We start from the raw sequence: 50560 nt of genomic DNA, 5'->3' as shown, positions 1-50560 counted from the left end.
TATCAACGGGGAACTACAAAACGTCCTCCCCGACATTTTCCCCCGTTGATCATCCCTCTATAGGAACGTTTCCCTGCGTTCCTCATTGTAAGGCAAATAACCCTTACATCCCATTTCTCAATGCGCAGGTTTTTCCCGACCTGCGCGCATCCCTTTCCAAGAAAAAGAGCCGATTGGCAACAGCCAACGGCTCTTTTTCTGTTTTGTTTCAACCAAGTGCGACATCGAGCATCATCATGAGAGAGAAGCCCGCAGCGAACGAAATAACACCCACATCCGAATGTTCACCCTCGCTCATCTCCGGAATCAGCTCCTCCACTACGACATAGAGCATCGCACCCGCTGCAAACGCGAGTGCATAGGGCAGAATCGGCACGATGAGCGCCGTCGCAAGGATGGTAAGCGCACCGCCGATCGGCTCGACCGCTCCCGAGAGAACCCCGCCGCCGAACGCGCGCCACTTCCCCATCCCTGCCGCGCGCAACGGCATGGAGATGATCGCGCCCTCGGGGAAATTCTGAATTGCAATGCCGAGCGAGAGTGCCAGCGCCGCACCGAGCGTAATGCCCTCGCTCCCGCTTATCCATCCCGCATAGATCGCACCGACCGCCATTCCCTCAGGAATATTGTGGAGCGTCACGGCAAGGCAGAGCATCGTTGTCCGCGAGAGACGGCTGTGCGGCCCTTCTGCTTTCTTTGCATTCATGTGCAAATGCGGAATGATATGATCGAGCACGAGCAGGAAGAGGGTGCCCGCCCAAAAGCCCGCAACCGCAGGAATAAATGCAAGCTGCCCCAGATCGGAGGCCCCCTCCATCGCAGGAATCAGCAGACTCCAGATCGACGCTGCCACCATCACGCCTGCGGCAAATCCAGTCAGCCCGCGCTGCACATTGCGGTTGAGCGCCCCCTTCAAAAAGAATACACACCCCGCACCGAGTGCCGTTCCAAAAAACGGTATCATCAAGCCTTGGAAAACTTCCAGCATAAATTTCACCTCATGCCGGATATTATAGCATGTTCTGTTTGGAACGACAAATGATAGTGTTTTTCAACATTTTATTAACTTACCGCCCCGCCTGCTCCTGCCATGCGCTCCACTTCTTCCGTCGGCAGCTGCGTTGCGGCGGCGATCTGCGCAATGGTGAGCTTTCCTAGTGCGATCAATGCCGCTGCCGTCGCACGCGCCGACTCCATACGCCCCTCGGCACGTCCCTCGGCACGTCCCTCGACACGTCCTTCTTCCATCTTCTTCTCTCCGAATTTTTCCATCAGTTCGCACACGGTATTAACCCCCTCCGTCTCTGCCTTGAAGTAATCTGCTCTTTCGGCAAGTTCCTTGTAATTCATCTGCTCCGACTGCTCGCAGAAAAAATCCTGCATCAGACGTCCGAGCGGTGTATCTGCGCGGTTCGCACCGTTTACATAGAGAATATGCGCCCCGTCATCAAACGGTTTCTGAAGTTCCTGTATGATTCGCTCCACATGGTACAGCGGATGCCCTGCACCATAGATGTCATTCTCCACGATGAAGATCACCCACGTCTCCGCAAGCTCTGAGAACTCTGCGCCTTTGGCCAGCTCGCGTGCGTCCAGCATTGCACTGTTATACCGTGCCCGACGTGCAATCGCCCCCTCGTTCGCTCGCTGGACTTCGCAGTCGTAGAGCCGTCCCTCGCTGTCCTCCGCCAACACATCGAACCGGACGCCGCGCCCATAGAGGTTGTCCGCACTCTGCTGCGTCACCACACGCTTTACCGTCAGGTCGTCGCGCTCAAGGAAGATACGCAGCAGGAGCTGCATTCCCTCGATGTTGTTGTCAAAACAGACATTGAAAAACGTGTCATCAATGAGGCGCAGCTTTTGAATCAGGGCAAGGTATTCGGCGCGGGCTTCTTTCTCGATAATGCTCATTGATTCCCCTCTTTTTCTCCGATCTACACCCCACCTGCTCCTGCCATGCGCTCCACTTCTTCCGTCGGCAGCTGCGTTGCGGCGGCGATCTGCGCGATGGTGAGCTTTCCCAGTGCAATCAATGCCCTTGCCGTCGCACGCGCCGACTCCATACGCCCCTCGGCACGTCCCTCGGCACGTCCTTCTTCCATCTTCTTCTCTCCGAATTTTTCCATCAGTTCGCACATAGCCTTTACCCCCTCCGTCTCTTCCTTGAAGTAATCTGCTCTTTCGGCAAGTTCCTTGTAATTCATCTGCTCCGACTGCTCGCAGAAAAAGTCCTGCATCAGCCGTCCGAGCGGTGTATCTGCGCGGTTCGCACCGTTTACATAGAGAATATGCGCCCCGTCATCAAACGGTTTCTGAAGTTCCTGTATGATCCGCTGCACATGGTACAGCGGATGCCCTGCACCATAGATGTCATTCTCCACGATGAAGATCACCCACGTCTCCGCGAGCTCTGAGAACTCTGCGCCTTTGGCCAGCTCGCGTGCGTCCAGCATTGCACTGTTATACCGTGCCCGACGTGCAATCGCCCCCTCGTTCGCTCGTTGGACTTCGCAGTCGTAAAGCCGTCCCTCGCTGTCCTCCGCCAATACGTCGAAACGCACACCGCGCCCATAGAGGTTGTCCGCACTCTGCTGCGTCACCACACGCTTTACCGTCAGGTCGTCGCGCTCAAGGAAGATACGCAGCAGGAGCTGCATTCCCTCGATGTTGTTGTCAAAACAGACATTGAAAAACGTGTCATCAATGAGGCGCAGCTTTTGAATCAGGGCAAGGTATTCGGCGCGGGCTTCTTTCTCGATAATGCTCATTGATTCCCCTCTTTTTCCTTTGATACTATCATATTATGTAACAAAGAAGGTGTTGTCAAGGATGAAATCGGTTCCCTTGCTCTTCTTCATCTGTCAACAGAAAGGGCCCGCACGTCATCCTGTGCGAGCCGCTTTGTTGCTTATTCTAATGTCACGATCTTATTTTTAAGCACGTAGACGAGCGCCTGCGTGCGGTCGTTGACCTTGAGCTTGTGGAAGATGCTGGTAAGGTGATTCTTGACGGTCTTTTCGCTGAGCCCGAGTGCTTTGCCGATATCCTGATTCGAGAGACCCTTCGCGATGTAGCCGAGCACGTCCATCTCACGCGGAGTGAGGCGTTCGCCGCGGCTCTCGTCCCAGATCTCCTTCGCCATGCGGCTCACGTCGCCATAGACCGCCGCACTGCCGAAGAGGCGCTCTGCGAGCTTCGGATAGACGAACGGATTGCCCTCGTTGACCATGTGGATCGCCTTGATGAGGACGTTCGGCTCCACATCCTTGAGCAGGTAGCCGAGCGCACCGTTCTTGAGGAGTTCGAGGACATAGTTGTCGCTGTCATGGATCGTGAGCGCGATGATTTTCGTCCGCGAGCGCGCCTGTTTGAGCTGCTTCGTAACATCGAGTCCCGTGAGTCCCGGCATATTGATGTCGAGAAGGAGGATGTCAGGCCTCAGCATGAGTGTGCGCGCGAGGGCTTCCTGTCCATCCTCCGCTTCGCCGACCACTTCGAGATCATCCTCGAAGTTCAGCACGCGCTTGATCCCCTGCCTGAGCAGTGCGTGATCGTCTGCAAGTAATATCCTGATTGCCACTGACATCTCCTCTTTTCCGTGCATCCTGCTTATCTATCCTTCGTCCAGCACATGGGCTGTAAGAAAAATCATGAGTTCGGTTTCGGTCTTGCTCGTCCGCACGGAGCGAAAGAACGCACCGAGAACGGGAATATCGCCGAGAAACGGGATCTTCGAGAGAGAACGTGATTCGTCGCTGTCGATGAGTCCACCAATCACCATTGTTTCGCCGTTTCGGAGGCGCACAGTGGTATCTGCGCTCCGCTTTTGAAAACGATATGCCTTGATATCCTCGACAAAGACGGGCGTACTGACTTCCGTGTGTACGCGCGCAACGATGTTTCCATCCTCTGTGACACGCGGCGTATACCGCAGGATGATGCCCGCCTCGCGGTATTCGATTCCGGTCGTCGTGACGTTGTTGGATGTCGCCACGCGCGGCACAGGAACCTCCGCACCGATGTTAATGAGAGCCTCATGCCCCTGCACTGTGGTGATATTCGGACGTGCAAGCATCTTTGCCTTGCCGTCCGTGATGAGGGCATGAATCCGCGCCGAATAGTAGAACTCGTAGGGAAGCCCCTCAGGGCCTCTGCCAAAGCGGATGATCCCGGGTGCGCTTGTCCCTCCGCTGCCCGCGTTGCGTCCGCTGACCCGCCAATCGCCCGAACGGTCACGCTCTGCATGCGGGTACTGCGGCAGCGCCGACCATGACCAGTCCACGCCGAGTTCCTTCGCCGCCTCCTTCGAAACGGCGACAACACGTGCCTCAAGAGATACCTGCTTCGGCGCAACGTCGAGCGCGGAAATAATTTCGCGCACGGAAAGAGCCTCAGCCTCTGTTCCATAAAAGAGAAGCGTATTCGTTGCCCGATCGACGAGAACACGCCGCTGCGTATTGGAATCAGAGTCTGAGTCCCCACTCCATCTCTCTTCGTTATTTTTCGACACAACTGCCCGTTTTCCTTCACCTGTAAGGGATAAATTTGCAGCGTGCGCCAACTCCTCAGGATCGCCATAGCGCACGGAATAGATGTGGACGCTGCGATTCTCCGCGCGTGCATCCATGCCGAGTGCCAGAAAGATCGCACCGTGCCGTTCGATCTGCGCGCCGCGAGCGGCGGCAATGAGGCGCAGTACCTCCTCGCCCTCTCCCGTGAGATGCGCCGTCACCGTACCTGTCACGCTGTCATCGACGATGAGCGGTATACCGCCCATGCGTGCGACGGCGAGCAGAACGGCACGCACATCGCCGCCCGTCACGTCGATGGTGACGGGTGCGGCAGCTGCGGGAACAGGGAAGAGCAGAGCGCAAGCGAGCAGTGCCGTCATCATCCATCGCTTCATACAGTCCTACTCCCTTGTCAGTGTAATTGTGCCGGATGCGGAGTCCAGCGTTGCAGAGGTGTCCGTTGCAGAGCAAAGTGTATAGCCGCGCCATGTGTCCCCGATACCGAGTGCCGCAGCCTCCGTACCCTCGGCGAGGATGACCATGCGCGAACCGTCCGCCCCCTGCACCACACCGCGCAGGACAAGCGGCGGCGGTGCGGGAGGAGCGGGGACAGCAGGTGGAGGAATCGGCGATGCCGATGCAGCGGGAGCGACCGCAGGCAGCAGAGCACGCTCCTCTGCCCTCTCGTGCGCTGCTTCCTGCGGTATTTCTCCAACACGTTCGTGCGCAGCAGAGAACGGATTGCGCAGTGGCGTTTTCGCAGCCGCCGCAGAAAGCCCCTTGATCTCCGTCACAGGCGGCACGTTTTCTGCTCTTTGAACGATTACTGCGGGTTCTTCCGCATCTGTCCACAGGAGATATGCGCCGCTGACCACAATCAACAAGACTGCACCGATGAGTGACCACTGGCGTACGGAGAGTGCGGTCAGATATGCACGCCACATTTCGATCACGATATTCCTCCCAAAACACAGAAAAGGGCTGTTGCACGAAGTTTTTCACTTCGCACAGCAGCCTCTCCTTTCGTCCCTTTCCACCGCTTTGCGGTCCCCTCCTCCGCAAGCGGTGGAGGATTTGGGGATTTTATCCTTTCAATGCCTGAAGTTTCGGTCCCATGATGCGCTTGTACGCCTCGACGCCCGGCTGATCAAACGCATCCACATCCGCGAGCTCGCCCTCGTAGGCAACCGACATCGCAAGCAGGTAGAGCAACTCGCCGAGATGGTACGGTGTCAGCTCCGGCAGGGCGAACACGGCGCTGTAGCGCTTGTTCGACGCGAGCGCATCCGCGTTCGACTGACGTGCGACCTCGAGCGCGGCCCCCATTGTCACACCCGCGATGTCCGCGAGCTTCTTGACCTCGGGGAACACATTCGGGATCACGAGATCATCCGCCCACTTGTCGATGCGGATAAACTGCACGACCTTGTTGAGCTTGCCCTCCTGATGCTGCTGCGTCTGTGCGTGCATATCGGTCGTGCCGACGGCGACAACCGGTGTACGCCCATAGCAGACCTCCTTGCCCTCCTTGTTGAATTGCTTGCCAAGGGATTCGGCGAGGAGCTGGATGTACCACTCGGAGACGGATTTCAGATAGTCGCCGTAGGGCATCATGACCTCGATGTCACGCCCATGCTTCTCCGACGCAGCAAATTTCAGAGCCGCGTTGAGCATGGCAGGATTCTGCCAGATGTCATCGTTCTGGCATGCCTGATCCATATCGCGTGCGCCCGCGAGGAAGCTTTCGATGTCAAAACCGATGCACGCCGCGAGCGTGAGTCCGACCTCGGTGAAGACCGTGAAGCGTCCGCCCACACCATCCGGCACGGCAAACTGTTTCCAGCCCATATCCATCGCGAGTTTCTTGAGCAGTGTCGGCTTCGCCTCGTTCGGATCGGTGACTGCGACCACCTCGACCTCGACGTTGTCCGCCTTCTTAAACTCGTCGTACATGACCATAAAGTTCGACATCGTATCGAGCGTGCCGCCCGACTTCGAGATGACGAGAAGCATGATGCGCAGCGGCTGACCGCCGTGCGTCTTCTTGATCTGCGCCACATCCTTCAGATGGTTGATGATGTCGCCCGTGCGGCGCGGATCGATGTTGTTGCCGCTGAAATAGATGCGCGGGTAGCCTGCGCGCTGCTCGTTCGAGAGCGAGTTCCAGAGCTCGCCGCAGTGCACGTCAAAGAGCACCTTGTTCCCGAGGAACGAGCCGCCGATGCCGAGCGAGATCACGACATCCGTGTTCTCCTGCACATATTTCCCAAACTCCTTGAGCCGCGCGATGGACGAGGGCGAGTTGATATGCCCCTCCTCGATGTAGGGCGTCTGCGAGAAGAGAACCTTCTCCGGCTCGCCGTCCTTCGAGAGATGCCCCCGAATAAACCCCTTTTCGTGCATGACCTTCATCGCCTCATGCGCCTTTTTGAGATCATCCGCATAGAATGCGAGGTCGGCGTCCGTCACCTTGCCCTCGCCGTAGAGATTGTCATAGTCAAAGGTAAATCCGGATTTCAGTACAAGACTCATCAAAAAACTCCTTTCCTGTACAAGGATGTTATCAGGCACGAATCTCAGCCAACAGTTCGTCTGTCTTCTCCTTGAGCAATGCCTTATCCTGACGCGTTTCCACGTTCAGTCGGATGACCGGCTCCGTGTTGGACATGCGGAGGTTGAACCGCCACTTGTCGAACTCGATCGAGAGGCCGTCCACCTTCGTGACCTTGCCGGAGGCACCATACTTTGCCTCGATGCGATCCATGACCGCCTTCGCGTCCGCGACCTTACTGTTGATCTCGCCGGATGTCGGGAAGCGATCCATGCGCGCCTTCATGAGCTCGGAGAGCGTCTTGCCGCCCGACGCGCTCATCAGCTCCGCCACGAGCAGCCACGGGATCTGACCGCTGTCGCAGTAGGAGAAATCGCGGAAATAGTGGTGCGCACTCATCTCGCCACCGTAGATCGCGTTGACCTCGCGCATCTTGTCCTTGATGAACGCGTGCCCGCTCTTGCACATGACAGGCTTGCCGCCGAGGCTCTCTGCAATCTCAATCGTGTTCCAGACAAGGCGCGGATCATAGATAACACTTGCGCCCTTGTTCTTCTTGAGGAATGCCTCTGAGAGGAAGCCCACCATATAGTAGCCCTCGATGAAGCCGCCCTTTTCATCGAAGAGGAAGCAGCGGTCAAAGTCGCCGTCCCACGCCACGCCGAAGTCCGCGCCCGTCTCACGCACGACCTTCGCTGTCGCCTCGCGGTTCTCCTGCAGGATCGGATTCGGTACGCCGTTCGGGAAGTTGCCGTCCGGCTCGTTGTAGACCTTGACCAGCTCGAACGGGAGGAACTTCTCCATCGCGTTGATGATGGGGCCTGCCGCGCCGTTGCCCGTGTTGACAACGATCTTGTACGGCTTCAGCTTGCTCACATCGACATAAGCAAGGATGTGCTTGACGTACTCGTCGAGAATGTCCACCTTCTCGATCTTGCCGGGCGTCGCTGCGGGCGCAGGATAGGTCTCGCCGACCGCCATTGCTGCGATATCCTTGAGTCCCGTGTCGCTCGAGATCGGGCGCGACTCCGCACGTACGAACTTCATGCCGTTGTACTGTTTCGGATTGTGGCTTGCCGTGATCATGATCCCGCCGCCGAGCTTCAGATGTGCCGTCGCGAAGTAGATCATCTCCGTGCCGCACTGACCGATGTCCACAACGTCACAGCCGGCTTCCGTGAGTCCCTTCGCGAGTGCGTCGCTGATCGCAGGCCCCGAGAGACGGATGTCGTGTCCGATCGCCACCTTCTTCGCGCCAAACAGCGTGGGGAAACTGCGTCCGACGCGGTAAGCGAGCTCCTCGTTTACCTCATCGGGATAGATACCGCGTACATCGTATGCGCCAAAACCTTTGTCTGTCACTGCCATGTAACGTCCCCTCCTCCACGGGACACCCCTCGGCGTCCCATACACACCCTTTGCTCCCCATTCGATCAAGAGCCATCGGGTCATAACAAAACACTATACAATAGGGTAGATATTCGCCGTCCTTTCCTTCTTTTCCTCTCTCTCACCGCAAAATCTTACGAACTTTTCTGGGGAAGCACTGATAAATTCAGCACCGCCATTTTGACGCATCTTTTTCGCCCGCACTTCGGCGGAAAATCCTCCACAGAGCACCACTCTGCGTCCGGTTTTCCCCCTTGTTCGGACAAAAAATCTACGCCAATCTGACGGACTTCATTTTATCAGTGATTCCCTGCAATAAAAACTGCTGCACACCTCTTTTAGGAAAAGTGCAGCAGTTCTGTCATAAATTACTCGACAACGGTAAGCTCATCCGCCGTTGCATTCTCTGTTGTTCGATCGAGCGGCTTCGCCTGCGTCTGCATTGCGAGTGCTGTTCCATCCGTCGCAGAGATGTGTTTCATGCCGAGATCGGTGCGCTCCGCAGACCAAAGCGCATGTCCCATAAAGTCGACGAGATTCTCGCGCTGCGGATAGACAAATCGGTAGTTCGCAAGGGAAAGCAGGTTGCCGCGGCTCTCCTGCCGATTCGGCCCCGTGAAGTGAATATACATCCACGTGTCTGCGCCACCCTCCTTCCATGCACCAAGGTTGGTACGCGGATTGTTGCGGTTGATATCGTTCCAGTAGGTCACGGCGTTGCCGTCGATCTGCGGCGGCGTACCGTAGATACTCGTCTCCTGTCCGGCATAGGAGATGTCCGCCCTGCCCTCGATGAAGAGTTTGTCAAAGTACACCCTGCCGCCCGAGATCTTGAGCTTTGCATTGTTCGCCCACAAACGTTCGAATCGGATGCCCGTCGCGTCACTCAAATTGAGATTCCCCATCGTAAAGTTCTCAATGGGTCGATCATCCCGCGCACCTGCCGGCTCAATCGAAAGCAGTCCGTCCGATCCTTCGCGGACACGGATATTGTCGAGATTCATATCCGAACCTTGAACAATCATGCGGCGCTCTGCAATGATATTCTCAAGCGCCATCTTCTTGTCCGGATCTTTGAGTACAACGGCGACAAGCGCACCGTTCATTTCATAGACGTGGATATTGCCATGCTCAAGACTGGTGCGGATATCGCGATCCGCATAGATACGATGGAGGTCGATGTCGCCTGTTCCCTTGTTCGTGAGCGTTACATAGCCCGCGCCCTTTGCGGCAGCCTCTACGGAAATTTTTGCGCCGCCAAGCTGTCCGATGTTTCCATGCTCTTCGATGGTTGCTGTGATTGCTCCCTCCTTGCTGCGGACATCGCCGCCAAAGAGCATATCGCCCCGCTTTGTGTCAAGGGTGATGTTCTTCCCTGCGGTCAGTGTCTTCTCGAGCGTGATTGCCCCCTGCGCCCCCGTCGAAACGGCGGCATCATGCGCTGCCGTAATCGCACCGTGCGCATAGATATGCCCATCTGCTGCATGGAGTTTGACCGTACCGGCAGAGATCGATCCCGTATCCATCGCCTTTCCGGCGTGCAGATCTGCCGTGCCGCCCGCAACAAGATCGTTTGCCGTAAGGTTTGCACCCGCTGTGATGTCAGCATTTCCGCCGACGTTCACACTCTTTGCGGAGAGTTCTGCTCCTGCCTTCAGTGTCGCGTTGCCCGCCGTGATGTTCTGCGCCGTCAGCTGCTCGTCCGTTTCAATCGTCAGCGTGCCGTCTGCGCGCACATCACCGCCGAGATCGGCAGTGTGCGCTTTCAGTCTGCCGTCCGACTTCGTGGAAAGGTTCGCTCCCTCCTTTGTAAAGATATTGTTCTTTGCCGTTATCGTGAGGTTCTTGTCCGACATCAGGTCGGCACTCAGTTTGACGTTCTGCGCGTCAATCGTTGTCGTGCCGTGCGAGAGGACTGCCGCATTCGTCGTGAGATCCTTGCCGACATTCCACTTGAGTGCGCCGTTCGTTGTAACGATGCCGTTTGTCACAGCGTTGTTGCCGACGATCGCCGCAAAGTCAGCGCCTGTCGTCACGGCATCATTCGCTGTGAGGTCATGCGCAACATTCGCCGTGAAATTGCCGCCCGTGATCAGAGCGCCGTCAAGTGTCACATTCCGTCCCACGGTCAGGCTTGCATTCCCGCCCGTCGAAACAAGGTCGTTCACTGCGAGATCGTTGCCGACGTTCGCAATGAGTTCCTTGCCCGTGATGACCGCGCCAACCGCAATGAGGTCATTGCCAACCTGCGCCGTAAGATTACCGCCCACATCGGTCTTGCCTCCGAGTGTCGCGTTCTGCTCTGCCGTGAGATCTGCATTTCCTTTGCCCGTGACATTGCTTACCCTGATGTTCTGCGCTTTCGCATTCAGATTGCCGCCGACGCTTACGTCATTTGCGGTGAGATTTGACCCCGCTGTGATGTCAGCATTTCCGCCGACGTTCACATTCTTTGCGGAGAGTTCTGCGCCCGCCTTCAGCGCGGCATTACCGCCCGCTGTGACGTTCTGTGCCATCAGCGCAGTTTCGGCGTTCAGTACGGCATTGCCGCCCGCACCAGCGTTGCTTACCGTGATGTTCTTCGCCTTGGCGTTCAGACCGCCGCCCGCCGTGATATTTTGCGCCGTTAGCGCTGTTCCTGCGTTCAGCGCCGCCGCACTTCCTGCCGTGATGTTCTTTGCGGTCAGCTTGTCATCGGTCTCAATCGTCAGCGTACCGTCCGCACGCACATCGCCGTCAAGGTTTGCGTCATGCGCTTTCAGTCTGCCATCCGACTTGCTGTAAAGGTTCGTGCCCTCCTTTGTGAAGATATTGTTCTTTGCCGTGATCGCGAGGTTCTTATCCGAGCTAAGGTTTGCATTCAGATTGACGTTCTGCGCGTCAAGCGTCGCTCCGCCGTGCGAGAGTACTGCCGCATGCGCCGTGAGGTCATTCGTGACCTTCATGGCAAGGCTGCCGCCTGTGGTGACAATGTTGTTCGTGATGACGTTATTGCCGACAGTCGCAGTGAAGTCGCTCCCCGTGGTGACAGCGCCGTTTGTCGTGAAATCGTTCCCGACGTTCGCAACGAGATTCTGTCCCGCTGCAAGCTTGTCATTCAACGTGAAGTCATTGCCAACGGTCGCGTTGAAGTCACTGCCCGTTTGAAGAGTGCCATTCGCAGCGAGATCCCTGCCAACCTTTGCCGTCAGTGTTTCGCCCACATCGGTCGTGCCGCCGAGCATTGCATTCTCTCCCGCTGTCAGCTGTGCGCTGCCCGCGGAGAATGTACCCGCGAGTGTAACATCTCTGCCCGCCGTCAGTACGGCATCCGTATCGGTATGAACAGCACCATTTGCCTTGAGATTCCCCGTCTGCGCCGTGAGCGCAATCTTGCTCTTGCCCGTAACAGTATCGACCGTCAGATTATTCTTTGCCACAGCATCAAGCGTGCCATCGGCTCTGAGATTCTTCGCCGTGATGCTGTCCGTGGTTGCAGTGAGTACGGTCTTGCCCGTGCTCTTGATGCTCTCAGCTGTGATATTCTGCCCCTTGGCATTCAGATCGCCGCCGACATTCACGTCATGTACCTTGAAATCTGCACCCGCTGTGATGTTTGTGTTGCCGATGACGTTCACATCGTTTGCCGTAAGATCTGCTCCTACGTTCAGTACTGCGTCGCCGCCCGCTGTGATGTTTTGCGCCGTCAGCGCTGTTCCTGCGTTCAGCGTCGCCGCACTTCCTGCCGTGATGTTCTTTGCGGTCAGCTTGTCATCGGTCTCAATCGTCAGCGTACCGTCCGCACGCACATCGCCGTCAAGGCGTGCGCTATGCGCTTTCAGTCTGCCGTCCGTCTTTGTGGAAAGGTTCGTTCCCTCCTTTGTGAAGATATTCTTCGTTGCCGTAATCGTAAGGTTCTTATCTGCTGTGAGGTCGGCGTTGAGTTTAACGTTCTGCGCGTCAAGCTGCGCCGTTCCGTGCGAGAGGACTGCCGCATGCGCCGTGAGGTCATTCGTGACCTTCATGACGAGGTTTCCGCCCGTGGTGACAATGTTGTTCGTGGTGACGTTATTGCCGACAGTCGCAGTGAAGTCGCTGCCCGTTGTGACAGCGCCATTTGTCGTGAAATCGTTCCCGACGTTCGCAACAAGATTCTGTCCCGCTGCAAGCTTGTCATTCGACGTGAAGTCATTGCCGGCGGTCGCGGTGAAGTCGCTTCCTGTGGTAACTGTCTCATTCGTTGTGAGATTGTTGCCAACGGTCGCGACAAAATTCTGTCCCGTGGTGACAGCGCCGTTCGTAACGAGATCCCTGCCGACCTTTGCCGTCAGTGTTTCGCCCACGTCGGTCGTGCCGCCGAGCATTGCATTCTCGCCCGCTGTCAGCTGTGCGCTGCCCGCGGAGAATGTACCCGCAAGGGTGACATCCTTGCCCGCCGTCAGTACGGCATCCGTATCGGTATGGACTGCGCCGGTTGCCTTGAGATTCCCCGTCTGCGCCGTGAGCGCAATCTTGCTCTTGCCCGTAACAGTATCGACCGTCAGATTATTCTTTGCCACAGCATCAAGCGTGCCATCGGCTCTGAGATTCTTCGCCGTGATGCTGTCCGCCGTTGCGGTGAGTGCGGTCTTGCCCGTACTTGTGACGTTGTTGGCATTGATATTCTGCCCCTTGGCAGTCAGGTCGCCGCCCGCCGTCACATCATGGACCTTGAAATCTGCACCCGCTGTGATGATCGTGTTGCCGATAACGCTCACGTTATTCGCCGTGATATTCTTTGCCTTGGCACTCAGACTACCGCCCGCCGTCACATCGTTTGCCGTGAGGTCTGCACCTGCGTTCAGCACAGCGTCATTGCCCGCATTGATGTCATGCGCGGTCAGTGCCGTGCCGGCGTTCAGCGTTGCCGCTTTACCCACTGTGATATTCTTTGCGGTCAGCTTGTCATCTGTCTCAATCGTCAGCGTACCGTCCGCACGCACATCGCCGTCAAGGTTTGCGTCATGCGCTTTCAGTCTGCCGTCCGACTTCGTATAAAGGTTTGTCCCCGCCTTTGTAAAGATGTTCTTCGTTGCCGTTATCGTCAGGTTCTTATCTGCTGTGAGGTCGGCGTTGAGTTTGACGTTCTGCGCGTCAAGCGTCGCTCCGCCGTGCGAGAGCACTGCCGCATGCGCCGTGAGGTCGTTTGTGCCCTTCATGGCAAGGTTGCCGCCTGTGGTGACAATATTGTTCGTGGTGACGTTATTGCCGACATTCGCAGTGAAGTCACTCCCTGCGGTAACAGTCTCGTTCGTTGTGAGATTGTTGCCAACGGTCACGACAAAATTCTGTCCCGTGGTGACAGCGCCATTCGTAACGAGATCCCTGCCGACATTCGCCGTGAGTGTTCCGCCCACGTCGGTCTTATCGTTCAGCGTTGCATTCTGTCCCGCCGTAAGGCTTACGTTCTGCTTCGCAGAGAATGCTCCTCCCAGTGTGACATCCTTGCCCGCCGTCAGTACGGCATCCGTGTCGGTATGAACCGCACCGGTTGCCTTGAGATTCCCCGTCTGCGCCGTGAGCGCAATCTTGCTCTTGCCCGTAACAGTATCGACCGTCAGATTCGTCTTTGCCACAGCGTCGAGTGTGCCACCAGCTCTAAGATTCTTCGCCGTGATGCTGTCCGTGGTTGCGGTGAGTGCGGTCTTGCCTGTGCTCTTGATGTTCTCAGCTGTGATAGTCTGCCCCTTGGCATTCAGTTCGCCGCCGACGTTCACATCATGCACCTTGAAATCTGCACCCGCTGTGATATTCGTATTGTCGGTTACGTTCACGTTATTCGCCGTGATGTTCTTTGCCTTGGCATTCAGACTGCCGCCCGCCGTCACATCATTTGCCGTGAGGTCTGCACCTGCATTCAGCACTGAATTGCCGCCCGCCGTAATATTGTGCGCCGTCAGCGCAGTCCCGGCGTTCAGCGTCGCCGCACGCCCCGCCGTGATGTTCTGCGCCGCAAGCCGGTCGTCTGTCTCAATCGTCAGCGTGCCGTCTGCGCGTACATCGCCGCCCATTGTCAGTGCGCCCTTCTGTGCGATTGTAAGATCACCTGCCACGTCGAGAGGCGATACCCTCATGCCGCCCGTGTTCACGATATGGACACTGCCGCCGACCCGGTCGCCCGCGATGCCCGTCAGCGTCAATGCGGGGAATATGTTCTGCGTGCCGAGGAGACGGACTGCGCCATCCGACTTCACGCCCAGCGCATTGGTCTTGATGCTGCCGTTTTTACTCTGCGTGATGCCATTCTTGGCGGAAAGGCTGACCTTCTTTGCCGCAACTGCGCCCTGTGCGAGTGCAATGGCGCCCTCACCCGAAGCGATGTCTGCATTTTCCTCCGCCTCAATCTTCGCAGCTTTATCCTCATCCTCCTTCATCTCCACGCCCTTCACGGCATGCACCGAGATGTTCTTTCCTTTCAGCGCACCAATGAGAAGTGTTCCGTTATCGTCGCTCGCGATGTGAACATCGTGCGCCCCTGCGTCTGCGTAGAGGAGGCTGTTCGCGGCAATGCGGATGCCGTCCGCCGCCGTGCCGAGAGAATTCTCGGTCGATTTCAACGTGACATGCGCGCCCTTGATATAGCCGCCGGTCTTGCCCTCCTCCGTGGTCATGCGCATTCCCTTGGATGCGGTGAGAACAACGTCGCCGCTGCTGCCAACCGCCTGTATGGTCAGCGGACGCGTATCGTCCTGCTTGATGTAGATGCCGCCCACCGCGTTCGCATCGAGCACGCCGGTCGCATTGATGCGCAGATGCTTGTCTGCCGTGCCGATGCCGCCGCTGCCGCCGTACAGGGAAAGGTTTTTCGCCGTGATTGCCGTGCCGGTGCCGTAGATGCCCCGTGCGCCTTGCAGGTAGACATCTCCCTTGGAGGCGACCGTGCCGAGGTTCAGCGCACTGTCCTTGCTGACAACATAGACACGCTGATCGCCCGTCAGGTTTACTTTGCCGCCCTCGCGCACCTGCACCTTGACGGGACGCGTATGCGTGACTTCCACGCCGTCCGCCGTCCAGCGCATCTCTCCAGCGCGAGCGTTCGAGAGTGTAATGAGATTCTGCTCCTTGAGGAGATCGGCGTTTGCAATGCGGATCTTGCTGCCGTCCTCACCGATGCCCTTGTTTCTTCCCGCTGTAAGCGTGATATTGCGCCCGATGATGTTCGGTGTCTTGACCTCCGCGACCTGTCCCGGCGTCGCATTGATCACGCTCTTTTGAATGGCATAGCGCAGACCGTTCGCGCTCCAGCCGTAGCTGTCGCTCTGCGCGAGCGTCTTGTAGTCGCGGATAAAGGTGCGTGCCTTGTCCACCTCGGTCTGTGCGTGTGCATCCGTCTTGACAATGCCCTTCTGCGTGAAAAATGCCTGCTCCGCTGTGCCGATCGTACGCGCGTATGCCTCCTCTGCCGACCAGCCCGCTTCATGTGATGCTTTGAGTTCGTCCGCATACGCTTTGCGCGCCGCCTGAATCGCCGCATCATTGCGGTACGCCTCGGAGAGTGCCTGATAGTCCGCATAGAGCTTCTCCACATCTGCGTCGCTTGCACCTGCCGCGCTCATCCCGCGTGCCGCTGCCTTGCCTAGCACTTCCAGCCCCTTGAGGCGTTCCGCCTTGGCTGCGGCAGCCGACTGTGCACTCTCATTGGCGCCATCGCTCGCATGCGTCAGCCCCAGTTCACGCCAGCGCTCCATGCGTGCCTCTGCGTCGGAGAGTCTGCCCTCCTCGGGCATGGCATCGACGATGGCGCCGCCCTCTGCCGTCAAATCGACGTCGCCGTTCGTGCTTTGAATCCTGCCGACCTTCAAATCACCGCCCGTCTGCTTCTGCGTCAGCTTGATGTTCCCACCTGCCGACACGTCCACGCGCCCCGACGCCACGATGGGAAGGTCGATTGCCCCCGTGCTTTCGAGCGTGATGTTCGCGCCCTTTACAGCAGGATCGCTGCCCGGCATCGCGCCCACGATGCTGCCGCTTGCGCGGATACCGACATCCGCCCCGGCATAGCCCTTAACAAGCTGCACATCGCCGCGCTGCGAGGTGAGGTCGATCGCCCCCTGCGTCGTCTCAAGTGTGAGCTTCGATGCGGCGGCGGCATCGGCTGCGCTCTGCACGAGCGTGATGCCATTCGCGGCATGCGCCGTCAGATTGTTCGTGTAGACGATGCCGTTCCTGCCGAGATTGCTCTCGATCCTGCCCGCATCCGATTTCAGATCGACGGCATAGGTGTTGTTCGAGATGTTGCGGATGCCGCCATTGAGGATGAGGCTGCCGTTCGTATGCACGCTCACGTTGCCCGATCCATCGCCCGCGAGGAAGTCTATGCCGATCTTCTTGTCTGCAGCGATATGATAGGTGTTGCTCGTCCCCTTTGTCGTAACTTCGTTCCACTGATGGAAGTAAATGCCGTACTTAAGGCGTTCCCCCCACCACGTGTTAATCATATGCGGCGTTCCGTCATCGTTGTAGACGCGTTTCCCGTTTTTCTCCTGCCACTTTCCATAGTATTTGGTTATGGCAGGCGGGTTCGGGAACTTTTCGCCTGTTGACTCATACACACTCCCGTCCACCCAATGGTATTTACTCGTATCTCCCGTGCCGAAATAGACGCCGTTCGGCAGGATGTCTCCATCGGATTCCATCTTACTGACGCGAACCGTGCCATCTTCAATATTTTTATCTGTGATATTCTTGCCGACATCACCGGTTGACCAATGCCCGTTGGCAAGGAAGCGCTCCCCATAGGAGTAAGTTGTCTGCGTCTTCTTGCCGCTCCTGCCGCCTGTCCAGTTGTAGGTCAACCCCGCCTTCGGCGCATACTGCGCCATGCCGTTCTCTGTCGGAGCATCTTCGAAGTCGCCCCTATTCTTCTCCTCCGTGCCAATCGTATAGGAGCGGTACGTGCCATTGCTCAGATACTCGGTCGTCTTCCCCGTATTCCGATCGGAGAGGAGAACCCTGCCGCCGCCCGCGCGGTTCGTGATTGCCCCCAGATGGAGATCACGCGTCACCGCAGAGGTGTCGATGCTGATGTCCGACTCACCGCCGCGTGCGAGAATCCTGCCCCTGCCATCGACGACGCAGCCGTCCTTCGTGATGATGGGATTACTGGTACTGGAGAGTGCCCCCGTGATGGTGACATTGCCGCCGCCCGTCTCCATCGCATCGGTGAAGAGATAGCCCTCCTTTGCGTTGTAGTAGACGGCAGGGCGGTACGCCCATGCGCCGCGCCCGTCTGCGGCAGTCTCATCCCAGTAGGTCTGCTCGTCGGAGACGCGCAGCCGCTCCTCCGTGCGCAGCCGGTCGGCAGCGGCAATCGCATCATTGGCAGATGCATCCAGCTTTATCTTGTAGGATGGGTAACCGCTCTGGATGAGCCCGTTGATGTTGACGTTGCGTGCCGCAATCGAGATATCCTTGCCCGCGACCCATGTGGCGTCATGTCTGCTCGCTTCCTTGAACAGTTGTTCGGCGTCCTCTCGCAGTCCGGGAATAAAGAGCGCGCCTAGCAATATAGTCGCATAGAAGTCCTTGGCATTTTTGAACTCGAGTGCTTCCGTCTTCCCTGCTTCCAAGTTGTCGGAAACAATCTTCTGTATCCAGTTTGCAAGCGGCCCCGGTCTGCTGAACCGCGCGAGCGGATCGCCGCCGATGAACACGGTTCCCTGCGGAGAGGACTGGCTGACGGCGCCATTCGGCGCCTCAACATGGATCTGTGCGGCACGCATATTGCTCCGATTGGTGGAGCGGATGCTGCTGTTGGCGGTTTTAACGGTGATTGTCCCTGGGGTAATGATGTCGCCGTGCAGCTCGATATCCGCATCCGATGCCTGTGCTGTCGAGTGAATCGTGATGGAGGAATCGGAGGTATTCTTATCGGTATGAACTGCACCGCCAAACTGCTCCCCTGTGAGATCAGCCTCACCGAGCCGTACCCTGCCGCCCGCGTCGGAGATCTTCACATCCTGCACGATGAGACGGCGCTCTGCCGCGCTCCGGACATTAACGACGGGTGCGCCCTTTGCGGTCAGGCTGCCCGTCCCGCTGACGGTATCCGCCTCGATGTTCACATTGCCGCCCGAGACCGCAAGATCGGGCAGAACGAGTCCGATGGTTGTCCTGCTTGACAGAACGGTATCCCCGTCCACGAAGCCCTCCGCCTTCATCGACTCTTTCAGCCGAGCAATCGTCGTCCAGAGATTGTTTCCCTCTGTCGAGCCTTTCTTCACGTGGGAGTATGCCCGCATGAGGTTGTTGTACTCCGTGAGGTAGGGATTGTTCAGCGTGAATTCCTGATAGCGGATTGCATTTTTGTCGAGCCACTCCTTGCCATCCGTGATGTCCGCATCAATAGCGCCAACGAGCTGCCCGTAGAGCCACTGTGCCTCGTCTGCGCTGAGCGCGCCCTTCCCCTCCGAGAGCATGTAGATGTCGCGCAGCAGCCGCTCCTCCCCCGTGGCATCGGTCTTTTGCGCCAGAGCCTCTTTCTCTGCCGACGTCATTCCGGCGAGCTTCGCCGTCAACTCCTTGGTCTTCGCCTCCGACATGCCGGGGGACTTTTGCCGGATGTTCATGCTGAGGCGGTTGTGGATGCCCGCGGTCACAGAGCCATCCACCCGCACCGTATTGTGTGCCTCTTCGTTCTTGATCTTGCTGCCGTCCGCCGTCGTTGTCAGCGAGCCTTGTGCGCCCTTGCCCGACCACACGGTATACTCGGTCGCACTCTCATACGCCTGTGTATAGCCCGGCACAGCCGAGAGGTTCGCATGGCGGACGCTCTCGACGTGCGCACCGCGCGCGATGTCGACGGTATTGGTCTGCTTCATCTTGTTGTCGAGCTTCGGCGCAGTGCGCAGGGGAATTGCCGTCCGATTCGTCGCATCCGCCAGGAGGGAGAGCTTGAACGTGCCAAGATTGCGCTCGCCCGTCTGCGGGTCGATGCCGCGTCCCGTATAGAGATTTACATCGTGGGAACTGAAGAGCGTGCTTGCCCCATCGACACGGACGATATTCCCGCGCGTGATGTTCGATGTGAGCGCCGCACCTGCCGTGCCCGCAAGACCTCCCTGTGTATCAGCGTTCATCTCATAGCGGAGCTCCGTATCATCCTTCGCCGCAAGGGTGATGTTCGCGCCCGCCTTTGCCGTTGTGAGACGGCTGTTTATGGTCTCGACAGCGTTGTCGTAGGTCACGCCGAGCTTGCCGTTCATCATGGTGAACGGAACGACGCCCGCCGCCTTGACGATGCCGCTTGTCTTCGATGTGCCCTCTGTGAGGCTGTGCGCCGTGATTCCTGCACGCCCCGCCGTCCTTGCCGTGCTGTTCTTAAAGGTGATCTTTGCCGACTCCGTCATCACCGTGGAGACATCGCCCGCATGCGCCGAGCCCGCACCGTAGCCGCTCGCCGCGTCCTTGTCCGCGTGGCTGAACGCATTCTTCGCCTCGTAGTACTGCGCACCGACCGTCTCGATCTGCGCGTTCTCTACGGAGACAGCCGCATTCTGAGCGAGCGTCTTCGTCAGACGCGTACCGCTGCCGCCGACGATTGCCGCCTGAAGCGCATCGACATTATGCAGTGAGTTGTCGTATGTGGATGCCTTCGCGTCGAGTGCGCCCAACATATTCCACGTCCCCATGATCTTTGTCTGTGCGCGCAGCGTCGTATCATCCGAAATCCCGGCGGCGATGGGGCTGATGGCGACGAGCGCACCGCCGCTGCCGTCCGCCTTGCCCGTCTTCATGGCCTCGGCGTGCGTGGTGAGCGCGGCATTATGGAGGATACTGCCGCTGCCTGTGCCGTAAGCAGTTGTATCACTGTGGAGCACATTCTTGATTGCGCCGTAGTTTGTAGCCGTAGCAAACAGACCTCCCGCAGCGATGCCGCGCGCGTCCAGATCCTGTGTATGAATGTTCTTGGTACTGATTTGCAGCTCTTTACCCCCGCTCGGCTGTGCCGATGTGGGTGAAATTACCGCTGTTCTGTAGTTCGTTCTGCTCGAAAGGAGGGTCTTGGCGTCGCTGTAAGCGCCGATCTTCGCCGTGCTCACCTGCACGCCCGCACTTCCTGCCGCGCTCAGGGATTTCAGCTGTGCCGACTCCTTTGCGTTCGTCTCGGCGGCGATGGTGACGGTCTTGCCCGAAAGGGTGTTCTCCCCATCCGTCCTGCCGCCCTGCTGATCCTCCACACCAATGAGGATGCGGTTCCGGTAGGCATTTTTCTCCGTGCCAAAGGAGGCGGAAGCGTGTGTCGCCGTCGCCGCCGCAATCATGCTCGCCGAAAGAGCGCCGGTCTCGGCGCGCACGTCGGCGCGGTTGTCCGTTCGGAGCGTCAGGGCACCCGCCGTCGCAAGCGTGTTGCCCTGCGCAAGGTGCATGGTCATGCCGCCCGTCTCGCGCGCAAGCGCCGCGATGCCGTTGCCGGCAAAGGTGATGCCGCTCGCTGCCGCCTTCGTAATACTTTGCAGGGTCGGCGCGTCAGCTGTTTTTGCCGCACGCGTCATGGAGAGCGTCAGATCCCCGTCTGCCGTGAGCGTACTGTTTGCGACGCGCATGGTCTGTACGCCGTCATGGGCGGCATTGCCGACGAGGATGTTTGCTCCATTGCCGGTGGCTGCCGCAACGCCGATGATCTCCACCTTGCCCGTACTTTCATCGCGCGTCTTGCCCGTGATGGTCTTGCCGTGCATCTCTGTGCCGGAGAGGGCGAGGTCGTTCCTGCCGCCCATGTTCAGCCCGCCGTAGGCAGCATTGAATGCGCCCGCCCCTGCCGCGCCCTGATAGATTTTAAGCGTTGCCGCGCCGTCCTTTGCAGAGTCAAGCGTGATCGTATCCGCACGCAGCTTGCTGTCCGATGTGACAACCTCCGCATTCGCCCTGCTTTCGACGATGCCGGCAGCCCCCCCGACGGCAATGCCGCCGACACCTGCCTGCATGGTGAGCTGCGTGATGTTCATGGTGTCGCGTGCGCTGAGGCTGATTGCACTGCCGTTTCCATCCGCACGGATGTGCGAGCGCTCCGCGCGTGCGGATGCCTTTGCCTCCGTGCTCGGCGCGGTCTTTTCCGCAAGTGCATTGCCGCTGTTATCGGACGAGACGTAGGACAACCCCTCCTGAGAGCGCGCTGCCGCATCCTGCTCCTGCGCTTTTTCCTTGTCCGTATGCTGTTTCAGATCGGCACGCTGCTTCTCCTTGTCCGAGCCTTCCTCCATTGTATAGGAGTCCTTCAGATCCGCGCCGACGTTCATCACCATGATGTTCAGCCCAACGGCGGCAATGCCGGCCGCGCCGTTTGTCGCAAGCTGCCGGATCGTCTTTGCATCGTGCGCCGTAATGTCTGCCGCCTCGCGTGCATGGAGCGTGCTGCCCGTGACCACGCTCTCGACGGTGGATTTGAAGTTGTTGACCGCAATGCCGACGCTCGCACCGACAGCACCGCCGCCGTACACGCCGCTCTGCTCGTCAAAGTCCAGATCGTTCTCCGCAGAGACGGTAATCTTCTTCGCCGCCGTCTCCGCCTTGGTGTCGTCCTGATTCACCTTGACGTAGCCGAGGCTGCTGTTCCTGACCGCCGCCTTGACGGTATTTCGCACGTCGCCGCCGCCAATGCTCGCGCCGACGCCTCCGAGCCCCGCCGCGCCGAGGCTGTAAACGGCGTTTGTCAAATGCTCCTCGTTGTGCGCACGGACAAGCGTCTCGCCCTGATCGTCCGCATAGGAGACGGTCGTCACCGCAACATCCGCCTCAGTCGTGCTGCGGTCGAGGAGAACCGCCGTGCCGACGCCCGCGCCGACACCATAGCCCGCAAGCCCCTTGGTGAGCGCATTTGCATGGAGGCGTGCCAGATTGTCCGCTGTGACGCTGAGACCGCTCACGTCCACCTTGCTGTCCGTCAGCGCGGCATTCGTATGCTGCTCCATGCGTACGAAATTGTTCGAATTTGCCGCGCCGAACTCGTCGGCAAAGCTGACGCCCATGGTGAGGGCGGCAATGCCCTGCCCGGAGCGTGCGTCGATGGCGGCGTTTTTCGCCGTAATCGTGCTGCGCTCCGCCGCTGCCTGAGTCGTACGGTTCACGAGGTTGATGCTCGATCCTGTGCCGAGGGCTGCGCCCTCTCCTGCGACGGAGACCGTGCCGACGAGCGCACCGCTGTTCGTCGCATCATCGGCGCGTACGGAGACATCCGCCCCCGCCGCCTTTGCCGTCGCGTCCGTGATCTTCGCCGAGGTCGTTCCGCCGATGACATTTGTGTTGACGGTTCCGCTTACTACAGCGCCCATTCCTGTGACGCCGGCATTGACGAGGAAGGAATTCTCCGTGTGCGTCGCCGAGGCGGAGACAGCGACCCCGCGATACGTATTTTCCTTGCGACCCGCCGAAAGGCCGTCCAGTCCGGTGAGTGTGCCGAGTGTCAGAGGCGCGTTGTAGAGTTTGCCATGATCCAGTCCGTCCTTGACCGTGGTTGCCGCATCCGTATTCTTCGTATGGGAAATAACCTCCGTTCCTCTGCCGGAGATCTCTGCATCCGTATGCGAACCGATGATGTTTGTGCTGACCGAGACACCGGCGGCGGCGCCCTCTGCCGATGCTGTGAGCTGACCGGAGTAGTTCTGTATGCGGTCGTCGCTCGCCGCCGTGACGACGGCGTTCTTTCGGGCCGTCACCTTCGCGCCGTCCGTGATCTTCGCGCGGGTATCGTTATCAATCTTGTTGACGGCGACCGAGCCGGAAACGGCGACGCCCTCGCTGCTCGCGGCAACGCCCATGCCGATGTTGAGGATGTCCAAGTCGCTCTTGGCATCCGTGATAACATTCGCCGCATGTATCTTCCCGCCGCTGATGACGGCATTGGTGTCGGCATCGAGAAGGTTGACGGCAACGCCGGCGCCGATCGCCGCACCTTCGGACGACCCCGAGCCGACGATGGCAAAGGTGCGTGCCGTCAGTTTGCCGTCCGCCTGTACCGTGACATCCCCCGCCGTTTTGCCCGCTTCTGCCTCAATGTCGGAACTGACGATCTCCGCCGTCGTATCCTGATCGACATCGGCGACCGCTGCCGCCCCCGCAAATGCGACACTACCGCCCGAGCCGGCGACATTGAGCGCGACGGTGTTCAGCTCGCCCTGATTGACGGCATTCACGGTCGCCATCCCGCCCTCTGCGAGGCGTATTTTCGCCCCGCTGATGCGTGCCGTGTTCTGCTGTCCGAGCAGGGCGTTGAAAGCGACGGAAGCGCCTACTGCACCGCCCTGCGTGGAGGCAGAGACACCGCCGACGGCGGCATCCTGACGCGTCTGGTCAAGTGTTGTCACACGGACGGACTTCGCGCCCCTGATCTCTGCGTCGACCATCCGCCCCTTCGTCACCTCATACTGCGCAATCTCCGCGCGGGTATCGTTTTTCCCGACGTTGACGGAGATGGCGCCGCTGACGGCTGCCTGTGTCCCTGCGGCAACCCCTGCTGTCAGCGCCTCAATGCCGCCGATGTTCTGCGCGTTGAGGTTTACGATGCCGTCGTGCGAGAGCGTCAGTCTGCCGCCGCGCAGTGCTGCCGTCGTATTGTTGTCGATCATGTTGACGGCGGTGGCAAGCCCTGCCGCCACACCTGCGCCGCCCGCAGAGACACTGATCTGTCCCGCGACGTTGACGAGGAGGCTCTTCGTGAGTGCGTTCGCCTGCAGTTTTTGCGCCTTGATCGTGCTGTCCTTGACGATCGCAGAGGTCTCATTGTTCGTCGCGATGACAGAGGCGGAACCTGCTGCCGCGATGCCGCCACTGCCCGCTACGCCCGCCGCTACGTTTATGGCACGGGTATCGGCGACGCTCTCCACGTTAAGCCCCTGCGCGCCCTTCAGCTCCAGGTCGCTGCCGCTCACGCCCGCCGTGAAGTCATTCTTAATCACGCCGACACCGACGCCGATCCCCGCCGCTGTCGCTGCGCTGCTGCCCGCCGCAGCGGAGATGCTTGCCGCCGCCGTGACGATGGTACTGCCGCCGCTGTGCGTCAGATTGCCGTCCTGATCGACCGCAAGGGAGCTGTTGCTCTTGCCCTTTGCAAAATCCTCTTGATACTTGTCACCCGAGGTCTCGATGCCGCGCTCCTCGAGATACTCCTGATATGCGCCCGCCTCCTGTTTGTCGTCCGCACGGACATTTGCGCTGTCTGCCGTCAGCGTGACCCTCGTGAGCTGCGCCGCCGTCTTGTTCGCGAAGTTGTTCACGGCAAAGCTGCCCGTCACCGCGGCCGCATGTTTGGAGCCGGAGGCAGCGCCGACGCCGATCGCTGCGCCGATCTGCGTCATCCCGGAAACAGCTTCGTTCGTGAGCGCACCAATATTGCGCAGTGCGCCCGTATCCTTGCGTGTCTGTGTGATGTCCGCGTGCACGTCATTCCTCAGATTGGATACGGCGACGACCGCGCCCACCGCATTCGAGCTTTTGCTGCCGAAGACAAGCCCCGCACTCACACCGCCCGACACCTGCGTATTCGAACTGACGGCGCGATTGGAGAGAGCCGTTTTCTGTGCGCCCGCGAGTACGCTGCCGTCCGCCGCCGCATTGACGTAATTATCCCGCATCTGCGCCGTCGTGACCGATCCGCCCTCGTTGTACGTCAAAGAAACGGGAGCAGCGGTGGATGTCACCGTTTTTCCGCTTGTTTTCATGACCGACAGTCCGAGCGCGGCGGCAACGGTCGCACCTTTCTGAACGGCGATGTTTTCGATGCTGTCCGCGCCTTTGATGCGATTGTCCGACATGAGCGCCAGAACGTCGCGATGTCTCTGCACGTTGACGCTCGCCGCACCCGCAATGCCGGCGTTCGCGCTGTCTTCGTTCTGGCTCTTCGTGGTGGTTTTCCACGTGACCGCCAATGCGCCGCCCCATGCGCCCGTAAAGGAGGAGTCCTGTGCGCTGACGGTGAGATTTTTCATGGCTGCGGGCGATGCCGCATTTGTCGTCAGGGTGACATTCGCCCCCTTCACCTCTGCCGCCGTCGTCACCTTGCTGAGGTTGACCGAGGCGCTGCCCGCCAGATCGAGGGTAAACGGAGGCTGCTTCTGATTAAATCCGAGGTTCTTGACCGCGTTGATCGGAACCGTCTTTTTTTCCGCCTGTTTTTTTAGGGAACTCCCTACGAGATCCTGCAGCTTGTTGTCGATCTTCGTGATTCCGTTACCGACCATGTTTTTGCCGGTCGTGACCGTCTGACCGATCTTGTCAAAGATGCCGCCCTTTTCACTGGTGTCATCGCCGGTCGCGATTGCGCCCGCCGCCGCAGCCGCGTTGATGAGTCCCTTCTGCTCGGCATGGACGTCCAGCGTCTCTGCCTGCACCGCGCCCTCCGCCTTCTTCGCTGCCGTACCGTAGAGATCCGCAGCATTCACATTCCCAAAGGGCTGCACCGCGCGTTTCTGCGCCGCACGGATCTGCTTCTCCGTACGCTGCTCTGCGGTCTTATCCCCCTGCGTCTCCCCTGCCGCATCGTTGTCGGCAATCGCCGCGATGCTTGTCTGCGCGATGTTGTTGAGCGCGGCGGAAAGTCCGATCGCGGCTCCCGTGCCAAGCACCGCAGAGCCGGCAATGTTCGTGATGTTTGTCGTGTTCAGCGCGTTCATCTGCGCCGCAGTTGCCGCCGTGATCTTCGCCTCGTCGTCGACGGAGGTCACAGCTCCCGATGTACCGCCGACGTAGTTCGCCATGCCCTGAAAGCCGATCTTGCCGCCCTTGCCCGCTGCAATGGCGAGGTGGATGCCGTCATAGCTGTTCGTCGCCTTGATCGCAGCCTTCCTGCCCGTAATCTCGACGCCTTCCGCGACGATGGTATCCGCCGTCGTATCGCCGACGGTGATGCCAATGTTACCGCCGATCGCAACATCGGCACCTGCCTGCCATGCGGGCGCGCCCGCCAGCGTCACAAGCTGCTTTTTGCTGCTTGCCGCGACCGTCACTTCATCCGCCGCAGTGACCTTCGTGCCGCGCCCCAAAACGACTGCCGCATGGTTATCGACATCGGCAAAATTGACGCCCGCCGCGCCCGCAATTTTCGCCTGCTCCGCATCGGGGTTTTCCTGCGTCGCCCCCTTGCCCGAGAACTTCGCCGATGCCTGGAAGGTCAGGTAGTTCGAAGGATCGGCAAACGCCAATGCGCGTTCCGCAAGGTCGGCAGGAACTGTGACGTCCGCTTTGAGCACGTCTGCCACGGCTTTTATGGCGGCAGCGAGTTCTTTTGCCTCCTTCAGCCCCTCCTTCGAGACGATATAGGCGGGGTCATTGTCGCACTTTGCCAGATACGCATCGGCCTTATCCTGCGCCGCAGTAAGCGTACCGGCGTGAGCACCTTGAAAGGCGGCGCAGTGCTGCTTGAACTCTGCGAAGCTCGCGCGGAGTTCGCTGATCATATCGTCGATATTCGTGTAGAGAATATGCCCATCTGCCGTGATGTCAACGGTCTTTCCCGTGATATTCGGTGCGTAGGATGTGCCGGACTCCTCTGCCGCAAGGGTCGTGACGCCCGCCGTGTTCTTGATGTTCGCCACGTTCACGGCAAAGCTGCCCATGCCCTGCGTTTCCTCGGTCTTCCCCGCCTGGACCTTCTCCGTCTTGCCGTCCTTCGTGAGGTACCAGTTCGGATCCGTTTGGCTGTTGACGGCGCTCTGCGCCCGGACATGCGTGCCGCGTATGGTGCTGTTCGCATCAATCTTTACCGCTCCATCCGAGTTGATGACCGCGTGCGGCGCAAGGAGGACATGCGCCTGCTGCTCTTCATTCAGCACGTTGACCGCGCCGCCGAGCGAGATCTTCTCCCCCAGCTTGTCGAGTTCGGTCGGCGAGGAAAGACCATCGCTGGGAAATCCGATCTTGGAGCGAATGCCGCCGATGACATTCTTGATCTTCTGTGTCAGTCCCGTGACGGTGTTCGTATTCGCTGCGGCATTGGAAAAATCTGTCATCATACCGCTCTTGCCGGCTGCCGTGCTCGCCTCCACGCTGTTTTTCAGCTGCGTGTTATGCGCATAGATGTTCGCAGCCGTCTTACCCGTGACGGTGCCGCGCACCTCCGTATGCGCCGCACTCGTCTGCTTCGTCACATTGACAGCGACATTGAGCAGGGAGTTTTCCTTGCCAGAGGCGGATGCAGAGGTCTCCAATTTGGTCGTCGCATCGGCTGTGATGTCCGCCTGTTTCTCTGCCGTGACTGCTGCGCCCTGCCCGATTTTCACCTGTGCGTCGTTATTGCCGCGCGCCACAAGGACGGCGACATTCATGATCTGTGTCGAGTCCGCGCCTGCGCCGAGCTGCGTTGTCTTTGCATGGGCGGCTGCAATCAGATCCTCGCGGGATTTTGCATGAACGTCCACGCTGCCCTGCTCTGCCGTGAGACGCCCCTCTACGGTCACGTTTGCCGCGCTCTGTGCCTTGGCATAGCCGACCGCCATCGCAGGAACTGCATTTGTGTGCTTGATGTTTGCAAATTTGATTTTGGATGTGGTCGCACCTGCATCCACGGAGGAGCGCGCATCCGCGCCGACGGTCAGCGCACGCTCCTGAACCACCGTCTTGCCGTCCTGCGTCACCGTGACATCCGCGCCCTTTGCCGTGAGTGCGGCGTCTGCGCCGATCTTCACCGTTGCCTCACTGCCCATAATCATATAGGAGGGATCGACGTTGACGGCGATGACCCCCGCGACTTCATCGGCAAGACCCGCTGCATTGGAAAGTGGACCCGCCTCCGAGGCGATATTCTTCGCCTTTGCCGTGGCAGAAAGACGCCCATCCGCCGTCACCGTGCCGTTCACCGTCGTATGCGCTGTCGTCTTGACAATCTGCCCCAAGAGCTGCGCAGAGGTATTCGAGGATGTGCCGCCGAACGCCTCGCTCTGATCTGCCGTGTGTTCGGCATACGAAGACAGGGCGATGTTCTGATCGCCCGTAACCCTTGCGCTTTTTCCGACGGTCAGCTCCGCCTTGATTTCGTTTTTGCTGCCGCTGAGGGGATTCGTGTATTTCGGGACATCGTCTGTTGTGCTGTTAAGCCGGTTCGATGCCGCTGCGAGCACGATGTCGCCGCCCGCACCCGTCGCAGCGGTCAGCGTGCCAAGCCCCGCGCTTGTGCTGCCCGCATTGACCAGCGCGGCAAAGTTCAAATCCTTTTGACTCGTGAGCTGCGCCGCCGTACTTGCCGCAGAGCCGACCGTGATCGCGGGCGCGCCCAGATGAATGCCGCTCTGCGCGTTGAGCTGACCGTCAATGACGATGGAGCCGTCCGCATTCAGCGGGATCGTCCCCGCCTTGAGTGCATCCATATCCGCCGCCGTGACCTTGACGCGATTGTCCCGCAAATGGTCATTGAACCAGTCTGTACTTGGTGTGAGCGCCGTAATGCTGCCCGCATTGATGACGCCCGTCCTGCCGACCGCCATCCCCTCGGGAGACAGAAAGAACACATTGCCGCCGATGGTCGTCGCATTTTTCAGCACGTTGACCGTCCCGCGGATGTCGATGCGCCCCTGCACCATGTTGACGAGCGTGTTCGCGCTCACCCCGCCCTTATACATCTGCAGATTGGCGACGTTATTCTGATTGACGACGAACTTGGAAAATGCGTTGGTCGCAATATCGTTTTCGACCTTGTCCGGCACAACGGTCCATACATCCCCCGACCTTGTAATCGCGCCCGCATTCGCCGCATCCATCTTTTGGATGTCCGTCGCGCCGTCTGCGTACGCAGCTGTGTGCCAGCCCGTCATGCCCCCCACCATCGCGGTGACTGCCAGCCCCAGACGAAATGCCTGTTTTCTTGCCAGTTTCCGATAGCTGCTCATGATCCCTCTTCCTTTCATCCTTGACTATAGCGTTGCGTTCAGGCTGAAGTGCAGCCGTGCGCCCTTTGTATTCGTATCATTGAGTTCTTTGCACAGCGGGAATCCCACGGAGAACTGCGCGTAGACCGGTTCGCTTGCCGCCGTACGTATACCCAGTCCCCATGCGGAAAGTATGTGATCGTCAAAGGCGCTGTCCCCGTAGACCGCGCCGCAGTCGTAAAACAGAAAGCCGTAGGCACAGCTTTTCGGCAGCATGGGAAAGGCGTATTCGATGCTCGCCGCATAGCCGCTGTCGCCGCCCAGCAGGGACTCCTCGTAGCCGCGCACGCTCTGTGCGCCGCCGACGTAGAACCGCTCCGCGCTCGGAAGGTAGTGCGCAAAGGCAACCTGTCCGTCCAGCCGCGCCGTAATCATCTGACTGCCGTGCGTGCGCGTTTGATAGAACACATTTCCCTGATACATACTGTAGTGGCTTTCCTCCCGCCTGATGTTCTCGCTTGCGGCGGCGCGGATGCCGTGCGTCATGAGGAGCGCGGACTTGCGCCCGTAGAGCGTCTCCGTCACGGAGATGTTCCAGCCGTCCACCCGATCGTCGATCCAGTGATTGCCCGCAAAGTCCGTCTGCGCGTGCGTGCGTCCATACCCTGCGTACAGCTCCGTCTTGCGCTTCGTCGTAACGTAGAGCGGGATGTTGAAGCCGATGTTCACGCCCGTCGAATGTCCGCGTACACGCAGCGGCTCAAGCGTCCCCCTCACGATGCGCGTTGCATTCGCACTGTAGCCGATGCGCATGGTCGAGCCGTCGCGTCCGAGCGGCACCTGATAGCTGCCGAGGAAGGACTTCATACCGCGTGCGTCGAGCGTCACAAGTGTCAGGCGATCACGGCTCTTGGTGAGGCTGCGGTTCGTATAGATGAGCCCGAAGCGCTCGCGTCCCGTCGAGATGCTGCCCATATTGTCCGCATAGAGGGCAAACGTCTCGCTGCGCGGCTCGGCAATCTCAAGCACATAGTCCGTCGTGCCCTCCTCCTTGCCCGCCGCCATACGCACGCGCAGCGGCGCGTCGTAGCTCGCGTTCCAGCGCAGGAGGTTTCGGTTCAATTCTTTGAAGTCCGGGATCTCCCCGCGCTTGATGCCGAGGCGGTATTCGAGGAAGGACTGCGCCGTGCGGCGGTTGCCCTCCACCGTAACCTCGCCCGTGCGCCCCTCGATCAACGTGATGTGCAGGACGCCGCCGCGGATGGTCTGCGGCGCGAGCACGGCACGGCAGGTCAGCCGTCCGCGCGCCTCATACGCCTCATTGATCCGTGCGACAAGCGCATAGAGATCGTTGATTGTAACATCCTTTTCGAGAAGATCTGCGGCAAAAGCATCCAGTTCCTCCGCCGTGAAAATCGCGCTCCGGTCAAAGGTCACCCCGTGCAGAACGAAGTGCAGCGTCCCCTCTTCCTCCGTCTGCGTAACGGGCGGCGTATCCAGTCCCTCCTGCGCCCCCGCATCAAGCCGCTCCTGCTGTTCACGGCGCTGCTGCTCGCGCTCCATGCGGCTGAGCTGTGCGCCCGCATCCTGCCCTGCGACCATATTTGCATCGGGGGGCGGTGCGGCAAGCGTCGCCCGACCGTCCCCCATAAGACAGCAAAGAGTGCCGAGTCCGATGAGAATACGAACATAATGGGAGTGATTCATTTCCTTTGCCACGATCATTTCCTTCCTTTCGAGACATCTGCGCGTCGGCTGATTTTATATGAATTACATATTGATAGAAAATTTATTTTTATCTCATCTAAAACTATACTATCTTAAAAAAATGTACGCAACAGATTTGCAGAAAGTGATAGTATCTTATATTAAAGTGATACGTTGTCCGTCCGGAAGCACATTTGGAATTTTTCTGTTGCAGTTTACAATCCAAAAGACTTGTGCTAGGATGAACAAGATCTTCTATCCATCACCGAAAGCGGGGGCATCTTATGGATGAAATCAATGCACGGCTCATCTATCTATTTACCGATCTGATCCTGCCGCTCATTGTCGGTTACCTCCTCTATCAGCGGCGGCTCCTCTCGGACACGGCAGTCAATCGCCTCATCCGCATGAACGTCATTGTCTTCTTTACGCTGCTCTCGCTCTTCAGCTTCTGGGCGCTGCCGCTCACACGCGACCTCCTCATGCTGCCGGCGTTCTTCATCTTCATCATCCTCTTTCCGGCATTCATCAGTTGGCGTTTGCTCGGGCGACGCTTCCACACACCCATCGACCGCGGTACACATCTCATCTCCGCCTTGCTCTCAAATATTGGCACAATGTGCGGGCTATGTGCTTACATTATCTATGGAGAGCGCGGCTTTGCCTACGCTCAGATCGGCAGTGCACTCCAGAATCTAACGATGGTCATGCTCGCCTTCCCGATCGCCCAGTACTACTATCTCCTGCACAAGAATCACGGACGCAGCGCACGTCTCGAAGCCCGCGGCTTCCTCGGGCTGCTTGTCTCATGGAACCAGCTCAGCATTCTCGGCATGACAACCGGACTCCTGCTGAACGCCTCCGGCATTGCCCGACCGCCCGTACTGTCCGAGGCATTTTCCTACATCATCCACATTGCGGCATGGTTCTCCATGCTGCCCATCGGATCCCTCATCAACTTTAGGCGTGCACGACACTTCGTCTATTTGACGCTGGATATGATCTTCCTCCGCTTCCTCCTCCTTCCCGCCGTCACGTTTGTGACCGCACGCATCTTCATCAGTGATCCGATCGTACAGAACTCCCTTGTTATATTCGCAAGCGCACCGGCGGCGATCAACGCCACACTCACCGCGCGGCTCTACCAACTGAACGTCGACTATACGATTGCCGTCTTCCTTGTCACCACTATACTGTATCTTACAATCCTATTTCCCATAACATTTTTCCTGTTTCGTTAGAAAGAAGTGTTTTTTTTGGACAACTCCGATTTCCGCATCATCTACCTCCTCACCGACCTCCTCGCGCCGCTCATCGTCGGCTACCTCCTCTATCGGCACGGAAAGATCTCGGATGCTCTGATCAGCCGTATTCTGCGCCTGAACGTCATCATCATCTATACCCTGCTCGCCCTCATGAGCTGCTGGACGCTGCCGATCTCGTGGGATCTCGCCCTCATCCCGATCTATGGCATCCTCATCGTCCTATTCCCGGGACTCGTCGGCTGGGCGTTCTTCATCCGCAAGTATCACAACCCGCTCGATCGCGGCGCGTATCTTGTGAACGCGATGATGTCCAACATCACCACCCTCGGCGGCGTCTGCGCCTATATCATTTATGGCGAACAGGGTTTTGCCTACGCGCAGATCATGGGCATCTTTCAAACGCTGCTGCTTGTGCTCGCGGTATTCCCCATGGCGCAGTATTACTACCTGCAGCACAAAAATCATGGGCGCGGCGGCAAGATTCACATGCACTTTCTCGATATCTTCCTCTCGTGGAACCAGCTCAGCATCCTCGGCATGGCGGCGGGGCTCGCGCTCAACGCCGCAGGCATCGAGCGTCCTGCCGCTGTCGGCACGGCGTTCGAGGGGCTCATCCACTTCGGCGCATGGTTCGGAATGCTTCCCGTCGGAGCGCTCGTCAACCTGCACCGCGCGCGGCGCTATGCACCGTACACCCTTGACCTCTTCGCGCTGCGCTTTCTCATCCTGCCCGCATTCATGATGGCAGTCAGCTATCCCTTCGTCCGCGATCCCGTTCTCCTCGGTGCCATCCTCGTCTTCTCCGTTACGCCGGGTGCGATCAACTCCGTCACGGCGGCGAAACTCTATCACCTCAACGTCGACTACACGATCTCCGGCTTCCTCACCACGAGCATCGCGTTTTTCTTTCTCGTCTATCCCGCCCTGTTCTTCCTGCTGCGGTAATCACGCAACACAAAAGCCCTGCCGCAACTGCGGCAGGGCTTTTGTGCAATATTCAACGAAATCAACGATCAAACAATGAAACGCGAAACCTCGTTCTGCAGATCCGTTGCAATCTGGGCAAGGCTCTCGCTCGCCTCGGCGATATCCGCGAGTGCCTGTGTCTGCGTGTCGACGGCGGCCTCTGCCTCATCCGTCGTCACGTCATTCTCTTTCGCCATATCCATGAGTTTGTTGCTGACAGCAGCGATTGCCTTATTCTTCTCCGTCAGCTTCTCGGAGGATTCGTTCAGCTTCATCACAACGCTGTTCGCCCCATCAACTGCCTCGGCAATCATGTCAAAGCGACGCTGGGTGCGTCCGAGGTTGACGTTGCTCTCCTCGACCAGCTTCTTGGAGACCTCCATCGTATCGACCGCCTGCTGCGACTTCGTCTTGAGCTCTCCGATGATGCCGTTGATCTCATCCGTAAAGCCGCGCGACTGCTCCGCGAGCTTGCGGATCTCCTCGGCGACGACGGCGAATCCGCGCCCTGCCTCGCCCGCACGCGCTGCCTCGATGGCGGCATTGAGCGCGAGGAGGTTCGTCTGCTCGGAGATGGACTGAATCATCGCGCTCGCCTCTTCGATGCGCTCCGCACGCTGATTCGTCTCTTCGACCACGCGCGCGACCTCCTGTGTGGCATTGGCGGTCTCAGCGGACTTCTTCATGAGGTCGGCGAGAATCTCCGCGCCCTCGGTTTGGCGCTTATGAATGTTCTCCGTCGCCGCGTTCATCTCAGTCATGACCTTGCGGTTATCATCGAGCATTCTGAGGATTTCATCCGTATGATTGACGGCATTCTGCGTGTCCGCAACCTGTACGCGTGCACTCTCGGCAATGTCGTGAATGCCCTTGCGCACCGTCTCCGCCGAGTGCGCCGTGTTCTGCGCCGTCGCCGTCAGCTCCTCACTCGTCGCCGCAACAGACTGGGAGACACCGTTGATCTTGCCGATGATCTCGCGCAGGCTGTTCGCCATGCGCCCGAGTGAGCGAATCATCGCACCGATCTCATCAGCACGATCCAGATAGATCGCGGCATGCTTTCCCTTCTCGTGATCCAGATCGAGATCGGAAAAACGCGTCAAAATCCCCGTCACATCCCCAATGGGAACGATCAGGCGCCGCTGGATGAACATCGCGAGGGCGATGATGAGCACCACGCTACAGATCACGGCAAGGACGACGGAGAAGATCACCATATCCCGCGCGGCACCGGTGAACTTATCCTTGTCCGTAATGGAGAAGACCACCCACGACGTATCCATCCCGTTGTACTGAACCGCATGGTAGACATAGACCGAGTCCTTACCCGTGGTCGGGGAGACCTGCGTTTTTCTGTACGATCCGTCTGAGAAGATTTCCTTCTGCTCTGCCGCATCCAGATGCATGAGTTGGAACGCGTCCTTCATAACCATATCCCGGTTCGTGCCGTGTGCGATGACCTGTCCCTTGCTATCGAGCATGAGGTAGATGTTGTCGGGCGTACTGAGCTTCTCGAACATCTCCTGAACCTTGTCCATGTCGAAGTCGAGCGTGATCGCACCGACAAAACGGCCGTCGACAAGGATCGGCAGACCGATGGAAACCACAAGCGTCTTCTTGCCGCCGACCTCCTCGTAGTATGCAGGGGTGAGCGTCGGCTTCGAGGTCTTTGCCGGCTCTGTGTACCACGAATCCGAATCATAGCCCGTCGTCGGCTCGAACTCAAGCACACTGCCCTCGCGTCCGACATAGGGGATGACGCGCCCCGTCCCATCCGAGAGCGGGTCGCTCGTATGTGCGGCATCCTGCCCGTCGAAGGCGTTCGGCTCAAAGACCACGCCCACCCCGACGAGGTTCGGATTGGACTCCATGACATCCTCAAGCAGCGCGTTCAGTGCCTCACGGCTGCGTGCCTCGGGGGGAGCCTTCATGAGCTCGTAGATGTGCTGACGCAGATCCAGTCCCGACTGCTTGACCGCGTCGTAGCTGCCGACTACGGGGCGCACCTTGTCGCCCAGCTCATTGTACTTCGCCTGCGACCCCATGTTGAGAAGTTCGTCGTAGGCACGGTAGCCGACGAACGAAATAAGGATCGTCACCATGACAACCACGCCGATGAGCGTGATTGCATTCAGCTGAAAGCCGATACCCCTTCCCTTCTTTTGCCCTTGTTCCTGCAAAATATTCTCTCCTTTCCCCGCGCCCGATTGTTTCTGCACAGAAGGCAGCATCAACTCCCCGCATAACCGCGCGCATAAAGGCGACAGGCTATCTGTCGCTGACAAACGAAACCATATATGACTCAATTCGCCGCATCTTCATATTCTCCTGCTAAGAAATCACTAATAAATTCAGTTTCATCATTTACTCACACAGAAAAACAGCGCTCCGTGAGAAGCGCTGTTTTTGCGTTCATCCTTCCTCAAAAGTGCTTGTCAAAGAAGTCGTCATCCACATCCACTTTGCTAGAGAGCACCGTGCCCGTCACGGCATCGATGTAGAGCTTGTACTCCACGTTGCCGGCATAGCACTTCACCTTGTAGACGGGGCGGAAGTCCGACTGCCCCATGTTCGGTGTCGGCTGAGCGGGAGGTGCTGCCTGTGCAGGTGCCGTTCCCATCGGCGGTACCGCCGCTGCGTTCCCATTTGCGTCTGCCGGAGCCGCGGGAGCGGTCGGCTGCGGTGCCATCATCTCATGACGACCACGGTCACGCCGATCATCACGACCGTGCTTACGGTCATGCTTGCGCTTACCGTCATGCTTTCCGTCACGATCATCATGATCCCACATCGTCAGGTAAACACTGCGGAAGTCCAGCTCCGCTTCGGACTTTCCGATTGACTCCGCCGCGATTGTCCGCACATGTGACTCGTCGATGAGAACCACACTCCTCTGCGATGCCTGTGCCGCAATCATCTCCGAACGCGCCTGCTTCTCCATTGCGGAGCGTGCCTCCGCTTGGCTGTGGTGGTAGTACGCGCCGCCCGCGCTGACGATACCGATGAGCACGGCGAGCGCCGCCGCCTTCTTGATGTGTGCCGGGGTGAATACGCTCTTGACCTGATCCTTGACATTCTGCATTTCCATGATGATTTCCTCCTCTGCCTTTCGGCGTTCACATATGCTGTATCATTGCTGATGGGTACATCATACGGGGAAATGTTAAACAAAGTGTAAACTGCGAAATAACTTTTTTGAAATTCGTTTCCGTGCTGAGATTTTTTCGTTCATTTCGGTTATAATAGCGTAAGATTTTCCGCAGTTCTGTGAAAGTGAGGTTCTGTCATGCGTCTGCGCGATCTGTCCCTAAAGACGAAACTGCTCGTGACAAACGCCCTCATGGTCATCATTCCGATTGCGGTGCTCGTCGCCGTCGGTGCGGCGCTGCTCGGCGGTCTGCGACACGCGGGCACGCTCCAGCAGCAGGCGCTCGCGCTCCTCTGGCCGGAGAAGGGAAATGCGCTCTCCGTGCAGTTCGCGCTCAGTTCCCTGCGCGCCGAGTCTGAGAAAAAGAAGTTCAAACTGCATGAGATTGAAAGCGATATCCGCCTCCTCGAGGGAACGGGCATCCGCCTCCTCGTCGTTCAGAAAGGGGAAAACTACCTGACACAGGGCGCCAATCCGGAGGAGATCCGCCGGATGGTCACACTCAAATGCGGTCCGCGCGGAGCTGCGCTCACATGGGATCGGGAGGGACTGTTCTTCCGCTACGAGGGGCTGCGCAGCGGCACCGTCGTCATGGGGGCGGGTGCCGTGCCCATGATGAGCGGCGAGGAGCCATTGATTCCGCACGACATGCGTGAATTCGTACTGAACGCCATCCTCGTCCTGCTCATCGGCACGGCATCGACGGGCATTCTGCTGCTCGGCCGCTACCTCGCACGCCTCCTCTCCGAGCAGATCATCGCACCACTCGAGGAGATGCGCACGGCGGCCGCCGCCATCCGGCGCGGCGATCTCGATCACGCACTTCCCCCGATGGGAAATGATGAGGTGGGCGCGACCTGCCGCGCGTTCGACGATATGCGACAGGATCTCGCACGCGCCCGTATGCGTGAGGCGGAGGAGGAAGCGCGGCGCAGAGAGCTCTTCATCGGCATCCTCCACGACATCGCGACCCCGCTCACGGCGATCAAGGGTTACGCGAGCGCCATTCTCGACGGGATCGCACAGACGCCCGAGAAGCAGCGCACCTACGCAGAGCGCATTGAGCGTTCTGCCGCGACGATGGAACGACTGACCACGCGTCTGCGCGAGTTTCTGCGCCTTGAGGCCGATCAGCTCCCGCTCACATGGGAGACGGTGGACGCACGGGACTTTCTCGCCAATGCCATACGGGAGCACGCCCCCGATTTTGCGGAGCAGGATCTGCATCTCTCCTTGGATGAGGGCGGCACAACGGCATACATACGCATTGACCGTGAGGAGTTTGACCGCGTGCTCAAAAATATATGGGAAAACAGCAGCAAATATCGACGCGGCGACCGCGTGCATGTGCAGATGACGCTCGTCGTCGAGGGCGACTTCCTCGCCCTCCGCTGTGACGACAACGGCGTTGGCGTCACAGCGGAGGATCTGCCCAAACTCTTTGACAGCTTCTATCGTACGGATGCGGCACGCACGAACGTCGCAGCGGGCAGCGGGCTCGGACTAGCCATTGTGCGCCGGATCATGACGGCGCTCGGCGGCAGCGTTCGCGCAGAACAGTCACCGATCGGGGGACTTCGCATTGTCCTTTTGCTGCCCATCATAAAGGAGGGAAACACGGAATGAAAAAAATACTGCTGGTCGAGGATGACAACGACATCGCAGAACTCGAGCGTGACTATCTTGAGGCAAGCGGCTTTGCCGTGGACATCTCTGCCGACGGGGACGAGGGCAAACGCCGCGCGCTCACGGGCGAGTACAGCCTCATCCTGCTCGATGTCATGCTGCCCGGTGCAGACGGCTTCGCGATCTGCCGCGATGTGCGCAAGGTGCTCGACATCCCCATCCTCATGGTCTCGGCGCGCCTCGAGGACGTGGACAAGATCCGTGCGCTGGGGCTCGGTGCCGATGACTACATCGTAAAACCCTTCAGCCCGAGCGAGCTCGCCGCACGCGTCAAGGCACATATCACGCGCTACGAACGCCTCAAGGGCGGCGAACAGACAACGCCGACGATCCTGCGCTTCGGTGAGCTTGAGATCCAGCCGTGGACGCATCGCGTCTTTGTTGCAGGGCGAGAGGTGCACCTCGCCACGCGCGAGTTTGAGCTTCTGCTCTTTCTCGCGGAGCACCCGCAGATTGTATTCAGCAAGGAGACGCTCTACGACCGCGTCTGGGATCTGGATGCCATGGGCAACACCTCCACCGTTTCCGTCCACATGAACCGTCTCCGCGAAAAGATCGAGCCCGATCCCTCGACCCCGCAGTGGCTCCAGACCGTCTGGGGCGCGGGTTATCGCTTCAACAGTGAGGCGACAGGAGAGACATAAATTTTCTTCTCCAAATCCCATTTTTTTGTTATAATGGGAAGCGATTTTGCAAAATACTATCGTAGGGAGTGTATCTAACTCATGACAGCAACCGCATGGTCGATTCTGCCGCCGATCATCACCATCGTCCTCGCGCTCTGGACGAAGGAAGTCTATATGTCGCTCATCATCGGCATCTTCTCGGGCGCCATGCTCTTCGCGGGCGGCAACTTTCTGCAGGCAACGCTCACGATGTTTCAGGTCATGGCGGACAAGGTTGGGAGCAACGTCAACATCCTGGTCTTTCTCGTCATCCTTGGCATCCTCGTCGCCGCCATCACGCGCTCGGGTGCGATGAATGCCTACGGCGAGTGGGCGACGCGCACGATCAAGGGGAAGCGCAGCGCCTCCCTCGTCACCGTGCTGCTCGGCATCGTCATCTTCATCGACGACTACTTCAACTGTCTCACCGTCGGCACCGTCATGCGTCCCGTCACGGACAAGTTTCAGATCGCGCGCACAAAGCTCGCCTACATCATCGATGCGACGGCGGCGCCCATCTGCATCATCGCCCCCGTTTCCAGCTGGGCGGCCGCAGTCGGTTCGTCGCTCCCGGAGGATGCACAGATCGACGGTTTCATGCTCTTCTTGCAGACAATCCCGTTCAATCTCTACGCATGGCTGACACTGCTCTTCATGCTCTTCATCATCTGGACGGGGCGTGACTTCGGTGCAATGCGGAAAAGCGTCGAAAAATCCAACGTGCATTTTGAAATCCCGAAGGAGTATCAGGACACCGCAGAGGCATCCGCGAGCGCGGCAAGCGAAGGACGCGGCAAGATGATCGACCTCATGCTCCCCCTTCTCGTCCTCATCGGTGCGTGCATCTACGGCATGCTCTATACGGGCGGCATTCATGAAGGCGCGAGCATTGCCGACGCCTTCGCCAACTGCGATTCATCAAAGTCACTCGTCCTCGGTTCCTTCATCGCCTTCGTCTTTACGGGGCTCCTTTACCTGCCGCGTCGCGTTGTTTCGTTCAACGTGTTCTGCGACAGCTTTGGCTGGGGCTTCAAGGCGATGACCCCCGCCATCTTCATCCTCTGCCTCGCGTGGACGCTCTCGGGCATCTGCAGCAAGGAGTATCTCGACCTCGGCGGCTTTGTCGGCTCCGTCGTACAGGCAAATGCGGGCGTCGTCATGTTCCTTCCGCCGCTCTTCTTCCTCGTCGCGGCAGGTCTTGCCTTCGCCACCGGCACGAGCTGGGGCACATTCGGCATCCTCATTCCGATCGCGATCGCCGTCCTCGGGCAGAGCGCACCGGACATCCTCGTCGTTTCCGTCGCCGCCATCCTCTCAGGCGCGGTCTGCGGTGACCATGCCTCGCCCATCTCCGACACCACCATCCTCGCCTCGGCGGGCGCACAGTGCCACCACCTCGACCACGTATCGACACAGCTGCCCTACGTCGCCGTCGTCGCCTCCTGCTCCCTCCTCGGCTACATTGCCGACGGGCTCACAGGAAACGGCTACATCGGCCTCGGTATCGGCATCGTCGCCCTTGCCATCTTTATGACAGTCATCTCATCGCGCGTCAGTTCGGCGGAGAAGTAAAAGAATCACGGATAAATTCGGCACACAAAAATGCCGCCAATGAGGCACATCTCCTCATCGGCGGCATTTTAAGTATCTCTGAATTTATCCGCTTTTCCTAAACCTGAACAGAGTCCCAAGAGATGCCTGCGCAATCCGTCTGTCTATGATGTGTGCCAAGAGACCGGCAACCTGCGTCGCAATGAAATTGATCACGGCGAGGAGAACTATCATACAGTTGAGTCCCAAGAAAGAAAGCAGCGTGATCGGTCCCAGAACGATAAAATAAACGACGGTCAGCACCTTTACCAAAAACACGCCAAGAATGGTACTTACAATACCGCGTCGGACAAGGCGGATATTGCGCGTATGCTGATGCAGGAAGGTTTTGATCCGCCTTGATATCTCACCCGGAGAACGAATCTCTGCCCACAGCTTTTTCAGCGCAGCCCACTTCCTACGTATGAGTTCGCATAACCGCCCGTTTAGATTTCGGTATACCTCGGAGACGGAGGAAAGACGACCGAGTTCATATCCCCATCCTCTGAGATCAATCATACTCCCCAGACTGCTCTTCAGCGTCCCAAAAAAAGATACGAAATGGATTTTCCGCAAGAACTGCCAGATTGCCTGCGGAGATAAATCCGGCATCGGCACTGACATGATGACCTTAATCAGACCAACGCATATTCTCAGGATCACACTGATCACTTGCAGAAGAATCCAGAGTCCCAACGATGCGGCATACACTTTCGGCTTCCGCTGCATGCCGTTCTTCCTGCGCCTCAGTCGTTCCATCAATGTCATTTACGTACAGCACCTCCCCCGTATTCCCTAAACCTCACTTACACTCCCCCTGCGGTTCGTGAGCGGCTTGTGGCCATAGTGATCGAGGCAGAAATTCACCTGATCCACGTTGTATTTGCGATGTACGATAAAGAACTCGACAATCAGATCACTCTCGCTGCTGTGCGAGAGTGTATAGCCCGCACGCCGCAGAAGATCCTGCGCATCCGCAAGTGACAGGTGCAGAGCAATCGCAAACGCGAGCGCCGTCTCCTTCGTCGGATGATAGTTCTTGTCCGTCCGAATCTTGGAGAAATGCGCCTTTGTCACACCCGCCTTCGTATAGATCTCGGAGGGCTTTCGCCCTGTACGCTCAATCAGATACAGGAGCCGCTCCGAAAAGGAATCCTCCATCTTTTTGAGCAGACCATTGATCGCCCCAAAAAGATCAACAGACGTGTGGCGCGATCCTGCAAACGTACGCAGATCATCTATGTGCAGCCGGCGAATCTCTCGCTCCGCTTCGTAATGCGCATCGATATATGCCGCAAGTGCCGCAAGAAGTCGTTCATCCATTCGCTCTGCACTCCATTCCGAGCCAGCTCGCAATCCCCTGTGGAGTGGGTGCGACCACCTCGCCAAGCTGCGCCGTCAGCGCAGGATATTCCTCCGACGAAACATCATTGAGGAAGAGCGTTTCAAGATATGCGGTCGCCCTTGAGCTTCCCACGTAGATGAGGCGCTGACAGGTCGGATTCGTCAGCTGCGAGACACACACATCCACGAGCAGCACCGCCTTCGCCTCAAGCCCCTTGTAGCGGCGCACCGTCGTGAGCCAGAGTTTCCCCTCCTCCGGCTTGTGCGATATGGGAATCCCCGCGAGCTCGGTCAGAGAGCCGAGCACAGATTTTACGAGCGTCGATACCGTGAGGATCACAATATCCCTCAGCTCCAATCTCTCCGCGCTGCGCATACGGCGCACAAAGTCAGCCGCCGTCTGTGCAAGTGCCTCCGTTTGGGAGACGAATACCGCACACGGGCGCTTGCCGTGAACATCGCTCAGGTAGTTCTTGTGTCTGCGCTCGATGAAGCTCCCCACCGTCCGCCCGATCTCCGCCGTATTGCGGCAGTTGCGGTAGAGCACGAGACGGCAGTCCATGTGCGCGTCAATCCACGCCGGTGCCATCTGCAGAGCCTGCCCCTCAACGCGGCGGGAAAGAATCGTCTGCCCGCGGTCATAGAAGAGATAGAACGCCCCGTCATAAAGCTCGGCGAGCATCGCGAACTGTTCCAGAAGCGCACTCGGAAAATCCTGCGCCTCATCGACAATGATGTTGGGATATGCCCACTGTGTCCCATCGTATTCGTTTTGAAAAAATTCCTCGAACTCCCGCAGCACCGTCTCAATGCGAAGCTCTCGCCCCGTCATCAGCTCCTCCGCAAGCGTGCGCTCATTGTGAATCGTAATGTTCGCATCCCAGCGGCAGGAACGCAGACGCTCCAGCAGGAACTCATTGAAGCAGAGATAGAGCACCTTCTGCCCCTCGCGTGCAAGCATCCGCGCCTTCTCCGCCGCGAGCAGACTCTTGCCCGTGCCCGCCGCCCCATGAATCGCTGCCGTGCGCTGATCGCGCAGATACTCCAGCAGCGCGAACTGCGCGTTCGTCAGCCGCGCCGTCGACTGCTCCACCGCCGCCGACACGGCGGCGAGCGTCTCCACGATGCGGAACACGGGCTGCAAGATTTGAACAGTCTGCCGAAACTCTGCCGGCGACTGCGTACGCTCCGGAATGTGAAGTATTCCGCGCCAATACGCGTATATATGCTCCAACATCTCCTTCGGATCGCGCAGATCGTCCGCATCGAGGATGATGTCACGCGGCGACTCAAGTGGGAGCGGCTTCCCCTGCGGAATCTGAACCGACGTGAACCAGACCGCCTTACCCACGAGCGGAATATTCTGCTGCATTCTCTTTTGCATCTCCGCGAGAACCCGCTGACGACTCCTCTCCGCCTGCTGAAACGGAAAGATCACATGCGTCTCGCCCGTGTTCCGGTTCGTCTGCTGCCATGCGCCGCCTTCGTAGGCAATCCCGCCCGCCTTCACCTCAATCGCGAGAATGCCGTGACGGGGGTGGAGGACGAGAAAGTCCGCCTCCCCCTGCGCCGCCGTCCGAACACCATCGCCGAGCCAGCAGTAGGAGTGAAACACCGTATAGTCATCCCCGAGCGTTTCGAGCGCATGATACGCCAGCCGCTCCCCCTCGCTCCCGTGAAAATCCCCTACAAATGCGGGATAGAATCGTGCCATAGGTGTCCTCCCCTATTGTCAAATAATAAGACCTCCGATATGTATATAATACACCATCTCGAAGGTCTGTGTAGTGTTATCTGATTTCTTCCCATATAAATACTACATCGCTCTGATTGATAAGCACAACTCATGCAGCATTTTATAATATGCGTCAATCTCTATGCCGTTAAAATAAGTATGATAGAGATATTCTCCTCGACAGATATCAGGTCGGTTGTTATAGATGGCACAGCGATTGGTCGGCAGCAGATGAATGCACTGACCATCGCCTCGGTCGAACTCAGCCGGCAACAGTTTCGCAATGTCCAAATGCTTGCAGCAAGCACCGCATTGCTCACAGGCAAACACCTTGCCGCCAAGAATCGTTACTTGATCCATATCGAACGAACCTTATACCTCAGTGGGAGCAATTATATCAATCGGCATAAGCCCTTTATTTGGACCTTTGTAAATATCCCTTCTACCTCCCGCCAATCCCATACCAGCCAAAACTCCCAAAGCAAGCCCTGCACCAACTTCTGCCGCCGTAACCGCTGCAAGAGGAACAATAGGTTGAGGTTCTGTAAAATAATTTACAATTTTAGGTGGAATATATTGCTTCATGCCGCTCGCCTCCTTAATAATATTAAGTTTTTCCACTGCAATTCACGAATGACATCGATGATGTCATTCTCTAACACAGCCCGCTCAACATCGTAAATCCCCATCATCCGGTCGATAATTCGCTCAACGGAACTGTGCCCATCCATTAACAAAAAAACTTCTCTCGCTGAGTCATTGAGATAAAAAATTTCTAAACATGCTGAAGAAACAATTAAAAACTCCCCGTTTTCCTTTTCTTTCAGTGCATTCTTACATGGAACCAGATTTCTCCACAGTTCATACACAACAGAGCCCCTCCGTTTCCTGCATCTCACCCAAATAGTTTACGGCTCTTGCGGCAAGGACACGGGAGGCATTGGTCACAGCCCTTGTTGCGGCATATCCGGCAAGAAAACCGACAGCAGCCCCACCACTCGCAATAGCAGCGGCAGCAACAGGCACAATACCTTTGGGGTCATTTTCTGTAACAACAGATGGCTTTACATATTCTCGCTTTTCCATGATGAACCTCCTAACATATTCATGCGTCTAAGCGAACATCGGCATCGACATAGTTTCGAATCGCCCCTGACTGTGCCTCCTCATCCACAGAGGCAATAAACTCCTGAACTCTTGGATCACTCCATATACGTCTCCCCCGCCTCTGCCAGATATCATAGAAATCCTCTTCGAGTACATTTCCCATAACAAAGGGTGCCATGCAGTCCAACCGAACATCACCATTCGGACGGATGATACAACCGAGATTGGGTCCTATTTGATAACGATCAAATTGATTTTTGATTCCCGACGAGCGCTGCAATTCAAGTTTACCACGATACTCCTGCGCCAGTGTTTCAATGAGTTCATACATACGATTCTCTTGCCCAGGGGATAGATATATCTCCTCTGCATAGCGATTGGCACGCCCCGAAGGAAGTACTTGACCAACCATCAGGGAGGATGCCCCGAGACGGTAGACAAGTTTCGCCATCATCGGAAGTCGCTCCAATGTTTTTGGCGTCACCGTATGCGCAATGACGAGCGGAATCCCCGCACTCGACACCTCAAATGCCCCATGAACAGCGTGTTCCCAGCTACCCTTAACCTGTCGGAAATCATCGTGCAACTCCGATGTATCGGCATCAATCGACACCTGCAGCCAGTAATAGCGATATTTTTTCAATCGCTGCACCTTCTCCCTGCTCAATAGAAAGCCGTTCGTTATAATGACGAACGAAGTTCCGTCATCGTGAAGAATATCCATCACGTCAAACAAGTCATTCCCAAGAAGAAGAGGTTCGCCACCGGATAGGATTGCCTGAAAGATTCCACCGTGCCCGACCACATGACACGACAGTTCTTTCCAACGCTCCACTGTCATGCGCGTTGTATGGTGCTCACCGGAGCCATTGTAGCAATGCTTACAGTACAGATTACATTCTGACATCAATTCATACTGGAGTGTAATCGGCATATCGAACTCTTCCGGATATTGCCCCGCTGCTTGCATTACTTCAACGTTTTTATACAAAGCCTCGATCGCACGTTTATCCTGTATGCGAAAAATTTTACGATAGTTTTTCATAACGAAAAATAACCACCTTCTCTAGGATATAAGGATTTCAGATCAAATGGAGTAGAAGATTTTGCTGATTTTATCAGTGGTTCCTAAACACAGTTTAATTATAAGCACTTTACAGATCAGTGTCAATTACAGTATCTCCGAAAAGAAGAAAAATTAAATCATATACTTTTCTGTTCTTTTAGTCCTCAGCAAAAATATAAGAGCCTCTGATAAATTCAGCACCACCATCTCAGCACATCTTTTCCCCGCTTTTCATCCTCGATCTTCCACATAGCCTTTGCTATTCGTCTGTTTTACCTCCTCAATCGGACGAAAAATCGACACCAATTTGATGGACTGACTTTTGTCAGTGAGTGATTCCTATAAAATCCGCCCGACAGATGCAGAGCGATCTCTGCTGAGAGTCTACACCGTCGCTTTCACGGGCTGCAAGCCCTTCAGCGTCTCATCCATGGACTGCGCCAACTCGTCAAGTGCGTTTCGGATGTTCTGCACTTGCGTCGTCTGCACAGGCGGTTCATTCATCGGATCTGCCTCATCTCTCCCCTCTGCGAACTGTGCTTCCAGTTCCGCAATGATCTCCGCGCCGCGCGTGGCGAGTTTTTCCTGCAAGGCGCCGATGGATGTCTTGATTTCTGCATAGACGGCAGCGCGCTCCTCATCGTTCGTGCACTCCTCCATCGCCCACTCCGCCTCACGGCGCAGCTTCTCTCCGAGGAGGGCGATGCCGTCCACGTCGCGCAGTCCTTCGGAGCCGCGCTCCGCACCATCATCATCCGCCTCCAGAGCCGCAGCCACGCATAGTCCGATAACCCCGCCCGCTGCAAGCAGCAGTCCGTTCTTTACCCATGACATAGTGATCTCCTCCTTAAATAGTTGACCGAAACTATGTCCAGTATACGTGATGGGAGGAGGAAAAAGGTCACCTATCAGGCAACCTTTTCAATTTTATGGACGAAATTCCATGAATGGTTCGAAACATTTACTTACTTTCTATTATAATATCATTCTCTTGTTTGGTAAAGGAATTTTCAATTTCAGTTTAACATTCATAAAGCCCATCTCATACGTTTATCACGTCGAGATGGGCTTTCATGTATCATGTGAACTTCTTTTTATCTCAGCCGCGCGTCTTGCCGCCCGCCACATTATATGTGACGCCGTGGATATAGGAGGCACGCTCGGAGGCGAGGTAGACGACGAGGTCGGCGACCTCGGAGAGCTTGCCGCTGCGTCCGAGCGGGGTGGTCTTCGTGCTTGCGTATCCCTTGCGCAGGTCATCGACGGTGATGCCGCGCGTGTAGGCAAGCGCCTCCTCATAGGCGAGGGTACGAAGCCCTGTCGCCTCGAGGATGCCGGGTGCGACGCCGATGACGCGCACACCGTACTTACCGAACTCCTTCGCCCACGAGCGCGTGAAGGAGTTGACGGCGTTCTTGGTCGCTGCGTAGATGCTCTGTCCCTCGGAGCCCTCGATGCCGCTCTCGGAACTCATGTTGATGAGCACGCCGTGTCCCTGTGCGACGAGCTCACGCCCGACTGCCTGCGCGCAGAGGTAGACGCCCTTGAGGTTGACCGCCGTGACCTTGTCAAAGACGGCATCATCCAGCTCATATTTCCCATGCGGATCCTTCGGATCGACAAGGAGGCGCGGGATATTGATGCCGGCGTTGTTGACGAGGATGTCGATTCTGCCGAATTTCTCCTTCGCTGCCGCAACCATCGCCTCAACGCTCGCACGCTGCGTGACATCGGTGACAACGTAGAGCACCTTGCCGCGCTTCTCATCGAATGCAGGAGCCTCGGGGTTCATATCACAGACGACAACATTCGCCCCCTGTGCCAAAAACTCCTCGACGACCGCTTTGCCGATGCCCGACGCTCCGCCCGTGACAATGGCAGTTTTTCCTTCGAGATTCAACCAACTCATAATCGCTTCTCCTTTGTTTGATCAGGGAAATATATCAATTCTCGTAAAGTCCTGCGCTTGCAATCCATGCGATGATGACGGCGAGCGGGCCGGTCATAAAGCGCGAGTAGAGGACGGCAGGCACGCCGATCTCGACGGTCTTGGCATCTGCCTCGGCAAGTCCGAGTCCGACGGGGATGAAGTCGCAGGCACACTGCACGTTGATCGCAAAGACTGCGGGAAGCGCGAGGTTCGGCGGGATGTGTCCGAGTCCGATCTCAACGCCGATGAGGACGCCGACAACCTGTGCGATGACCGCGCCGGGCCCAAGGAATGGGGAGAGGAGCGGGAAGGAGCAGATCAGCGCGAGGATGACGAGCCCCACAGGGGATGCGGCAAGCGGCGAGACGAAATGCGCAACGAAGTCGCCGAAGCCCGAGCCGAGAATGACGCCGATCAGCATGGAGACGAACGCCATGAACGGCAGGATGGTTGTGATGAGTGTATTGATGGACTCGCGTCCCGCCTGATAGAACGTAGCGACGATGCCGCCCATCATCTGTCCGACCTTCGCCATGAGGCTGCCGGACTGCTCGGTGATCTTCTTCGAGGTATCGTATTTCGGCTTCGCCTCTTCCGTCTCGACTGCTGCGGATGCCGCCGCGGGTGCCGCCGTACCGTCGCTGAACGCGATGTTCTGAGGCTTGACGCCCGAGACGTAGATATCTTCCTTGATATACTGTGCGAGCGGACCGGAGGGTCCCGTCTGCTTGATGTTCACGGTGAAGATGCGCTTCTGCGGATAGATGCCGCAGCGCAGCGTACCGCCGCAGTCGATGACCGCCGCGAGGATCTCATCCTCGGGGACGCTGGTCTTGAAGCCGTCCACGACCTCCGCTCCAGTCATTTCACCGAGACGCATCGCAACATCCGAGATGACGCCGCCCGTGATGTTGACGATCTTATTCTTCTTCTCGTCCGGCGTGAGTGTGAGAGGGCCGCCAAAGCCGCCCGAGCCCGCCGATACGACAACACTCTTGTATTCGCTCATGATCGTTTCTCCTTTCCTCGTTCCTTAGCTCTTGAGCACTGCCGGCTCTTTGCTGAGCTGTACGCCCTGCTGACGCTGTACGTATGCCGTCGTAAAGTCCGTGAGCCAACCGCGCAGGAAGTTGACGATGAGTCCGACCAACAGATAGCGCAGTGCAAGATCGGTGTACGGCAGACCGAGCGTGGTGATGCCGTTCGCAACGCCGAGGAAGACGAACATCTCGCCGGGGTTGACGTGCGGGAACATGCCGTTCATCGTGTGGCAAGCGGACGAGGATGCCGCGTAGTAGGAGGGCTTGTAGTACTCGGGCAGGAATTTTCCGAGCGAGAGCGCCATCGGGTTGCAGAGGAAGAACACGCCGATGAACGGGAGGACGACATAGCGCGAAATGGGGTTGCCCGCGCAGAGGTGGGCAAATTTCTCAACGCGCTCGTTGCCGACAAAGAGCACGATCGCGTTCATCGCAACGAGCAGGCAGACGAGCGTCGGGATGATGCCCGTGACCCATCCGATCAAGGTCTCACCGCCCTTGTTGAACATGCCGATGAAGCCTTCGGCAAAGAGGATAAGCGTATCCATATTGGTCTCCTTTCAATGGAAACAACTCTTATGCATGACTGGCAAGGGTTTCCCCCTGCTCCTGATAGATGATGTACTCCTCGCGCGCACCGAGGACGGCGCGGCGCGTCTGACGGTCATAGGAGGCAACGGACGCCTCATCGAGGTCGAGCAGATTTCTGCCGCTAAAATCCTCGAAGGGGCGAAAACCTGCAAATACGGTGACGCCCTTCATGATCTCACCGCGCAGGATGTTGCACTCCGCGTCGATCACAAAGAGTACGATTGCCCCGGCGACAAAGCGCCCCTTCGCCTTGCCGATGGCGACCCGCCCCTCGCGGCGCATCTCCTTCACGTGCGCCGCGAAGCGACGAAATTGGAGAATGCTCAGGACGAGCTGAAGCACCCACATGGTGACGGCGATGAGAACAAGCCACAGCATAGTTTTCGCCCCTTTCGTATTACTCATTTAACAAAATTCTTGCGGTCTCCTCATCCGTGATGAGGACATTGATATAGTGTCCGCGCAGCGCTCCGAGAATCGCGGGCACCTTTTCACGCGATGCCGCCATGCCGATGCTGTAGGGCAGTGCACGGAGGCGTGCAAGCTCGACAGCGATGATACGATCGTGAAACTCGGTGGTAACAGGGCGTCCCTCCACGTCGTAGAACATGGAGCAGATCTCACCGACGACCCTCTCCCGCAGAAGGCTTTCGATCGCCTCGCGTCCGAAGCTGCCCATCCAGACAAGATTCGAGGACTTCACAGGAGCACCGATACCGACAATGCCGATATCGAGCTTCTCCCAGAACTTCGTGATCTGCTCGAAGTTCACGTCCTGCCGAATCGCCGCCGCAATCTCCGCCGTACGCGCAATCGCTGGGGCATAGATATAGTGACTGCGTCCGCCGAACGCGTTTGCAAGCTCGTAGCAGAGCGTGTTCACATGGAGATCGCTGTCAACGCTCTCCGGTCCGCCGTCGAGCGGAACGAAGTCTGCACGCACGGGGTGCAACCGCTCTGCCGCCGCATAATGCGTCAGCTCTCGAATGCTTGTCCCCCATGCGATCCCAATGGTCTGTCCATCCGACGCAATCCGCCGCAGGAGGCTGAGTCCTGCCTGCGCCATGCGCTTCTTGACCTGCGCGAGATCAATGCTGTGTGATACAACATATGCCTCACGGAGACCGAAGCGGCGTTCCAGCGCACTCTCAAGCTCCTCATTGCTGTCCGTCTCAACAATGATGCGAACAATTCCTGCCGCAACCGCACGCTTGAGATATTTACTCACTGTCGTACGATCAACGCCGAGACGCTGCGCGATCTCGCTCTGCTTCAGACCATCCGTATAGTAAAGATTTGCCGCTTTGATAAGGATCCGTTTATCAACGGCCTGCATGTTACTTCCTCCTCGGAGAAATAACTTTCACATATGTGATGTACTAGCGCTTTTGTCATCCTGACAAGCTGACTATAACGCCTGCAAGAATTTATTGCAACAAAAAAGCCGTGTTCTCAC

31 protein-coding genes are annotated in these 50560 nt (G+C 57.9%); 5 read left to right on the top strand and 26 right to left on the bottom strand.

What is annotated here, in order from left to right; all coding sequences use genetic code 11:
* Window positions 1–208 precede the first annotated feature (208 nt).
* The 10 genes from HMPREF9081_RS04425 to HMPREF9081_RS04380 form a co-directional block, all read right to left on the bottom strand.
* Window positions 209–988, bottom strand: coding sequence for a ZIP family metal transporter (locus HMPREF9081_RS04425; RefSeq protein ID WP_006305808.1), 780 nt, complete (start codon window positions 986–988; stop codon window positions 209–211).
* A 74-nt stretch (window positions 989–1062) separates the two neighbouring features.
* Entirely contained in the window at window positions 1063–1914 is an 852-nt protein-coding gene (locus HMPREF9081_RS04420) for an Rpn family recombination-promoting nuclease/putative transposase (RefSeq protein WP_006305807.1), read from the bottom strand.
* Between the two features lie 23 nt (window positions 1915–1937).
* Window positions 1938–2771 (bottom strand): PD-(D/E)XK nuclease family transposase, encoded by an 834-nt coding sequence (locus HMPREF9081_RS04415; RefSeq protein ID WP_006305806.1) that lies wholly within the window; start codon window positions 2769–2771, stop codon window positions 1938–1940.
* A 140-nt stretch (window positions 2772–2911) separates the two neighbouring features.
* Complete coding sequence (locus tag HMPREF9081_RS04410) at window positions 2912–3583, bottom strand: response regulator (RefSeq protein ID WP_040394504.1); 672 nt, start codon at window positions 3581–3583, stop codon at window positions 2912–2914.
* Between the two features lie 33 nt (window positions 3584–3616).
* Window positions 3617–4909 (bottom strand): secretin N-terminal domain-containing protein, encoded by a 1293-nt coding sequence (locus tag HMPREF9081_RS04405; protein WP_006305804.1) that lies wholly within the window; start codon window positions 4907–4909, stop codon window positions 3617–3619.
* Between the two features lie 6 nt (window positions 4910–4915).
* Complete coding sequence (locus tag HMPREF9081_RS04400) at window positions 4916–5458, bottom strand: hypothetical protein (RefSeq protein ID WP_006305803.1); 543 nt, start codon at window positions 5456–5458, stop codon at window positions 4916–4918.
* A 139-nt stretch (window positions 5459–5597) separates the two neighbouring features.
* Window positions 5598–7046, bottom strand: coding sequence for a glucose-6-phosphate isomerase (locus HMPREF9081_RS04395; protein WP_040394497.1), 1449 nt, complete (start codon window positions 7044–7046; stop codon window positions 5598–5600).
* Between the two features lie 31 nt (window positions 7047–7077).
* On the bottom strand, window positions 7078–8433 hold the full coding sequence (locus tag HMPREF9081_RS04390) for a phosphohexomutase domain-containing protein (protein WP_040394495.1): 1356 nt from the start codon (window positions 8431–8433) through the stop codon (window positions 7078–7080).
* 389 nt (window positions 8434–8822) lie between these two features.
* The gene (locus HMPREF9081_RS04385) at window positions 8823–29285 is read right to left on the bottom strand and encodes a leukotoxin LktA family filamentous adhesin (protein ID WP_040394493.1); all 20463 of its coding nucleotides are present in this window, start codon (window positions 29283–29285) and stop codon (window positions 8823–8825) included.
* A gap of 24 nt (window positions 29286–29309) precedes the next feature.
* Window positions 29310–30983: a ShlB/FhaC/HecB family hemolysin secretion/activation protein gene (locus tag HMPREF9081_RS04380; protein WP_167535613.1), complete on the bottom strand. Its 1674-nt coding sequence runs from the start codon at window positions 30981–30983 to the stop codon at window positions 29310–29312.
* 272 nt (window positions 30984–31255) lie between these two features.
* Between HMPREF9081_RS04380 and HMPREF9081_RS04375 the strand changes: the two genes are divergently transcribed.
* Together HMPREF9081_RS04375 and HMPREF9081_RS04370 are read left to right on the top strand one after the other, a co-directional pair.
* Entirely contained in the window at window positions 31256–32212 is a 957-nt protein-coding gene (locus HMPREF9081_RS04375) for an AEC family transporter (RefSeq protein WP_006305796.1), read from the top strand.
* A gap of 15 nt (window positions 32213–32227) precedes the next feature.
* Window positions 32228–33181, top strand: coding sequence for an AEC family transporter (locus HMPREF9081_RS04370; protein ID WP_040394490.1), 954 nt, complete (start codon window positions 32228–32230; stop codon window positions 33179–33181).
* 68 nt (window positions 33182–33249) lie between these two features.
* On the opposite strand, the gene HMPREF9081_RS04365 is transcribed toward HMPREF9081_RS04370, so the two are convergent.
* Both HMPREF9081_RS04365 and HMPREF9081_RS04360 read right to left on the bottom strand, forming a co-directional pair.
* Window positions 33250–35382, bottom strand: coding sequence for a methyl-accepting chemotaxis protein (locus HMPREF9081_RS04365; protein WP_040394487.1), 2133 nt, complete (start codon window positions 35380–35382; stop codon window positions 33250–33252).
* 242 nt (window positions 35383–35624) lie between these two features.
* Complete coding sequence (locus HMPREF9081_RS04360; protein WP_006305793.1) at window positions 35625–36290, bottom strand: PepSY domain-containing protein; 666 nt, start codon at window positions 36288–36290, stop codon at window positions 35625–35627.
* Between the two features lie 198 nt (window positions 36291–36488).
* Between HMPREF9081_RS04360 and HMPREF9081_RS04355 the strand changes: the two genes are divergently transcribed.
* From HMPREF9081_RS04355 to HMPREF9081_RS04345, 3 genes are all read left to right on the top strand, one after another.
* Window positions 36489–37976, top strand: a complete 1488-nt coding sequence (locus HMPREF9081_RS04355) for a sensor histidine kinase (RefSeq protein ID WP_006305792.1) — start codon at window positions 36489–36491, stop codon at window positions 37974–37976.
* The gene (locus HMPREF9081_RS04350; protein WP_006305791.1) at window positions 37973–38680 is read left to right on the top strand and encodes a response regulator transcription factor; all 708 of its coding nucleotides are present in this window, start codon (window positions 37973–37975) and stop codon (window positions 38678–38680) included. The genes HMPREF9081_RS04355 and HMPREF9081_RS04350 overlap by 4 nt, the downstream gene beginning before the upstream one ends.
* Before the next feature lie 81 nt (window positions 38681–38761).
* Window positions 38762–40273: a Na+/H+ antiporter NhaC family protein gene (locus HMPREF9081_RS04345; RefSeq protein ID WP_006305790.1), complete on the top strand. Its 1512-nt coding sequence runs from the start codon at window positions 38762–38764 to the stop codon at window positions 40271–40273.
* An 84-nt stretch (window positions 40274–40357) separates the two neighbouring features.
* On the opposite strand, the gene HMPREF9081_RS04340 is transcribed toward HMPREF9081_RS04345, so the two are convergent.
* The 14 genes from HMPREF9081_RS04340 to HMPREF9081_RS04280 form a co-directional block, all read right to left on the bottom strand.
* On the bottom strand, window positions 40358–41059 hold the full coding sequence (locus tag HMPREF9081_RS04340) for a hypothetical protein (RefSeq protein WP_006305789.1): 702 nt from the start codon (window positions 41057–41059) through the stop codon (window positions 40358–40360).
* Window positions 41060–41086: 27 nt separating this feature from the next.
* Window positions 41087–41614 carry a hypothetical protein gene (locus HMPREF9081_RS04335; protein WP_006305788.1) on the bottom strand — a complete coding sequence of 176 codons (528 nt, stop codon included), beginning with the start codon at window positions 41612–41614 and terminating at the stop codon, window positions 41087–41089.
* Window positions 41607–43349, bottom strand: a complete 1743-nt coding sequence (locus tag HMPREF9081_RS04330; RefSeq protein WP_006305787.1) for an NERD domain-containing protein — start codon at window positions 43347–43349, stop codon at window positions 41607–41609. The genes HMPREF9081_RS04335 and HMPREF9081_RS04330 overlap by 8 nt, the downstream gene beginning before the upstream one ends.
* Window positions 43350–43451: 102 nt before the next feature.
* Window positions 43452–43730, bottom strand: a complete 279-nt coding sequence (locus HMPREF9081_RS13125) for a YkgJ family cysteine cluster protein (protein WP_006305786.1) — start codon at window positions 43728–43730, stop codon at window positions 43452–43454.
* Between the two features lie 12 nt (window positions 43731–43742).
* Window positions 43743–43955: a hypothetical protein gene (locus tag HMPREF9081_RS04325; protein ID WP_006305785.1), complete on the bottom strand. Its 213-nt coding sequence runs from the start codon at window positions 43953–43955 to the stop codon at window positions 43743–43745.
* On the bottom strand, window positions 43952–44239 hold the full coding sequence (locus tag HMPREF9081_RS04320) for a PqqD family protein (RefSeq protein ID WP_006305784.1): 288 nt from the start codon (window positions 44237–44239) through the stop codon (window positions 43952–43954). The genes HMPREF9081_RS04325 and HMPREF9081_RS04320 overlap by 4 nt, the downstream gene beginning before the upstream one ends.
* Window positions 44232–44456: a hypothetical protein gene (locus HMPREF9081_RS04315; protein ID WP_006305783.1), complete on the bottom strand. Its 225-nt coding sequence runs from the start codon at window positions 44454–44456 to the stop codon at window positions 44232–44234. Before HMPREF9081_RS04315 ends, HMPREF9081_RS04320 begins: the two co-directional genes overlap by 8 nt.
* 19 nt (window positions 44457–44475) lie before the next feature.
* Window positions 44476–45522 carry a radical SAM protein gene (locus HMPREF9081_RS04310; protein WP_006305782.1) on the bottom strand — a complete coding sequence of 349 codons (1047 nt, stop codon included), beginning with the start codon at window positions 45520–45522 and terminating at the stop codon, window positions 44476–44478.
* Between the two features lie 405 nt (window positions 45523–45927).
* Window positions 45928–46377: a hypothetical protein gene (locus HMPREF9081_RS04305; RefSeq protein ID WP_006305781.1), complete on the bottom strand. Its 450-nt coding sequence runs from the start codon at window positions 46375–46377 to the stop codon at window positions 45928–45930.
* Between the two features lie 265 nt (window positions 46378–46642).
* Window positions 46643–47452 carry an SDR family oxidoreductase gene (locus HMPREF9081_RS04300; protein ID WP_006305780.1) on the bottom strand — a complete coding sequence of 270 codons (810 nt, stop codon included), beginning with the start codon at window positions 47450–47452 and terminating at the stop codon, window positions 46643–46645.
* Between the two features lie 34 nt (window positions 47453–47486).
* On the bottom strand, window positions 47487–48482 hold the full coding sequence (gene srlE, locus HMPREF9081_RS04295) for a PTS glucitol/sorbitol transporter subunit IIB (protein WP_006305779.1): 996 nt from the start codon (window positions 48480–48482) through the stop codon (window positions 47487–47489).
* Between the two features lie 24 nt (window positions 48483–48506).
* Window positions 48507–49061: a PTS glucitol/sorbitol transporter subunit IIC gene (gene srlA, locus HMPREF9081_RS04290; RefSeq protein WP_006305778.1), complete on the bottom strand. Its 555-nt coding sequence runs from the start codon at window positions 49059–49061 to the stop codon at window positions 48507–48509.
* 28 nt (window positions 49062–49089) lie between these two features.
* On the bottom strand, window positions 49090–49482 hold the full coding sequence (locus HMPREF9081_RS04285; protein ID WP_040394482.1) for a transcriptional regulator GutM: 393 nt from the start codon (window positions 49480–49482) through the stop codon (window positions 49090–49092).
* A 19-nt stretch (window positions 49483–49501) separates the two neighbouring features.
* Window positions 49502–50440 carry a sugar-binding transcriptional regulator gene (locus tag HMPREF9081_RS04280; protein WP_006305776.1) on the bottom strand — a complete coding sequence of 313 codons (939 nt, stop codon included), beginning with the start codon at window positions 50438–50440 and terminating at the stop codon, window positions 49502–49504.
* Window positions 50441–50560: the final 120 nt, after the last annotated feature.

Source organism: Centipeda periodontii DSM 2778 (assembly GCF_000213975.1).
GTDB classification, from domain to species: domain Bacteria; phylum Bacillota; class Negativicutes; order Selenomonadales; family Selenomonadaceae; genus Centipeda; species Centipeda periodontii.
This window is presented reverse-complemented; position numbering and strand designations above follow the sequence as displayed.

What these genes read in the sequence shown, in the direction of transcription:
- HMPREF9081_RS04425 (WP_006305808.1), bottom strand. Translation starts at nt 988, where the DNA reads ATGCTGGAAGTTTTCCAAGGCTTGATGATACCGTTTTTTGGAACGGCA.
- HMPREF9081_RS04420 (WP_006305807.1), bottom strand. Translation starts at nt 1,914, where the DNA reads ATGAGCATTATCGAGAAAGAAGCCCGCGCCGAATACCTTGCCCTGATT.
- HMPREF9081_RS04415 (WP_006305806.1), bottom strand. Translation starts at nt 2,771, where the DNA reads ATGAGCATTATCGAGAAAGAAGCCCGCGCCGAATACCTTGCCCTGATT.
- HMPREF9081_RS04405 (WP_006305804.1), bottom strand. Translation starts at nt 4,909, where the DNA reads ATGAAGCGATGGATGATGACGGCACTGCTCGCTTGCGCTCTGCTCTTC.
- HMPREF9081_RS04400 (WP_006305803.1), bottom strand. Translation starts at nt 5,458, where the DNA reads ATGTGGCGTGCATATCTGACCGCACTCTCCGTACGCCAGTGGTCACTC.
- HMPREF9081_RS04395 (WP_040394497.1), bottom strand. Translation starts at nt 7,046, where the DNA reads ATGAGTCTTGTACTGAAATCCGGATTTACCTTTGACTATGACAATCTC.
- HMPREF9081_RS04390 (WP_040394495.1), bottom strand. Translation starts at nt 8,433, where the DNA reads ATGGCAGTGACAGACAAAGGTTTTGGCGCATACGATGTACGCGGTATC.
- HMPREF9081_RS04385 (WP_040394493.1), bottom strand. Translation starts at nt 29,285, where the DNA reads ATGAGCAGCTATCGGAAACTGGCAAGAAAACAGGCATTTCGTCTGGGG.
- HMPREF9081_RS04375 (WP_006305796.1), top strand. Translation starts at nt 31,256, where the DNA reads ATGGATGAAATCAATGCACGGCTCATCTATCTATTTACCGATCTGATC.
- HMPREF9081_RS04360 (WP_006305793.1), bottom strand. Translation starts at nt 36,290, where the DNA reads ATGGAAATGCAGAATGTCAAGGATCAGGTCAAGAGCGTATTCACCCCG.
- HMPREF9081_RS04355 (WP_006305792.1), top strand. Translation starts at nt 36,489, where the DNA reads ATGCGTCTGCGCGATCTGTCCCTAAAGACGAAACTGCTCGTGACAAAC.
- HMPREF9081_RS04350 (WP_006305791.1), top strand. Translation starts at nt 37,973, where the DNA reads ATGAAAAAAATACTGCTGGTCGAGGATGACAACGACATCGCAGAACTC.
- HMPREF9081_RS04345 (WP_006305790.1), top strand. Translation starts at nt 38,762, where the DNA reads ATGACAGCAACCGCATGGTCGATTCTGCCGCCGATCATCACCATCGTC.
- HMPREF9081_RS04340 (WP_006305789.1), bottom strand. Translation starts at nt 41,059, where the DNA reads ATGACATTGATGGAACGACTGAGGCGCAGGAAGAACGGCATGCAGCGG.
- HMPREF9081_RS04335 (WP_006305788.1), bottom strand. Translation starts at nt 41,614, where the DNA reads ATGGATGAACGACTTCTTGCGGCACTTGCGGCATATATCGATGCGCAT.
- HMPREF9081_RS04330 (WP_006305787.1), bottom strand. Translation starts at nt 43,349, where the DNA reads ATGGCACGATTCTATCCCGCATTTGTAGGGGATTTTCACGGGAGCGAG.
- HMPREF9081_RS13125 (WP_006305786.1), bottom strand. Translation starts at nt 43,730, where the DNA reads ATGGATCAAGTAACGATTCTTGGCGGCAAGGTGTTTGCCTGTGAGCAA.
- HMPREF9081_RS04325 (WP_006305785.1), bottom strand. Translation starts at nt 43,955, where the DNA reads ATGAAGCAATATATTCCACCTAAAATTGTAAATTATTTTACAGAACCT.
- HMPREF9081_RS04315 (WP_006305783.1), bottom strand. Translation starts at nt 44,456, where the DNA reads ATGGAAAAGCGAGAATATGTAAAGCCATCTGTTGTTACAGAAAATGAC.
- HMPREF9081_RS04310 (WP_006305782.1), bottom strand. Translation starts at nt 45,522, where the DNA reads ATGAAAAACTATCGTAAAATTTTTCGCATACAGGATAAACGTGCGATC.
- HMPREF9081_RS04305 (WP_006305781.1), bottom strand. Translation starts at nt 46,377, where the DNA reads ATGTCATGGGTAAAGAACGGACTGCTGCTTGCAGCGGGCGGGGTTATC.
- HMPREF9081_RS04300 (WP_006305780.1), bottom strand. Translation starts at nt 47,452, where the DNA reads ATGAGTTGGTTGAATCTCGAAGGAAAAACTGCCATTGTCACGGGCGGA.
- srlE (WP_006305779.1), bottom strand. Translation starts at nt 48,482, where the DNA reads ATGAGCGAATACAAGAGTGTTGTCGTATCGGCGGGCTCGGGCGGCTTT.
- srlA (WP_006305778.1), bottom strand. Translation starts at nt 49,061, where the DNA reads ATGGATACGCTTATCCTCTTTGCCGAAGGCTTCATCGGCATGTTCAAC.
- HMPREF9081_RS04285 (WP_040394482.1), bottom strand. Translation starts at nt 49,482, where the DNA reads ATGCTGTGGCTTGTTCTCATCGCCGTCACCATGTGGGTGCTTCAGCTC.
- HMPREF9081_RS04280 (WP_006305776.1), bottom strand. Translation starts at nt 50,440, where the DNA reads ATGCAGGCCGTTGATAAACGGATCCTTATCAAAGCGGCAAATCTTTAC.